The following is a 40,601-nucleotide window of genomic DNA, read 5'->3' as shown; positions in this document are numbered from 1 at the left end:
GGGGCGCTTCGCTTGCCCGGCCTACGATAATACACTCTGTAGGCCGGATAAGGCGGTCACGCCGCCATCCGGCACATATGGCCTGATGTCGACGCTAAAGCGCCTAATCAGGCCTGGGGGATTACTTGATGAAGGTAAACGCCGTGGTGACGCGCTTCACGCCGCTGACCCGGCTGGCGATATCCGCAGCCGCTTTCGCTTCACGGTCGGTCACCAGGCCTAACAGGAACACTTCGCCGTTTTCGGTCGTCACTTTCACGTTGGATGATTTAACCTGATCGCTGGTCAGCAACTGAGAGCGTACTTTGGTGGTGATCCAGGTGTCACTTGACGCGGTGCCCATGCCAATCGGCTGGCCCTGACGGATCTCGTTATAGACCTCGGTGGTGCCGTCGACGCCCATCGCAATCTGTTTAGCCCGTGCGGAGAGTTCACTATTCGGCGACTGACCGACCAGTAACACTTTACCCTGATAAGCCGTCACGTTAATGCGCGTTTCTTTCTTGATCTGTGCATCTTTCGACAGCGCACTGTTGACGCGCACTTCCAGGGTTCCATCGTCCACCTGAGTGCCTACGCTACGTGGATCTGTTGCTGCTTTGGTGCCAACGGCGGCGGTACCGACCACTGCGGCGGCTACACAACCTTGCAATAGCAGAGCAGAAATAAGGACTGCGATTGGCGATAAAGCCTTCATGTGTACTCCTTAATCATCCTGGTGGGGGAAAAGCGTGTTATCGATCAGATCGCACAGGCAGTTTACCGTCAGCATATGCATTTCCTGAATGCGTGCGCTGTGGTGTGAAGGGATGCGGATCTCAACATCCTGTGGCCCTAAGAGTCCAGCCAGTTCACCCCCGTCATACCCGGTCAGTGCCACAATCGTCATGTCTCGCGTGACGGCAGCTTCCACAGCCTTAACGATATCGCGGCTGTTGCCGCGCGTCGAGATGGCCAGTAAGACGTCGCCAGCATGACCCAACGCCCGAACCTGTTTTGCATACACTTCGTCATGCAGACGGTCGTTAGCAATCGCTGTTAAGACCACATTATCCGTATTTAGTGCAATCGCAGGTAAACTGGGGCGTTCTGTCTCAAAGCGGTTGATCATGCTGGCCGCAAAATGCTGTGCGTTGGCAGCGGATGTCCCATTACCACAACAGAGAATTTTGTTGCCATTGAGCAGTGAATGAACCAGCGTCACGGCGGCGCGAGAGATAGCATCCGGGAGGGCTTCTGCCGCTGCAATTTGAGTTTGAATGCTTTCGGTAAAGCAGACTTTAATTCTGTCTAACACGCTAATCCTTAAGAGCTGACCCATTAGGCTATTTTATTTGCCCAATGGGTCTGTTCTGAATCTTCAATTATGAGCAGTCAGTAAAGGCATTCCTGAACCACTCAACATCATTTCCGGTGAAGGCTAACACATCGAACCGGCAATCCACAGTATCAAAACTCCCATTGTGGCGCGCGAGCCACAAGCGGGCAGCCTGTAATAATTTACGTTGCTTGCTGCGCGTCACACTGGCAGCGGCACCACCGAACGTGGTAGAGCGCCGGTAGCGGACCTCAATAAAGACGGTCGTCTTGCCATCACGCATGATCAGATCGATCTCGCCGCCGCGTTCATGCACGTTGGCGGCGATAAAATGCAGTCCCTTGCGCTCCAGCCAGCGACGCGCGGCGGTTTCCCACGCGTCACCGGCCTGTTTGCTCGTTAACTGGCGGGGACAATCTGCCCTTGTTGGTACTGGAGCCATGATAACTTCCTGTTAATCACACAGTCCTGACTGGCGGTCAGCGCGCCGGTATTGCCATTAATTTCGAAGCCCTGCACCTGACGCATCTGGGAGAAATGGTTCGCCAGCGACCAGGCATCCACGCCCATTGCGTACATGCGCGCCAGCGAGTAGTCATTATGCACTGCGCCGAGCGCCTGCTGCATTAGCGACGGGTTCGCGCCCGCCAGCATCGGGATCTCGCTGTACTGCAGGCCATCCATTTCCAGACGGAAGTCAGGACCGGCATTCCCCTGCGCGCTACGCGAACTGGCGTACAGCGTGGCACCACTCTGGCTACCGTTGCGCATGGCGATCATCGGCTTGATGAAGGCTATCTCATTAGGTGTTGCCAGAATATACACGGCGTCCACGCGACCACCGTTACCGCTAATCTGGGCATCCGTTGGCGCAGCCGGAATGGTTAAATTGCCAATAGTGACGCCAGGTTGAGACGGTGCGCTGGCAGCGACCGGGCTACCGGTTAACGCTATCCCTGAACCGCCGTTGACGCCCATACGCAGTTCCGCCGTTGAGCCAAATTTCTGTTGCAGCACCGTAGCGCCACCCAGTTTTTGCCACTCCTGGGCAAAGGCGTTAGCAACACGATCGCCAAGCGCGCTACGCGGGATCAGCAGCAGCGGCGACTGTTTGCCCTGTTCACGGATATGGCGCGCCGCATCACGCGCTTCATCTTCCGGTGAGAGGGCGAAGTAACAGATGTTTGCGCGGCTCTGCACCGATTCCGGCTGGTTAAGTGCCAGCACGTTCAACGGAGTGTTGCTTTTTAGCAGTTCGTCGACGTTGTTTTTCAGCAGCGGGCCGACCACGATACTCGCGCCGTCCTGCTGAACCTGCGTCAGGATCTGATCGAGCGGTTGGGCGCTGGTGTCATAAATTTTCAGTTCTGCGGAAGGATTTGCCGCCGCGCTTGCGGTGGTTGGCTGTGCAGACGTTGTCTGCGGTGCGCTGACCGGCACGGGCTGTTCGGCCTGCTCGTCATGGGTCAAATCGCTCACTGAAGCCTGGGCAGGACTGGCGACGCCATCGGTCGCCTGCGGCTGCGGGTCCGCCGGCGTTGGGGCTGCGACCGGAGCCGGTTGTGCGGCGGGCTGCGCGTCGACAGGCTGCGTACCAAGATTTTTGGCGGCTTCAAAGCCCTGTTGAATGGTGCGACCAAATACGGCTGCCTGACCGTTCAGCGGCAGTAGCAGGGCGATTTTACTGGTCGAGGCGGGTTTAAAGCTCTGCACATTGACCAGTTGGGTTGGCAGCAGTTTTGCTCCCGGATTTTGCGGATAGCGTTTTTGCCAGTCGGCAATGCCCGCTTTCATCATGTCCGGATCGCTGCGGTTATCAAACCAGACACGTTGTAGGTCCAGCCAGCCCTGCAACACGTTTTCATCGGCATTGATAACTAACGCCTGGGCCTGCTCCTGCGTCATTGCAGACAATGCTTGCCAGGTGGCGTCCATATTTTTCTGCTTATCCTTCTCGCCAAGCAGGGGTTCCTGCGCAATCAGGGCGCGCAGCAGCGAGAGTGATGGGCGGCCCTGGCTGGCGTCAATCTGCGCCTGCCAGTAGCGCGCCTGCTGATTTTGCTCAAAATCAGACGGGGTAAGCTTTTCCAGTAGCGCCTGCGCTCCGGCAAAATCTTTCTGCGCCAGTTTGATTTCAACGGCTAACAGCGACTGTTCCCGGCGCTGGGTATCATTCAGATCCTGCGGCAGTTGGTTAAACAGTTCGATAGCCTGCTGGCTTTTGCCTTCTTTCAGCAGTGCACGAATGGCGAGTAATTGCCAGTTGGTCTTGCTATCATTTGCGCTTTGCTGCATCTGTTGCAGATAAAAGCCGGAATCAGCTTGCGCTGTGCCCTGCATATGGGCAGTGCTCTGATCGGGCGCCTGGGTGCCACAGCCGGCGAAAATCAGGGCTGCCAGAACGATGGGCAGACAGCGCGCGGCTTTTAAACGAGAGAATGTTAAGGGTACCATACTGTATCCAGTGATATTTTTTATACGCAATGCTCAATATTAAATCGGCAATACGGACGACACAATGACACAACACGAATCGGCGGATAATTCTCGCGGCCAACTCTTTATTGTACCTACTCCTATCGGGAATTTGTCTGATATTACCCAGCGTGCGCTCGAAGTGTTACAAGCTGTTGATTTAATTGCCGCTGAAGATACTCGCCATACCGGATTATTATTGCAGCATTTCGCGATTAATGCCCGACTGTTCGCCCTGCACGATCATAACGAGCAGCAAAAAGCAGACACGCTGGTGGCGAAGTTGAAAGAAGGGCTGAACATCGCGCTGGTTTCCGATGCCGGGACGCCGCTGATTAACGATCCGGGTTACCACCTGGTACGCAGTTGTCGTGAGCAGGGCATCCGTGTCGTGCCGTTGCCGGGGCCCTGTGCGGCGATTGCCGCATTAAGCGCGGCGGGATTGCCGTCCGACCGCTTCTGCTATGAAGGCTTTTTACCCGCGAAATCAAAAGGACGTCGTGACGCGCTGAAAGCTATCGAAACCGAACCGCGCACGCTGATTTTCTATGAATCCACGCATCGCCTGCTGGACAGCCTGGAAGATATGGTCGCGGTGTGGGGCGAATCCCGTTACGTGGTGCTGGCGCGCGAGCTGACCAAAACCTGGGAGACAATTCACGGCGCACCGGTGGGTGAACTGCTGGCGTGGGTTAAAGAGGACGAGAACCGGCGTAAAGGCGAGATGGTGCTGATTGTGGAAGGACACAAGGCGCAGGAAGACGAACTGCCTGCCGATGCCCTGCGCACCCTCACGTTGTTACAGGCCGAGTTGCCGCTGAAGAAAGCCGCAGCGCTGGCGGCAGAAATCCACGGCGTGAAAAAGAACGCACTGTACAAATATGCGCTGGATCAGCAGGGATAATCCGGGAAACACGCTGCAACAAAAGAAAAACTACAGCGTGTCAGAATGAGAGGGGGGGGTTATCGATCTGAATAATGCGAGCCATCCAGTAAACATGTCGTATTGTCATGCAGCCACAAAAACGAGGCCGGAACTGCAGTCGTCACGGCAGTGGTCAGGTATTTTTCAACAGCGGCCTGTTTTCCTTCTCCGGCAATCAGCAGCAATATTTCCTTTGCATTGAGGATCTCCTTCAGGCCCAGAGTGATACCGTGCGTCACGGGACGACCGGCCGATTTAAGCATGTCGTGGTGACGCGTTTGTTCATCAAGCCTGCTGATATGGCAAAACGGCTCCAGCGCGCTTCCCGGTTCGTTCAGCCCCAGATGACCATTCTTGCCGATGCCCAATACGCATAAATCGAGACCGCCCCGGCTGGCAATCAAATCCGTCACGCGCTCGCACTCCGTCTCGTCGATATTTTCTGACTGAAAACCGATCAGCTGTTCCGGACGCAGGCCAAGCGGTTGCACGATGTGCTGTTGCAGGAAGGATTCACAGGTGCCCGGCGTGTGTAAGGGCATTCCCACCCACTCATCGAGCTTCACAAAGGTCACGTTGCGGATATCAACATGACGCTGCTGTATTTTCTCGACCAGGAAACGATAGGTCAGTTCAGGCGTCGCGCCGGTCGCCAGGCAGATCGTCGCGTCAGGTTTGTTCTGTATTACCTGAATTAACCGTTCGCTGGCGCGATCGCTGAGTGCGTCATAATGGTCGCAGTACTGTATGTATTGCATCTGTCAGTCATCCTTTTGACGAGGGGCGCACGTACCGTCGCGCCCGTGCGGTTTACAAAATGCCAAGTGCGGAAGAGACGATAGAAAGCACAAAGGTGACGCCGATTAACAATACCGGATGCGCTTTTTTCACCCGCAGCAGGTAGTACATCAGCAGCGTGTAGCCCATCGGTAAAATGTTCGGGAAGACCTTATCAAAGAAGTCCTTTTGCAGTGCCACGTTGTGCGTGCTGTCGATGGCAAAAGAGGTTACGACATCGATATGAACGTAGGAGGCGATCAGACCGCCAATCACCGTGATCCCGAGGATCGTCGCCGAACGGGCGATCATCTGCGAGTTTTCCCTCACCTTATCAATGGCTTTTACCCCGACCGAATAGCCGACGTGAGTCCAGCCGACGCGCAGGAAAAAGATCATCAGATAGACGGCGAAGAACAGAATCGGCCCCAGCAAATTGCCCTGACTGGCGAATGAGGAGCAGATCCCCGCCATAATCGGCAGCAAGGTGAACCAGAAAATGGCATCGCCAATCCCGGCGATGGGGCCAAACAGCGCCACTTTCAGACCCTTGATGGTGTCGCGGTTTTCTCCTTTCTCTTCCATTGAGATCAGTAAGCCCATCAGGAAACCGACGAGGTTCGGGTGGGTATTGATAAATTCCAGATGATCTTTCATGGCCGCACTCAGACCCGGCTTATCATCTTTATAGATTTTTTTCAGAATCGGCAGCATCGCCCAGGTAAAGCCGCCCGCTTGCATCCTTTCATAGTTAAAGCTCGCCTGAAGAAGGGAAGAGCGGAAGCCAAGACGGGTAATGTCTTTTTTACTGATTTCAGATCCCATTGCTGTAATCCTCTTCATCATCATTTTTACGGGCGACAGGCTGGGGTTGCGCCTGCTGTTTAGCTTTGGCATTGAAAAATTCGTACACGGCGAAGCCCGCGCCGAGGACGGCGACCGGGAGTAGGTTGTTGACCTGGATGTAGCACACAAAGAGGAAGCCGGCGATCAGGTAAGGAATGTACTGCGCTTTGAACATCACGCGCAGCAGCAGACCAAAACCGACGGCAGGCAGAATCCCCCCCGCGACTTCGAAACCATGAGTCAGCCAGGCTGGCATGGCTTTCACCAGCGCCTGCATGGCACCCTGCGCCAGATAGGTACACAGAAACGCGATAATGGCGTATGAGCAGGCGACAATCAGCGTTGTCAGCCAGTTCAGACGGGCAAATGCGCGGGTATTGGCTTCTTTAGCGCAGTTGTCGGCCCTGGACATGAACAGGGAGAAGGCGGAATAGAAGAACAGAATCACGTATTGCATCAGCAGGCTGAACGGCAAGCCGAGGCCGATGGCGGTTTTGGCATCCACGCCGGTAGACCAGGCGATCACCGTGGTCATCAGCCCCGCCATGATGGGGTTTGGCGGTTGTACGCCGCCGGCGGGCGTCAGACCGGCAAAGGCCAGTTCGGTCAGACCGCCGGTGATCAAACCAATATGAATATCGCCAAGGATGGCGCCAGTGAGCGTACAGACAATTATCGGTCTGAATAAGAACAGGGCTTCCAGCCAAAAATCGATTCCCAGAAAGAAGACTAATGCAGCAAGGGATATCCCTTGTAAAAGTGTTATTTCATGCATTTTGACACCTCATGTAAATAAGTCCCTTTAATATGAAAACATTGGCTTGTTATTTACTCCGGGATCGCTTCTTTTTGATCGCCAGGGACATCCTGAATAAAAATGTTTACGCCGTGTTTCTTAATGAACTGCAGGTCCTGAAGATCCTGCTCATTGACATAAACCTTGCTGCTAATCTGCTTTTTACCTTCCGAGAAGTGCATATTGCCGACGTTCACGTCGTTGAGCGTGATACCGCCCTCGAGCAGTTTTCGGACCGTTTGCGGGGTGCGGCAAATCAGGAATATCTTCTGGTGCGGCGCGGCCTTACCGATGACATTGATGGTTTTTTCTATAGAAAAGAAACGGATGCCGAAACCGTAGGTTTCTGCGGTGATGCCCATTAATTTCTGCTGAATCTCATCCTGAGCGACATCATCATCCACGACAACCAGCAGATTGGCACCGATTGTCGATGTCCAGGTGACGCCCACCTGACCATGCACCAGTCGGTTATCAATACGCGTTAACAGGATATTTGGACTACCCATTCTTAAATCCTCACCATAAAATAATAGAATGACAGAACTTGTTGAAATATATTATTGTTACCGTAACGCATTCATGAATTTATTCAGCGTGATGTAATCTCTTTATTCTCCCCCGCTATCTGGTCAGAAAGCGCTACCTGATATTAATCAGATAACGCTTCTGTATATGATGTTGAAACAGTATTTTTTAAGTTAAATCGGAATCAGCCACTAATTTGTTAGCCGAACCGCAAACCGTGATTTTACTTCTCACGACCTCTTTCATCGCATCCATACCGACACGCATGTAATAGCGCGGATCGTTGCCCTGTGGGTTGTCAGCAAACCACGCTTTCACGGCATCGGCGAAGGCAATTTTCAGTTCGGTAGCGACGTTAACCTTACAGACGCCCAGCTCTATCGTGCGGCGTACATACTCGTCAGGCACATCGCTCGCACCGTGCAGCACCAGCGGAATATCCACCACTTCACGGATTTCAGCCAGGCGCTGGAAATCGATTTTCGGTTTTTTGGTGTAGAGGCCGTGTGCGGTGCCGATGGCGACAGCAAGGCTGTCGACGCCGGTCAGCTCAACAAAGCGTTTGGCCTCTTGTGGATCGGTCAGAAAGGCGCTTTCTGCATCAACGCTCATGTCGTCTTCGACGCCACCCAGGCGTCCCAGTTCCGCTTCTACGCTGCAATCGCGGGCGTGGCAGAAATCGACAACCGATTTCACCAGCTTTACGTTTTCCTCAAACGGGAAATGGCTACCGTCGATCATGGCGCTGCGTACTCCGGCGTTCACCTTATGGCGAATGTCGTCCAGTGATTCATGATGATCGAGATGCAGCGCCAGCGGCATACCGTAGGTGGTGGAGTAGGCGGTGCACAGCGCGTAAAGCTCTTCCAGCGCGATATGTTTAAAGGTGCCTGGCGTACCGGCGAGGATCACCGGTGATTGCATTTCGCTACACACTTCGAGGATCGCCTGGATAGTCTCGGCGTTATGAATGTTGAAGGCCGGTACGGCGTAGCCTTTTGCCTGAGCATCCTGCAGGAGATACTTCGTAGAAATGATACTCATGATCGGATCCTCTTAAGCCTGCCACGGGTGAATAACGACGCCCTGCACGACGCGGTTGACCGTACCGCTGCGGGAAGGGTTATCCGGCGTATTACCGACATTAATGGACTGGGTGAGCGCAAAGACCTGGGCATACATCAGGTAGCAGAAAGCCAGCTCGCTATCGATAAAATGACGCGCGGAGGGTAACAGAATGTGCGGGCCAGATTCGATGATGGAATCGCTTTCGGCCGCGATAGCGACAACGCGCATTGCCTGACCATCGCGACGCAGCTCCGCCAGCAGATCGAGATCGTACTGCCGTGTGTAAGGGTGGCTGGAGATGTACACCACGATCAGCGTTTCGTTATCCACCAGTGATTTCGGACCGTGACGGAAGCCGGTTGGCGAGTCGTAAAACGCGGCCAGCTTACCGGCGGTCAGCTCAAGTACTTTCAGGGCTGACTCACGCGCAGCACCCTGTAATCCACCGCTACCGAGATAGACGATCCGTTTCCAGGCGCCATTGCCAAACACGCCGTGGCTGAAATCACCCAGTGACGACAGGATAGTCTGACAGCGATCCGCAACATCGCGGAAGGTCCGGCTGTTGATGAGTTTCGGTGCGAACACCGCCAGGCAACTGGCCATCATAGTAGTAATACTGCTGGTCATCGCAAACCCGCGATCGTGAGTTTCTGTCGGCATCAGCAGGGCAAAGGCGTTATCGCTTGCAACGGCGTTCTGGTACAGGCTGCCTGCTTCATTGCAGGTGATCGAAAGGTGGTAGCACTCAGGGACGAACTGGTTTGCCAGTTCCACTGCCGCAACGCTTTCCGGGCTGTTGCCGGAACGGGCAAACGAGACCAGCAGCAGCGGATGCGCCGGGTTCAGATAATCCATCGGATTGGTGACCAGATCGGTGGTCGGTACTGCGCTGATGTTTTGCCCGGTGTGGCTGGCAAGCCAGGGGGCGATTATCTCGCCAATGAATGCCGAGGTGCCAGCCCCGGTGAGGACGATCCGCAGATCGTCTTTACGCAGCAGTGGCGCGAGAAAATTGTCGATCGCGGTACGAATCGCGTCAATGTTCGTCAGCGAGCGGATCCAACTGGCAGGCTGCTGGCGGATCTCTTCTTCAGTCCAGGTTCCGGTTGTTGCAGCAGCAGGGGTATAGGTTTCTGGCATAACGTAAGTCCTTAGTCTTGTGAATTCCACATCAGACGCTGGCAAAATGTCGCTATCTTTCGTTTCGTTTCACTTGTTCACATGATCGATTGATTAAAATTTATAGGAAAGAAATCGAAAGTTCAATAATGCAAAATGAAATAAAACGAAAAGTGTGATCGATTGTACGGAGAGGTTTTTTATCTTATTGATCTGTAATGATTCTCTGCCACCATCCAGGAATGGGGGTTTTCTTAATCGAAAGGAAAAGAAAGGCCTTACGATTCATGATCGAAGGCCAGGGAGGAAAAAAGGGTCAAAGGGGGAGGAGCTGACCCTGAATCCAAATCTGTTGTAAATGCAGTCCGCTATCGAGGGCGATCGTGCTGGCGCGTTTGCCTGGGGCTAACGATCCTGAGTGGCTGTCGATCCCCAACAGACGCGCTGGATGGAGAGAGGCCATATGGATAGCATCCTCAGGGGCGATACCTGTCAGTTCGACCATATTGCGCACTGCCGCATCAACCGACAACGTACTGCCCGCCAGGCCACCGGATGCGGTTCGCACGATACCTCCGTGCATTTCGACTTTTTCACCGCACAGCGTGTAGTTTCCGTCGGGCATACCGGCGGCCTGCATCGCATCGGTTATCAGCACCAGCCTCTCTTTTGCACAGCAGCAACAGAGCGTCATAGCCGCCGGATGGACGTGGTGCCCATCGGCGATAAGTTCCAGCCACGCGCGCGGGTCAGTGAGTCCTGCGCCGACCATCCCGGGCTCCCGGTGATGAAGCCCGGTCATGCCGTTGTAGCAGTGCACGAGTCCGTCCGCGCCCGCGTCAAAGGCGGCACGGGTTTGCGCCCAGCTTGCCGCGCTATGCCCCAACATCACCCGCACACCCTGCTGCCTGAGATGGCGAATCGCCTGCAATGCCCCCGGTTTTTCCGGTGCCAGCGCCACCACGCGCAGGGTCTGTCGCGAAATGGCGATCAGCTCATCCAGCTCCGCAAGGTCCAGCTCCCGAAACAGCTCCGGCGGATGGGCACCCTTATTCTGCGGCGTGAAGTACGGCCCTTCCAGGTAACTTCCCAGCACCTGTGCGCCAGGCCCGCCGCAATGATAGCGCTGGGCAATACGCTCCAGCGCGCGATGAATCGTCTTTAGCGGCGCGGTAACGGTGGTGGGGAGCCAACTGGCAACCCCTTCACGCGCTTTGTGCATCGCCAGCTTATCGAGCGCATCCGGTTCGTCGTCCATCACATCGATTCCCGCGCCACCGTGGACGTGGATGTCGATATAGGCGGGACAGAGTAGCTCGGCATCGCGCACGGTGATGCCCGCCGGAATCGGCTCGATTGCCGTGATGACGCCTTCTTCAACGCGCAACTGGTGATCGTCCAGCCACCCGTGTTCGGTGAGCAGGCGTCTGGCACGCAAAACCTGCGTCATATTCCTTCCTCGATGGGGTGCTCCTCGCGACAGCGGCCCAGCTCATCTACCAGGCTTGTCAGACCGCGATGCCCACATTCCAGCGCCTGCACACGAAATGCCTCGCTGCTGAGCCCTTCACGATCCAGTACCATTTCCAGCAGCAGTTGCAGGTTAGTACCAGTAATCACTTCCCGGCCGGGTTTCAACATCGCAAGCGTTGAGGCGACGCGAAACGGTGTGCCGCCGAGCAGGTCGGTCAGGAAAACGATATCTTCCTCACCGTCCAGTTGCTCAATCGCCTGCTCAAGCTGCGAGGTGAGCAGCGCGGTGGTGGAGGTTTCCGGAAAGTCGATAGCGATGAACTGCGACTGCTCGCCAAGGATCTGTTTCATCGCTTTTTCCATACCGCTGGCAAACCCACCGTGCCCCGTCAAAATAATACCTAACATCGAAGACCTCTTTGCTTTACAGGAAGTGACAGAACTTGCCGACAACACCCAGCACCACGGTGATACCGATAAGGCGCAGCGGACTCCAGCCGCGACGGACCAACCAGAACATCGTCAGGGTATAGACCAGCGGTAAAAAGGCAGGCATCAGCTTGTCGATAACGTCAGCCTGGAGCTTGACGACGGCATCACCCGCCTTGATTTCGAGCGTGGTGTTCAGGCGCACATAGGTCGCGACGAGCGCGCCGATCACCGTCATCCCGACGATAGACGCCGCGTGGCCCACTTTCTTCGTATTGGCCTTGATGAGTGGAATGGCGGCGACCCCCATACGGTAAGCATAGTGCGCCAGGCCAAAACGCAGAGCCAGATGGACCACGTTAAACAGCACAATGAAGACCACCGCGCCGAGGATGGAGCCCTGCAAGGCCAGACTGGCCCCGATGCCGCCGCAAATAGGCAGTAGCGTCAGCCAGAACATCGCGTCGCCAATCCCGCCGAGCGGTGCGCCAACGGCAATTTTGGTGCTCTGAATACTGTTAACGTCCTGCTTTGAGCGTTCCATCGCCAGGATGATGCCAATCACAAACGTCACCAGGAAGGGATGGGTATTGAAGAAACCCATGTGACCTTTCATGGCGCGCGCCAGGTCGCGTTTATTGGTGTGGATCTTTTTCAGTGCAGGCAGCAGACCATACAGCCAACCGGAAGCCTGCATACGTTCGTAGTTAAACGACGCCTGCAACAGCATGGAACGCCAGGCGACCCGGTTGATATCTTTTTTGGTCAGCTCTGCGCCAATGCTCTGATCTTCATAGATGTTTTCGTTTACGCCGGAAAGCAGCGTTTCTTCGCTGTCGGAAACAGTCGGAAGAGTTTGTTGATTAGATGCCATCTTCGAATTCCTCTTTCTGGGCCGCAGGTTGGGTCGGTTCAGGTGATTTACGCAGCAGGTCGATCAGCGCCATGGCCAGCGCCGCGGCGGCGATAGCCAGTACCGGCAGCTTGAGCCAGGCGGCCCCCACGAAACCGATGATAAAGTAAGGGATATAGACATTTTTCATCATGATTTTCAGCAGCACGGCAAAGCCGATGGCTGGCATGATGCCGCCCGCGACGCCGAGGCCGTCAATCAGACGTTCCGGAAGGACATCAATGGCTGTTTTCGCGTGCTCTGCACCGAAGTAAATCGGCAGGAACGCGCAGAGAAAATAGAAAATCCCCAGCGCCAGTAACGCCAGATAGTTCACCCGTTCAATGCCGGCAGTATCGGCATTCGCCGCCATGCGATCGCAGCGGGACATCACCCCAGACATCACGGAGAACAGGAACGTAATCCCCATCTGTACTGCCACAGCAAACGGCACGGCAACGCCCACGGCGACATCCGGTTTCACCCCTGTCGTAATGGCGAACGTCGTACCCACGATGGTGCCGATAATGACGTTTGGCGGTTGTGCGCCCGCCAGCGGGGCGAGCCCCATCCACACCAGCTCCAGCGTACCGCCGGTTAAAATACCGGTATGCAGATCGCCCAGAATCAGGCCGACCAGCGGCCCGAGCACCACCGGGCGGTGCATGTGTGTTAATCCGTTGAACATATCCAGGCCCGCAATAAAGGCGAGGATACCTAATGCAAAAGCCTGTAACAGACTAATTTCCATGGTGAAGGCCTCAGATGAGTTTAAAGAGATCCTGCGCGGGTTCTGTCGGAACGCCCTGAACGAAGCATTCCACCCCGGCGGCTTTCAGGCCGTTAAACGCCGTAATATCGGTCGTGTCGACAGAGACCGTTTTGGCAATCTGCTGTTTGCCATTGGCGTAGTGCATATTTCCTACGTTGACTCGTGTAACAGGAACCCCACCTTCGACCAGCCTGAGGAAGTCGGTGGGTGATTTGCAGACCAGCAAAATCTTCTGTCGGTCAGCGGCGCGGTGAATGTTGTCGATCACTTTTTGCAGTGACCAGAAACGCACGGCGATCCCTTCCGCCAGTACCATCTCCATCAGGTTTTGCTGCACGGTGTCTTCCGCCACCTCATCGTTGGCAACCAGCACCAGATTTGCCCCCGCAAATCCGACCCATTGCACCCCGACCTGGCCATGAATGAGCCTTTCGTCGATACGGCTGAGTACAATATTTGGCATAGCGTATTCCTCTTTTTGTTATTTGTTCTGGGACGTTACGCCCTGGCAGGCGGCATGGTACTGCTGCAGTATGTCCTGAATGTGGTTGATGATGAGTTCTCGCGGTGTGGCATTGAGATCTCCCTCGCGCACTTTTACGTACTGTAACGGCATATACTGGCTAATGAGCGGCAGTGGAATCGGCTCATCCGCCAGATTGCGCACCAGTCGTTCAAACGCGTCATCAATCTGGCTGTCTGGCCAGTAGTAACGAACACGATCGGAATAGCTGTAGCCGCGCGCCAGACGACGGGTGTTGCCATCGCCGTGGTAGTGACTCTGCCAGTATTCCGGACGATCGAGCATGACGCTCTCAAGGACATGACGCAGGTCGGAACAGGCTTTTGCCGGGAGCAACTCTTCTTCAATGGCGGCCAGCGAGAACAGCGCTTCGCGCAGGGCGAAGGTCAGGGCCGGGCCGACTTTCAGGATGGCAAAGTGATCTTTCACTAACTGGCGCAGTGACTGCGGCGTTTGATAGTCCGTGGAGTGCGCTTCAAAGACCAGCGTGTCATACGCCTCTACCATCTTGCTTAACGCGACGGCTTTCTGCGGTTGATAATCAATGATGTGGGTATGGTCGAACTCAACGCCGGGTTGCACCACCAGCGCGATGATGCGCGGCCAGACATCGTCGAGTCCCTGTTTTTCAAAGGCGTGACGATGGGCTTCCAGCGTTGCGCGCGCGGCCTCGGGCGTGGTTACCGCCAGTTCGGTTAACGTCTCATGGGCACCGCCCGGTACCGGCACTTCAGTGCCAATCACATAGACGAGATCCGACTCACCAAAGTGGGCGATGCAGGTCTCTTCGGCTATTTTCGCCAGGCGCGCGGCGCGTTCCGCGACGATGGCATCGGTCAATGGTACGGGATCGCCCTGGCAGGACATGCTGCAGTCGAGGTGGATTTTTTTGAATCCAGCGGCGACATAGCTTCTGATCAGTTCATCGGCATGGGCCATTGCCGGTTCTGCGGCCAGATTTTGCCAACGGTTGGGACCGAGGTGATCCCCCCCCAGAATTAACTGTTCCTGAGGGAAGCCAAGCGAGTCAGCCAGTTGGCAGACAAAATGGCGAAAATCGGTTGGGGTCATGCCTGTATAACCGCCAAACTGGTCAACCTGATTCGAGGTTGCTTCAATCAGCAGCGGCGAGTGGTTTGCCTGCGCGTAACGTATTGCGGATTCCAGTACCAGCGGATGCGCGGAACAAACGGCGTAAATTCCGATTGCCTTACCTCGTTTATGCTGCTCCACCATATCAGTCAGATGTTTCACTTTCCTCTCCAGATCGGGTAACTGCGACTTGCAATCTTTCGTTTTGTTTCAATTGATACTGCATCATGGTCTTATAAAAATAAAACGAAAGATAATAGTTTTCCGATCTGTTTCACAAAAGAAACATAATGAAAGCATTCAGCCGACGTTTTCGCCCTTCCGGGCGGCTTTTTTCGGCTTGCATTCCGACAAAAGAAAGGCGTTAATAGGCAAAACGAAATGAAACGAAAGAATTAGCCAAAGGATTTCTTATGAGCAATACCGATGCTTCTGGAGAAAAGCGGGTGTCAGGCACCAGCGAAAGACGTGAGCAGATTATCCAGCGGTTGCGGCAGCAAGGAAGCGTACAGGTGAACGATCTTTCGGGATTGTTCGGCGTTTCCACGGTGACGATCCGCAACGATCTGGCGTTCCTGGAAAAGCAGGGGATCGCCGTTCGCGCCTATGGCGGCGCGTTGATTTGCGACAGTAATACGCCGGGCGCGGAGCCTTCCGTCGAAGATAAAAGTTCATTGAACACGGCGGTGAAACGCAGTATCGCCAAAGCGGCCGTGGGGCTTATCAAACCGGGTCACCGCGTGATCCTGGACTCCGGCACAACGACGTATGAGATTGCGCGCCTGATGCGTCAGCATACCGATGTGATAGCGATGACCAACGGGATGAACGTCGCTAATGCTTTACTGGACGCGGATGGGGTGGAGCTGCTGATGACCGGTGGTCATCTGCGTCGGCAGTCGCAGTCGTTTTACGGCGACCAGGCCGAACAATCGTTGCAGAATTATCACTTCGATATGCTGTTTCTGGGCGTCGACGCCATTGATTTAGAGCGGGGCGTCAGTACCCACAACGAAGACGAAGCCCGACTGAATCGCCGGATGTGTGAAGTGGCGGAACGGATTATCGTGGTCACCGATTCCAGCAAATTTAACCGCTCGAGCCTGCATAAAATTATTGATACTCAACGTATTCATACCATCATCGTCGATGAAGGCATCCCGGAAGAGAGCCTGAAGGAGTTTCATCGCAGCGGCGTTGAGGTCATTATCGTTTAGGTGGCGTCGTTAAAATTCAAAATTGTGATGTCCTTCAATTAAACAAAAAGAAAAATGTCAGCGGGTTTTTTACGAACCCGCTTTCGTTTTTTCACTGATTTTTCGTCCCAGTCTCCCGCTCACCTGTCCTGCACGCTTTTCGATCTTTCGCCTTTCCCATTTTCGGTTTAGATAAAACGAAAGAAAAAGCGGTGTTTTTGCCAAAATCCGCGCTGTAGACGTGTTCACAAATTCGCCTTAAGTCTTCTGATTTAATATATTTAAAAGAAAACGAAAGCGATAAATCGCTAAAACATAACAACATGCAATGGAGCAAAAGCAATGCTGGATAACTTAAGACGTCGCGAGCAAATAATTGACCTGTTATGCGATCAAGGCAGCGTTCGTGTCGAACCCCTCAGTGTGCATTTCGGTGTCTCAAGCGTCACGATCCGCAATGACTTACGTTATCTCGAGCAGAAAGGCTGCGTCATGCGCTCCTATGGCGGAGCCGTGTTAAATCAACATTTTGCCCTCGATCGTCCCTTACAGGATAAAGATCGACTGAACCGCGATGTGAAATCGCGCATTGCGGAAAAGGCGGCCAGCTTTGTGAAAGATGGTGACACGTTGATTCTTGATTCCGGTTCGACCACCACGCTTATTCCTCCGCTGCTGAAAAGTCGCCGCGATCTGGTGGTGATGACCAACGCGCTGAACATTGCCTGGGAACTGGCCAATTTTGAACGTGTGGATGTCATGATCCTGGGGGGAAATGTCAGGCAAAGCGTTTACTCGCTGTATGGCCCTTCGGCGGAACATCAGCTCAGACAGTATCGGTTTGATAAGCTTTTTTTGGGCGTCGATGGATTTTGTCTGGAAGCCGGGATCACCACGCCGCATCCGGGAGAAGCGCACCTTAACCAGGTGATGTGTCAGGTGGCGCAGGAGGTCACGGTGGTGGCGGATTCCAGTAAGTTCGGCCGCAAGAGTTTTTGCATGATCAGTGAAATTAACGGTATTGATCGGGTGATTACCGACAGCGGTATCCCGGCGCATTACCATCAGGCGCTCAGCCAGATGGGGGTGGATGTCGTTATCGTGGATGAATAAGGGACGTCGCCGGCAAAACGCGTTTTTGCCGGCGACGTCTTAGTGCATCAGCGCATCCTGTTCGACCAGCAACAGGGCAGCACCGCGTACGCCGCTGGACGCGCCGTGCACGGCCGGGAAGACGTTAGCGGGAGCCAGACCGGGGAAGAGGTAGCGCGACATGGCACCCGGCAGTAGGGTGTAAATTTCCTCAATGTTGGAGACGCCTCCCCCCAGAACAAAGGCGTCGACGTCCAGAATGAGCTGCAGTTGCGCCAGCGTACAGCCCAGCATATCAATCCACGCCTCGACGGTGGCGACGGCGCTGGCGTTGCCATGACGGTAGTTTTCCAGCAGCGTCTCCATTTTGAGCGGCTCACCGCTTAAGTGCTTATGCAGCCAGAGTAAACCAGGCCCGGACTGGTAGCGCTCCAGACAGCCCTGTAGGCCGCAGCCGCACTTGATTTCCGGCAGGTTATAGCGACGCATAAAGGTGGCGGGTAGCGGTAGATGGCCAAACTCGCTGGCCATCCGGTTACGCCCACGATATAACTGCCCGTCGATCACCAGTCCTCCCCCCATGCCGGTACCGATAATCGCACCAAAAATTCGTGAGAACTGACGAGCCTGATGAGTATGCGCTTCCGACAGCGCGAAGCAGCAACAGTCATTATCCAGCGCCACCGAGCGGTTGAGTCGATGCGCCAGATCGTTCATTACCTGACGCCCGGTCAGGCAGGGGACATTCGACGACAGCAGCTTTCCGGTATGCCTGTCCATCAATCCGGGCATGCCAATGCCGATTTTGCCCTGCATGCCTGTTGCCCAGTCGGCTGTATCGATAAGCGAGGTAAAGGTCGAGAGAAAAAGTTCGTAATCCTGAACCGGCGTGGCCACGCGCTTGCGCCAGCGAACCTGCATTTCCTTATCAAAGGCGACAATTTCAGTTTTTGTGCCACCAATATCAACACCGTAAAACATGCCACATCTCCTCGAACTTCACAGTGTAACCAGACAGTTTTCCTTGCGAGCGCGCTCTGCGGCAAAGACCATTAAGTGACTTTCCAGTGCTTCATCGGGGCCGGAGAGAATCATACTTTGATCGCCCGCCATCACGGCGTGAATAAAGCGATCCATCAGATAGTAGTCACCGCCGCCGTGGCCTCCCATCTGGGTTTGTGTGCCTGCGGCGATCTCTTCGATCGCGTAGACCGTCTCGCGGTCCGTCAGAAAATCAAACACCCGGATCTGCTCGCCATTGCCCTCGAGATAGCCTTTCGTACCGAAAAGCCGCGTCTTTCGATCTTCCATGCGGGTAAAGGCGGTCATGGTGAACGTGACGGTTTGTTGATGGGCAAAGCGTAAGTTGACCACCTGATGATCCACCACGTCGTTATCACAGCGATAAACACAGCGGCCATACGGCCCCTCGCGCAGCGCCTGGCGGACATTTTCCTCTGTGGGATCCGCCGTCAGCACGCGACGGAAATGCGGCGTGCATTTGTGATCCTCGCCAAGATAAATTTTGCAGGCTGACCAGGGGCAGGTCGCTTCAACCTGGCAATCCAGGCAGCGATCGGCGGCACCCTCCGGCTGGTTCTCCTTCACGAAATGGCTCAGGTTGCCAAATGAGGTCACATCCTGACAGTGGTCGCCCATGATGTAGCGGATCCAGTCCATATCGTGGCAGGATTTTTGTAGCAGCATAAACGACGATTCCGCTTCATTACGCCAGTTACCGCGCACGAAAGAGTGCGCCTGGTGCCAGTAACCCACCGGCTCGAGATGCTGCATGCTGACAATCTCGCCAATCACCCCGCTGTCGAGCAGGGACTTGAGTTTCTGCGTGTAGCGGGTGTAGCGCAGAACGTGGGCGACACCCAATAAAACGTTGTTGCGCTTCACCGCCGCAATGATGGTGCGGCAATCTTCCGGCGTGGGGGCGAGAGGCTTTTCCAGCAAAATATGATAGCCGAGGTCGGCAAACGCGATGGCAGGCTCTTTGTGCATTGTATCCTGAGTGCAGATCAGCACGACGTCTGCCATTCGCGGACGAGCCGCCGCCGCTTTCCAGTCGTTAAAGATATTTTCCTGCTCAATATTATGCTGAGCGACAAATTGTTGGCGATACGCCTCTCTGGGCTCTGCCACGCCGACAACCTGCATACGGTCCGGATGTTCAAGCGCGTAACGAGAATATATTTCGCCGCGCGCGCCTGCGCCAACCACTAATACGGTCACTTTCTTTGCACACATATAAACCTCTCATTTTGCCCTCGCCTGAATTCGCGTTGTTCTGCGTCGTGGGGCATGAAAAAACAAACGGATATTTTTTGCGCCAGCCAATGACGTACGCGACATCAGGACCTGGCTAAATTTTCTTCATCCTGCTTGTCGAATAAAAAAGCGGCGTCAAGATTGAATTTCACTTTGATCGATTCGCCGGGGAGAGGGTTCCAGTCCGGTGACGAATTGACTCGCAAGATCATTAGCTGTGCGCCGATATTGAAATGCAGGAGATCTTCATTGCCCATTCTTTCCACGTTGGTTACCCGGGCGTCGAACGCCGCAGGATCGTTGTGCTGCGCCAACTGAATCGCCTCTGGCCGGATGCCAAACCAGACGCTGTCGTGCGGATAATCCGCCAGTTGGGAGGCGAGTCGTGCGGTTAAGGGCAGGATCAGCGCGTCATCCAGACGGAGTCCGCGCGTATCGGGATCGAGTGCCAGAAGATGAATATTCATTGCCGGGTTACCGATGAAACCCGCCACGAATTTATTTTTTGGCTGATGGTAGATATTGCCCGGGGTGTCGACCTGCATAATCCGTCCGCCGTTGAGTACACAAATGCGGTCTCCCATGGTCATTGCTTCAATCTGATCGTGGGTGACATACACCATCGTCGCGTTCACGCCTTCGTGACGCAGCTGGCGATGAAGTTCCGTCAGGCGCACGCGCATCGACACGCGCAGTTTGGCGTCGAGATTGGACAGCGGCTCATCAAACAAAAACACTTCAGGCTTACGAACAATGGCCCTGCCAACGGCCACGCGCTGGCATTGTCCCCCTGAAAGCTGACCGGGCTTTTTGTCGAGTAGCGTTTCGATTTCCAGTTTGCGCGCGGCATCCCGTACGCGAACATCAATCTCCTGCTTGTTCATTTTGCCCTGCAGGCTGAACGCCATATTTTTGTAGATAGTCATGTGGGGATAGAGGGCGTAATTTTGAAAGACCATCGCCACGCCGCGCTCTTTTGGCAGCAGATCGTTGACGCACCGTTCGCCAATTGAAATATGACCCTGAGTAATATCTTCCAGTCCGGCGATCATGCGCAGCAACGTTGATTTTGCGCAGCCGGATGGCCCGACAAAAACCATAAATTCGCCATCATGAATTTCAAGATCAACGCCATGAATCGCCTGGAAGCCATTCGGATAGATTTTGCCTACTGACTGTAATTGAATGCCTGACATAACAATGCCCCTTATCCTTTAATTCCGGCACCGGCGATGCCACGAATGAAATAGCGCTGGAAGAAAATATAAAGTAACAACATGGGGATAATCGCGAGTAACGCCCCGGCCATGAGCATGGGGTACTCCACCCCTGAACGGCCGGAAAGCGAGGCCAGTCCCACTGGCAGCGTCATTTTGTCCATCGACGTATTGACGATGAGCGGCCACATTAAGTTATTCCAGCTCCACAACCCGTTAATAATGACGCAGGCGATAAGCCCGGGTTTAATCAGCGGCAGCATGATTTTGAAAAAGATCGTTAAATGGTTATATCCATCCATAATTGCCGCTTCTTCCAGTTCTTTCGGTACGGACAGAAAAAACTGACGCAATAAAAAAGCGCTATAAATACTGAATAACCCCGGCAGCACCAGACCGGGAATCGAGTTCAGCAGGCCTATTTTTTCGATCGTTAAAAACTGCGGGATCAAAAAGATCTGTCCGGGGACCATCAGAATCGAAATGCAGAGCATAAAGAGGATATCGCGCCCTTTAAAACGCAGGCGGGAGAAGCCATACGCCGCCATCGCGGCAATCAGCGTCTGTAAGATGACGATGACCAGCGTGGAAACGATCGAGTTAAAATAAAAGCTGTCAAACGGCATCTCATGCAAGATTTTATCGTACGCCTGAAACCCCGGATTGGCGGGCAGCAGGATTGGCGGGAAGGCAATACTTTCCGCCTGGGTTTTAAACGAGGTGATCACCATCCAGAGAAAGGGAACCACCGTGACCAGCGTTGCCAGGATCATCAGGCCATAAATCAGCCATTTATCACGTTTTGTCATGAACATAGTGGTTGCCTTACTGTGCCTTAAGCCGTTTGCCTATCCATACTTGCAGCAGGGTCAGTACCATCGTGATAACGAAAATCACCACGGCAATCGCTGAGGCGTACCCTTTTTCATGGTAGATAAAGGCATATTTATAAAAGAGATAAGCGATGGTCATGGTCTGATCGTCCACCATGGAAGAACTGCCAAACAGCAGATACACCACATCGAATATTTGCAGCGTTTCGATAAATGAGATCACCAGAACAAAGAACAGCGTCGGGATCATCAACGGCAGGGTAATTGACCAGAAGCCGCGCAGTTTACTGATGCCATCCAGAGACATAGCTTCATAGATTTGCCTGGGGATCCCCTGCAGTCCGGCGAGCAGAATGATCATCTTCAGAGCAATAGCCGACCAGATAATGACCAGTGACGCGCTCAGACGGACAATATCCGGATCGGACAGCCAACCGATGGCAGGGATATCGAAATAGGCCAGGATCTGATTGAGCAAACCGAAATTACGGTTCATCAACCACTGCCAGACCATCGCAATGGCGGCTGGCATTGTGACGGCCGGAAGAAATAACAGCGTGCGGAACAACCATTGACCGCGAATCGCCTGGTTTAAACCAATGGCCAGCAGTAAAGACAGTACCGTGATCGCCGGTACACAAATAAAGACGTAGGCCAGCGTGTTAAATATGGCTGAGCGGAATTCATCATCGCTGAATAAATTAATGTAATTATCCAGACTGATTGTCGTCCAGATCTGAAATTCGCCCAGATCGGTAAAACTGTAAAATACGTTCTGGAAGAACGGCGTAAAGTAAAAAATAACTAATCCCGCCAGTAGCGGCAGAATCATTATCCACCCCCAGAAACGTTCTTCTTTTTCCAGTCGGGTCAGGGATTTCTTATTGGGTTCCCTGGCCGATAACGGCGGAGATGTCGCTTCATCTGAATAGCTCATACAGACTCCGGGATGCTCACTTTACAAACAATAAATGGGTTTACGCAGGAGAGGTGAGAGGGAGCCGGGCTCCCTCAATATTATTTCTGCATTTCACGCTCAACGCGTTTTGCAACACCGGGCATCACTTGTTGCGGATCATTCCCCATCCAGACTTTCTTCAGCCCATCGTTAAGAATGCTATTCCATTTTGCGGTATTGGAACCGGCAGTGGGATATTTATGGGAAAACGCCAGTGAATCGATATAGGCGGAGACATCGATATCCTTAAAGCCTTCAGCCCACGCTTTGGCGACTTTCTGATTGGCCGGAATCACCACTTTACCCGCGGCCAGCGTTTGCTGGGCATGTTCAGAACTCATAAATTCAATGAACTTCCAGGCCGCTTCTTTATGTTGGCTTTTGGCCGACATGGCGAATGCCAGGCTATGCGAGACGCCAGCCTGTTCTGCCATTTTGGGCATTGGGACTACGCCAATATGATCTTTGATCAGTTCGTTTTGTGAGAAGGGTAGCGCCCACCATGAGCCCGCGTAGACCATTGCGACTCTGCTGGACTGGAAGACATCGGATGCTTCCATTTCACCTGGGGGCTGGATCAGTCCCGCTTTCAGCATACCCTGAACGTCGCGATATACCGCGATCGCGTTGTCATTGGCAACATCCGTTTTACCCTCAGGCAGGACAATCTTATCGCCGGCCTGTAACAGCAGGTTAAAATAGCTGTCCTGACCGCTGCTGAATTCCATTGCCAGTGGATAAGATTGTTGATCCAGTTTTTTACGTAGCTGTTCTGATTTCTGTTTTAAATCGTCCCACGTCCAGTTTTTATCGGGATAAGCCACGCCCGCCTGATCAAACATTTTTTTGTTATACCAGACGGCAATGGCGTCGATATCACGAGGTATAGCGTATTGTTTTGACTGGAACTGATAAGCATCGACGGAACTTTTCACAAAGTCATCAAGGTTGGGCGATGATTTATCTTTTAAATAAGGGGTCAGTGGTTCCAGCATACCGTTTTTAACGTACTGCTGAAAATTCGGCATATTCATCCAGAATACATCCGGCGCAACATTTCCCCCGACCGCTGAACTGAGTTTTATGAAATATTGATCATAAGGCGTTAACTCGATTTCAACTTTCACACCGGGGTTATTTTTTTCAAACTCATTAACCAGTTGCTGTTCGCCGGGAAGTTGATTTCGATCCCACAGCGTGTAGCGTAATTTAACGGGTTTATCTGTCGTCTGGCCTTCAGCACTGGCGATAGCCGGTGCCGTCAGTAAACATGTAAAAAGGCATGCCAGGGCGACATTATTCTTATTTAAGGTATACATAACTTCCCTCTTTATTCGGGTCAGAATGTCGGTGAGGTAAATTACAGAAGCCATTGAATATTCTGTTTAACAAAGGGGAAAGTCAAAGGGGGAAAAATGAGGGGATTATCGCATTAAAACCGGTGGCGCTTTCGGTAGGTTTCTCTTTTATCAAAACGAAAAGAGGGCAGAAAGGGAGACTTCAGGTGTTGCGCTTTCTTTCAACAGCTTAGGATTTTTCTACCGGTGAAAATCGAAAAATGTCGGGTGAAAAATTAACCTTCAAAACTGCGAGCACTATCACTTTATCTTTCGGGGACGGGAAGAAAAACGGGGAGCACTCCCCGTTTTCCCGGTTGCTTTCGTTTCGAAAATATCAGGTCACTGGCGCCGGGTTAAACACCGCCAGCTGGTTGTGTAGTCCCCATTGGTCGGAGAAGGTTTTTTTACGGCCGCTGGCGACATCAAGAATAAACTCGAACAGCTTCTGGCCGACGTCCTCAATGGTCTCTTCGCCTGTGGCGATGGTGCCCGCATTGATATCCATTAAGTCGTACCAGCGGTTTGCCAGTTCAGTACGGGTCGCCATCTTAATGACCGGCACGGCCATCAGGCCATATGGGGTGCCCCGACCGGTGGTGAACACTTGCACGGTGATCCCGGAAGCCACCTGTTGTGTGCCGCAGACAAAATCGCTGGCTGGTGTCGCAGCATAAATCAGACCGCGTTTGGTCGGACGCTGGCCCGGAGAGAGCACCTCGACAATCGCGCTTTTGCCGGACTTCGCAATTGAGCCCAGCGCTTTTTCCACTACATTCGCCAGACCGCCCTTTTTGTTACCCGGAGAGGGGTTAGCGCTGCGGTCAGTTTTTCCCATATCGAGATAGTTATCGTACCAGGCCATCTCTTCCAGCAGACGTTTACCGACCTCTTCGTTGATGGTGCGAGGCGTCAGCAGATGAATCGCATCACGGACTTCGGTGACTTCAGAGAACATCACCGTGGCCCCGCAGCGTACCAGCAGGTCAGAGGCATAGCCCACCGCCGGGTTTGCCGTCACGCCGGAAAACGCATCGCTGCCGCCGCACTGCATCCCGACGACCAGTTCAGAGGCCGGGCAGGTTTCGCGCTGGCGCAGGTTCAGCTTGGCCAGATGGCGCTCAGCAACCTGCAGGATATCATCGACCATGGAGCGAAAGCCCACGTGCTTCTCGTCCTGCAGGCTGACGATGCTGGCGCTATCTACCGGAATACTTTGCACATCGTCCGTGCCTTCCAGCAAACGTTCCGGCTGTAGTTTTTCACAGCCCAGGCCAATGACCATCACTTCACCGCCAAAGTTTGGGTTCAGTGAGATGTTATGGATGGTGCGGATAGGTACCACCGCAGCAGGGGCGTTAATTGCCACGCCGCAGCCGTACAGGTGGTTAAGTCCCACCACGCCATCGACGTTCGGGTATTTAGGCAACAGATCGCGCTCGATGATTTTGACGACGTGATCCACCACGCCCGCCACGCAGTGCACGCTGGTGGTGATGCCGAGCAGATTCTTGGTGCCCACGCTGCCATCGGCGTTGCGGTACCCTTCAAAGGTATAGCCTTCCAGCGGCGGCAGTGGTTCCGGTACTTTGGTCGCCAGCGGCAGGGTATTCAACGGCGGGGCTTTCGGCAGCTCAACCATGGATTCATCAATCCAGCTTCCACGCGGAATGTCGCGCACGGCGTAGCCGATCACTTCACCATAACGTACGATTTCGCCATGAACCGGAATATCCACCAGCGCGACTTTATGTCCCTGTGGAATATGCTCAATAAGCTCCAGTCCATCCGGGAAACGCGTCCCGGCTTTCAAACCATTGTCATTAACAATGATCGCCACATTATCTGTCTCGTGGACCTTTATATAAAATGCGCTCGGCGATTCTTGTCTGATTTCGATGTTGGCCATTGTCCAGTATTCTCCAGCCGGGGGTGATATTAATATAGAGGGTTCTACGAATCTGATTATTAAAATAAGGATGTCCTGTCGTGAAATAAGGATGTCAGGAGTTCAAAATTAAGAATGTGATCCAGATCACTCGTTATGGTGAAAGCCCTGCTATCAGGGGGAGTAAAGCGTAAATATGTGCATCAGCGCCCAGCGTTATGTGCATGTGCTCAAGATATTATTTGTAATAAGCATTGTTAATGAGCATCTGCACAATGCTTAATGCTTCCCGCCTGATTATACTGAATCACGAAATGAGTATCTGCATTAATTAATAAGCGATAGCGTCTGTCATCAATAAATAATAATAAATACGTCTGCTTAAGTTCCTGAGGTAAATAAAATGATCCTGGATACAGTTGAAGAAAAAAAGAAAGGTACGCATACCCGCTATTTAATTCTGTTGATAATTTTTATTGTCACTGCGGTTAACTATGCGGACCGGGCGACGCTATCCATTGCCGGTACCGAAGTCGCCAAAGAGTTGCAGTTGAGCGCCGTGTCGATGGGCTACATCTTCTCTGCATTTGGCTGGGCCTACCTGCTGATGCAAATCCCCGGCGGCTGGCTGCTCGATAAGTTTGGTTCGAAAAAAGTTTACACCTACAGCCTGTTCTTCTGGTCGCTGTTCACCTTCCTGCAAGGCTTCGTGGACATGTTCCCGCTGGCCTGGGCAGGGGTCTCCATGTTCTTTATGCGATTTATGTTGGGTTTCTCGGAAGCGCCTTCATTCCCGGCAAACGCCCGTATCGTGGCGGCCTGGTTCCCGACCAAAGAGCGTGGAACCGCGTCGGCCATCTTTAACTCTGCCCAGTATTTTTCACTGGCACTGTTCTCGCCGCTGCTGGGCTGGTTGACCTTTGCCTGGGGCTGGGAGCACGTCTTTACCGTGATGGGCGTCATCGGGTTTGTCCTGACGGCGCTGTGGGTCAAACTGATTCATAACCCCACTGACCACCCGCGGATGTCCGCAGAAGAGTTGAAGTTCATCTCTGAAAACGGTGCGGTCGTGGATATGGACCACAAAAAGCCTGGCAACGCAGTGGCCAGTGGTCCGAAACTGCATTACATCAAGCAGTTATTGACCAACCGCATGATGCTCGGCGTGTTCTTCGGACAGTATTTCATCAACACCATCACCTGGTTCTTCCTGACCTGGTTCCCGATTTACCTGGTGCAGGAAAAAGGGATGTCGATCCTGAAAGTGGGTCTGGTGGCTTCGATTCCGGCACTGTGTGGTTTCGCCGGCGGCGTGCTGGGCGGTGTGTTCTCGGACTATCTGATTAAGCGCGGTTTTTCTATCACCGTTGCACGTAAGCTGCCAATTGTGCTGGGAATGCTGCTGGCCTCCACCATCATTCTGTGCAACTACACCGACAACACCGCGCTGGTGGTGACGCTGATGGCGCTGGCCTTCTTTGGTAAAGGATTTGGCGCTCTGGGCTGGCCGGTTATCTCGGATACCGCACCGAAAGAGATTGTTGGCCTGTGCGGCGGAGTATTTAACGTCTTTGGCAATGTGGCATCCATCGTAACGCCACTGGTTATCGGTTACCTGGTAAGTGAACTGCACTCCTTCAACGCTGCGCTGGTATTCGTTGGTTGTTCCGCGCTAATGGCAATGGTGTGCTACCTGTTTATTGTCGGTGACATTAAACGTATGGAACTGCAGAAATAATTAACGGTTAAGTGACAAGGTAAAAGTGATGAATAACGACATTTTCCCGAACAAGTTCAAAGCAGCGCTGGCTGCGCATCAGATTCAGATCGGCTGCTGGTCAGCGCTGGCAAGCCCAATCAGTACCGAAGTTTTAGGACTGGCGGGCTTCGACTGGCTGGTGCTGGATGGCGAACATGCGCCAAACGATGTCTCCACCTTTATTCCGCAGTTGATGGCGCTGAAAGGCAGTGCCAGCGCGCCGGTTGTGCGTGTACCAACCAATGAGCCGGTCATTATCAAGCGTCTGCTGGATATCGGTTTTTACAACTTCCTGATCCCGTTTGTTGAAACGGAAGAAGAGGCGGTGAATGCCGTCGCATCAACGCGCTATCCGCCAGAAGGGATCCGCGGGGTGTCTGTATCGCATCGCGCCAACATGTTTGGCACCGTCCCGGATTACTTCGCGCAGTCCAACAAGAACATCACCATCATTGTGCAGATTGAGAGCCAGCAGGGCGTGGATAACGTCGATGCTATCGCTGCCACCGAAGGCGTCGACGGCATTTTCGTTGGCCCAAGCGATCTGGCGGCGGCGTTAGGCCACCTCGGCAATGCGTCTCATCCTGAGGTGCAAAAAGCCATTCAGCACATCTTTGCCCGCGCGAAAGCGCACGGCAAGCCGAGCGGCATTCTGGCACCGGTTGATGCCGACGCACGTCGCTATCTGGAATGGGGCGCTACGTTTGTTGCCGTCGGTAGCGACCTGGGCGTGTTCCGTTCCGCCACGCAGAAGCTGGCTGACTCCTTTAAGAAATAACCACCACCGAAACAAGAGAGATTATTGATATGACTATGAAAGTTGGTTTTATTGGCCTGGGTATCATGGGTAAACCAATGAGTAAAAACCTCCTGAAAGCAGGTTACTCGCTGGTGGTTTCTGACCGTAATCCTGAAGCGATCGCTGACGTTATCGCGGCAGGCGCAGAAACCGCTCCTCACGCTAAAGCGATTGCTGAGCAGTGTGATGTCATCATCACCATGCTGCCGAACTCTCCGCATGTGAAAGAGGTAGCGCTGGGCGAAGGCGGCATTATCGAAGGGGCGAAACCGGGCACAGTGCTGATCGATATGAGTTCTATCGCGCCGCTGGCGAGCCGTGAAATCAGCGACGCGCTGAAAGCCAAAGGCATCGATATGCTGGACGCGCCGGTGAGTGGCGGTGAACCAAAGGCCATCGACGGCACGCTGTCGGTGATGGTTGGCGGCGACAAGGCGATTTTCGATAAGTACTATCCCCTGCTGAAAGCCATGGCGGGTTCCGTTGTTCATACCGGTGACATCGGTGCGGGTAACGTCACCAAGCTGGCAAACCAGGTGATTGTGGCGCTGAACATTGCGGCGATGTCCGAAGCGCTGACGCTGGCAACCAAAGCCGGTGTGAATCCGGATCTGGTCTATCAGGCGATCCGTGGCGGCCTGGCGGGTAGTACCGTACTGGATGCGAAAGCGCCGATGGTGATGGACCGTAACTTCAAGCCAGGTTTCCGTATCGACTTGCACATTAAAGATCTGGCTAACGCGCTGGATACGTCTCACGGTGTTGGTGCTCAGCTTCCGCTGACTGCGGCAGTTATGGAGATGATGCAGGCGCTGCGTGCTGACGGCCTGGGAACCGCCGACCACAGTGCGCTGGCGTGCTATTACGAAAAACTGGCGAAAGTGGAAGTCACTCGCTAATGACCTTGTGCCCGGATGGCGCGTCGCGATCCGGGCCTGGATTGTAGGCCGGATAAGTAAAACGCCATCCGGCGTTGTGCAGTAACAGGCGATCATCATGAAAATCGTAATTGCCCCAGACTCTTATAAAGAAAGCCTTTCAGCTACTGAGGTAGCGCAGGCGATAGAAAAAGGATTTCGGGAAATTTTCCCCGATGCGCAGTATGTTTCCGTTCCGGTCGCCGATGGTGGTGAGGGGACGGTTGAAGCCATGATTGCCGCCACGCACGGTTCTGCACATTCCGCTTTGGTGACCGGACCGCTGGGTGAAAAAGTGAATGCCAGCTGGGGCATGTCAGGCGATGGAAAGACCGCGTTTATTGAAATGGCGGCAGCCAGCGGACTGGCGCTGGTTCCCCCCGATAAACGTAACCCACTGATTACCACTTCGCGCGGCACCGGGGAGCTTATTTTGCAGGCGCTGGACAGTGGGGCGAGCAATATTATTATCGGCATTGGCGGGAGCGCGACCAATGATGGTGGCGCCGGGATGGTTCAGGCGCTGGGGGCGAAGTTGTGTGATGCCAACGGAACTGAAATGGGCTACGGCGGCGGCAGCCTGAATAGTCTCAACACCATTGATGTGTCTGGTCTGGATCCGCGTATAAAAAACTGTGCTATCCGCGTCGCTTGTGACGTGACTAATCCGCTGGTGGGCGAGCTGGGCGCCTCGCGGATCTTTGGTCCGCAAAAAGGGGCGACGGAGGCGTTGATCCTCGAACTGGACCGCAATCTGGCTCACTACGCAGACATCATTAAAAAATCGCTGGGTGTGGATGTGAAAAACGTGCCTGGCGCAGGCGCGGCAGGTGGCATGGGGGCGGCGCTGATGGCATTCCTCGGCGCGGAGCTGAAAAGCGGGATTGAGATAGTCACTCAGGCGCTCAATCTGGAAGAACATATTCACGACTGTACGCTGGTTGTTACTGGTGAAGGGCGCATCGACAGCCAGAGTATTCACGGCAAAGTGCCGGTTGGCGTGGCGAACGTAGCGAAAAAATACCACAAGCCGGTGATTGGTATTGCGGGCAGTCTGACGCGGGATGTCGGCGTGGTGCATCAATATGGGATCGATGCCGTGTTCAGCGTATTAACCAGTATTGGTACTCTGGAAGAGGCTTTTCGCGGCGCATTTGACAACATTTACCGGGCATCGCGAAACATTGCGGCGACGCTGGCGGTGGGAATGCGCAGTGCGGGGTGACAAGGGCGTGCAAACCCTCTATACTGCGCGCCGAAGCTGACCAGACAGTCGCCGCTTCGTCGTCGTCCCTTTCGAGGGAGACAGGCGGAGGGGAGGAAAGTCCGGGCTCCATAGGGCAGGGTGCCAGGTAACGCCTGGGGGGGAAACCCACGACCAGTGCAACAGAGAGCAAACCGCCGATGGCCCACGCAAGTGGGATCAGGTAAGGGTGAAAGGGTGCGGTAAGAGCGCACCGCGCGGCTGGTAACAGTCCGTGGCACGGTAAACTCCACCCGGAGCAAGGCCAAATAGGGGTTCATAAGGTACGGCCCGTACTGAACCCGGGTAGGCTGCTTGAGCCAGTGAGCGATTGCTGGCCTAGATGAATGACTGTCCACGACAGAACCCGGCTTATCGGTCAGCTTCACCTCATAATGTATAAACCCGCTTCGGCGGGTTTTGCTTTTACAGGCTGCAACAACGCTGTTGCCTGATGGCGCTTCGCTTATCAGGCCTGCGAACGTCGACCCCGCTTCTGTAGCTCCTGTAGGCCGGATAAGATGCGATAGCATCGCCATCCGGCATGGTTTTGAGCTGCTCGCAGAATGACTGTCCACGACGCTATACCCGAAAGAAAGCGCCTTATCGGTCAGCTTCACCTCATAATGTATAAACCCGCTTCGGCGGGTTTTTGCTTTTACAGGCTGCAACAACGCTGTTGCCTGATGGCGCTTCGCTTATCAGGCCTACGAACGTCGACCCCGCTCCTGTAGCTCCTGTAGGCCGGATAAGATGCGATAGCATCGCCATCCGGCATGGTTTTGAGCTGCTCACAAATAAGAGATTTCTGGTTCTGTGAGCGGCAACACAAAACGCTGCCAGTGGTTAGTTTGTCGGGAGAAATGAAAAGCAAACGTTCTCTTAGATAAAATTACACTCTGTAAAAGTGAAAAATGTCAGTGTTAATGCATTGTTGTAAATGATAATTATTTGTATGCTTATATTTAATTAATGATAAATTCAATGTTTGTTTATAAACAAATAAGGCAAAAAAACGTGATGTATAACGTTATTTATCTCAACTTATGTCCTGAGTATAATTATATTTGATAAATTACTTATTAAATTTAATGAACAATTTGGCCATTAACTGCTCGATAATTGCTTGAAATATCGTCATTCCTCATTTTTAAACCTGAGGTGAAAATAACGTGTGTTATCGCCATAAAATATTGTTATCCCCCCCTATTTTTTTGACAAAAATCAGACTAAAGTGACATGGTATTTGTGTAATCAATTGAATTCAAACAAGTTATTTATTTTATAATAACCCCTTTAAATATAGGTGAAGGCAATTTGTGAGTAGTCGCACATATCCTGCTTCACGTAATTTGTTACACTTCACGCCGTCAACAAAGTTATTAACGCAGGTCGATATGAATACGTTTGCTCTCCCAAAAACACAGCAGTTGGTGGTCTTTCAGGAAGTAATCAGAAGCGGTTCTATCGGTTCTGCGGCAAAAGAATTAGGGTTAACTCAGCCGGCTGTCAGTAAAATCATTAACGATATTGAAGCTTATTTCGGCGTTGAGTTGGTGGTCCGCAAAAATACCGGTGTCACCTTAACCCATGCCGGGCAGGTTTTACTTTCCTGGTCCGAATCCATCACCCGTGAGATGAAAAACATGGTGAATGAGATGAACAGCATGACCGACAACACGGTGGTTGATATCTCATTCGGGTTTCCTTCGCTGATTGGTTTTACCTTTATGTCCGATATGATCCAGAAGTTTAAAGAGGTCTACCCAAAATCGCAGGTCTCCATGTATGAGGCGCAACTCTCCTCATTCCTGCCAGCGATCCGCGACGGGAGACTGGACTTCGCGATTGGTACGCTCAGCGACGAAATGAAATTGCAGGATCTGCACGTCGAGCCGCTCTTTGAGTCGGAGTTCGTGCTGGTGGCGAATAAGTCCCGAACATGCACCGGCACCACCACACTGGAATCGTTGCAGAACGAACAGTGGGTGTTGCCACAAACGAATATGGGCTACTACAGCGAACTCCTCACCACCCTGCAAAGAAATGGCATCAGCATTGAAAACATCGTTAAAACTGACTCTGTTGTGACCATTTATAATCTTGTTCTCAATGCTGATTTTCTGACAGTGATTCCGTGCGACATGGCCGCACCTTTTGGTTCAAACCAGTTTATTACTCTCCCTGTAGAAGAATCGTTACCCATTGCGCGCTATGCCGCAATATGGTCAAAAAACTATCGCATTAAAAAAGCTGCTTCTGTTTTGGTTGAATTAGCCAAAGAATATTCATCTTATAAAGGTTGCAGGCGAAAGCAATTAATTGAAATCAACTAACCGATTAAATTTAATTTAATCCTTTATTCATACCATCGATCTTAATATCAGACGTTGGTTACGGCTATCTATTACTTTACTATCAGGTAAGAGGTTACAATGCACATTACTTACGATCTCCCGGTTGCCATTGAAGATATCCTCGAAGCAAAAAAAAGACTGGCGGGGAAAATATATAAAACAGGCATGCCTCGCTCAAACTATTTTAGTGAGCGGTGCAAAGGGGAAATATTCCTTAAATTTGAAAACATGCAGCGTACCGGTTCATTTAAAATTCGTGGCGCATTTAACAAACTCAGCTCATTGACGGATGCAGAAAAACGCAAAGGCGTTGTCGCCTGTTCAGCGGGTAACCACGCACAAGGGGTTTCCCTCTCCTGCGCAATGCTGGGTATTGATGGCAAAGTGGTGATGCCAAAAGGCGCGCCGAAGTCGAAAGTGGCCGCCACCTGCGACTACTCTGCGGAAGTGGTGCTGCACGGCGACAACTTCAACGACACCATCGCCAAGGTCAGTGAGATTGTCGAAATGGAAGGGCGTATTTTTATTCCGCCGTATGACGATCCGAAAGTCATTGCCGGCCAGGGCACTATCGGTCTGGAAATTATGGAAGACCTGTATGACGTCGATAACGTGATTGTTCCTATCGGCGGCGGCGGTTTAATTGCAGGTATTGCTATCGCCATTAAATCAATTAACCCGACCATTAAAGTGATTGGCGTGCAGTCCGAAAACGTGCACGGCATGGCGGCGTCTTATCAGGCTGGAGAAATAACCACGCACCGAACGACCGGCACCCTGGCGGATGGTTGTGATGTTTCCCGCCCGGGTAATTTAACCTACGAAATTGTGCGTGAATTAGTGGATGACATTGTCCTGGTCAGCGAAGACGAAATTCGCAACAGCATGATTGCTTTAATTCAACGTAATAAAGTGGTGACCGAAGGTGCAGGTGCACTGGCATGTGCTGCTTTATTAAGTGGGAAATTAGATGGTTATATCCAGAACAGAAAAACGGTCAGCATCATTTCTGGCGGAAATATCGATCTTTCTCGTGTATCGCAAATTACGGGTTTAGCTGACGCGTAAATCCGGCTATTAATCTCTTCGTTGAGGATAGGATATGAGTACTACTGACAGCATTGTATCCAGCCAGACAAAACAGTCGTCCTGGCGTAAATCGGACACCACCTGGACACTGGGTTTATTTGGTACTGCCATCGGCGCCGGGGTGTTGTTCTTCCCCATCCGCGCAGGATTTGGCGGCTTAATCCCCATTCTTTTGATGTTGGTACTGGCGTACCCCATCGCCTTTTATTGCCACCGCGCGCTGGCGCGTCTGTGTCTGTCCGGGTCAAACCCGTCTGGCAACATCACGGAAACGGTAGAAGAGCACTTTGGTAAGACGGGCGGCGTGGTTATCACGTTCCTCTATTTCTTCGCGATTTGTCCGCTGCTGTGGATTTATGGCGTCACCATTACCAACACGTTTATGACGTTCTGGGAAAACCAGTTGCAGATGCCAGCGCTGAACCGCGGCTTTGTGGCCCTGTTCCTGCTGCTGCTGATGGCGTTCGTTATCTGGTTTGGTAAGGATCTGATGGTTAAAGTGATGAGCTACCTGGTATGGCCGTTCATTGCCAGCCTGGTGCTGATCTCGCTGTCGCTGATCCCTTACTGGAACTCTGCGGTGATCGATCAGGTCGATATCAGCAATATCGCGTTAACCGGTCACGATGGCATTCTGGTCACCGTGTGGCTGGGGATCTCCATCATGGTGTTCTCATTCAACTTCTCGCCGATCGTCTCGTCTTTCGTGGTCTCTAAACGTGAAGAGTACGAGAAAGATTTTGGTCGTGAATACACCGAGCAGAAATGTTCTCAGATCATCTCTCGCGCCAGCATGCTGATGGTGGCCGTGGTCATGTTCTTCGCCTTTAGCTGCCTGTTCACGCTCTCTCCGGCAAATATGGCGGATGCGAAAGCGCAAAACATTCCGGTACTGTCTTATCTGGCAAACCATTTCGCGTCCCTGTCCGGTACGAAATCGACTTTTGCCACTGTGCTGGAATATGGCGCGTCCATTATTGCGCTGGTTGCCATCTTTAAATCCTTCTTCGGTCACTATCTGGGAACGCTGGAAGGGCTGAACGGTCTGGTGCTGAAGTTCGGTTATAAAGGCGATAAAACGAAGGTGTCCTCTGGCAAGCTCAACACCATCAGCATGATCTTCATCATGGGTTCCACCTGGGTTGTTGCCTACGCCAACCCGAACATTCTGGACCTGATTGAAGCGATGGGTGCACCGATTATTGCTTCACTGCTGTGCCTGCTGCCGATGTATGCCATTCGTAAGGCACCGTCGCTGGCGAAATACCGTGGTCGTCTGGATAACGTGTTTGTCACCATCATTGGTCTGCTGACCATTCTGAATATCGTGTACAAACTGTTTTAATCCTTAAGCTCAGGATGAGCGGAGTAGTGAAATGAATGAGTTTCCGATAGTTCTGGTCATTAATTGTGGATCGTCTTCAATTAAGTTTTCAGTACTGGATGCAAATAACTGCGATGTATTAATGGCAGGCATTGCGGATGGTATTAATTCGGAAAATGCGTTCTTATCTGTAAATGGAGGTGAGCCAGTCACACTGGCTCACCACAGCTACGAAGGCGCATTAAAGGCGATTGCTTTTGAACTGGAAAAACGTAATTTAAATGACAGCGTGGCCTTAATTGGCCACCGCATTGCTCACGGTGGAAATATCTTTACCGAGTCAGCCATTATTACCGATGAGGTGATTGACAATATTCGCCGTGTTTCACCATTGGCACCGTTACATAATTACGCGAACCTGAGCGGGATTGAATCCGCACAGCATCTGTTCCCCGGCGTCACACAGGTGGCGGTATTTGATACCAGCTTCCACCAGACCATGCCGCCAGAGGCTTATCTGTATGGTCTGCCGTGGAAGTATTTCGAAGAACTGGGCGTGCGGCGCTATGGTTTTCACGGAACGTCGCACCGCTATGTTTCTCAACGTGCCCATGAACTGCTAACGCTGCCCGAACAGGACTCTGGTCTGGTGATTGCCCACCTCGGCAACGGTGCGTCAATTTGCGCCGTCCGTAATGGACACAGCGTCGACACCTCTATGGGGATGACGCCACTGGAAGGGCTGATGATGGGCACACGCAGCGGCGACGTGGACTTCGGCGCGATGGCGTGGGTAGCCAGTGAAACCCATCAGACTCTGAGCGATCTGGAGCGGGTAGTGAATAAAGAGTCCGGTTTGCTTGGGATTTCTGGCCTGTCGTCTGACCTGCGGGTGTTGGAAAAAGCCTGGCATGAAGGGCATGAGCGCGCACAACTGGCGATTAAAACCTTTGTTCACCGAATTGCCCGTCATATTGCCGGTCATGCTGCCTCGTTACATCGTCTGGATGGCATTATTTTTACCGGCGGTATTGGTGAGAACTCGGTATTAATTCGTCGCCTGGTGGTTGAACATCTGGCGGTACTGGGGGTGAATATCGACAGCGACCGAAATAACCTGTCGAATTCTCATGGCGAACGCATTATTTCCACCCGTGATGCCCGGGTTAATTGCGCCGTGATCCCGACGAACGAAGAAAAAATGATTGCGCTCGATGCGATTCAATTAGGCCGCATTAATGCAGCCATGGAATACGCCTAATTTATTTGTAGTTCTGTAGAGAGATTATTTTTCATGAAGGTAGATATCGATACCAGCGATATGCTGTATGCCGAAGCATGGCTTGGCTTTAAAGGTACGGACTGGAAAGAAGAAATTAATGTCCGTGATTTTATTCAGCACAACTATACGCCTTATGAAGGGGATGAATCCTTCCTCGCTGACGCAACGCCTGCAACCACCGCATTGTGGGAAAAGGTGATGGCGGGCATTCGTATCGAAAACGCGACGCATGCGCCAGTCGATTTCGATACCAATATTGCGACCACCATTACCGCACACGATGCGGGTTACATCGAGCAAGAACTGGAGAAGATAGTCGGTCTGCAAACGGATAAACCGCTGAAGCGCGCGCTGCATCCGTTTGGCGGCGTCAACATGATCAAAAGCTCGTTCGATGCTTATGGTCGTGAAATGGATCCGAACTTCGAATACCTGTTCACTGAGCTGCGTAAAACGCACAACCAGGGCGTTTTTGACGCCTATTCTCCGGACATGCTGCGCTGCCGTAAATCCGGTGTGTTGACCGGTTTGCCGGACGGCTACGGTCGTGGGCGTATTATCGGTGATTACCGTCGCGTAGCGCTGTACGGCATCCGCTATCTGGTTCGTGAGCGTGAACTGCAGTTTGCCGATCTCCAGTCGAATCTGGAGTGGGGACAGAGTCTGGAAGCCACGATTCGTCTGCGTGAAGAACTGGCGGAGCACCGTCGCGCGCTGCTGCAAATGCAGGAGATGGCGGCGAAATATGGCTGCGATATCTCTCGTCCGGCGCGTAACGCGCAAGAGGCGGTACAGTGGGTCTACTTCGCCTATCTGGCGGCGGTGAAATCACAAAACGGCGGCGCGATGTCGCTGGGCCGCACCGCATCGTTCCTCGATATTTATATCGAGCGCGACTTTAACGCCGGGATCCTCACAGAGCAACAGGCGCAGGAGTTGATCGACCACTTCATTATGAAGATCCGCATGGTGCGCTTCCTGCGTACGCCGGAGTTTGACACGCTGTTCTCCGGCGACCCGATCTGGGCGACGGAAGTGATCGGCGGGATGGGGCTGGATGGTCGCACACTGGTGACCAAAAACGCCTTCCGTTACCTGCATACGCTGCACACGATGGGACCGGCACCGGAACCCAACCTCACCGTGCTGTGGTCAGAAGCGCTGCCGATTGCGTTTAAAAAGTATGCCGCGCAGGTCTCTATCGTCACTTCGTCGCTGCAATATGAAAACGACGATCTGATGCGTACCGACTTTAACAGCGATGACTACGCGATTGCCTGCTGCGTGAGTCCGATGGTGATCGGTAAACAGATGCAGTTCTTCGGTGCGCGCGCCAACCTCGCCAAAACGCTGCTGTATGCGATCAACGGCGGTGTGGATGAGAAGCTGAAAATCCAGGTGGGGCCGAAAACCGCGCCGCTGCTGGACGACGTGCTGGATTACGACACCGTGATGGACAGTCTGGATCACTTTATGGACTGGCTGGCGGTGCAGTACATCAGCGCGCTGAACATCATCCACTACATGCACGACAAGTACAGTTACGAAGCGTCGCTGATGGCGCTTCACGATCGCGACGTTTATCGCACGATGGCATGCGGTATTGCCGGACTGTCGGTGGCGGCGGATTCGCTCTCTGCCATCAAGTATGCAACGGTGAAACCGGTTCGTGACCATAACGGGCTGGCGGTCGATTTCGTGATTGAAGGGGAATATCCGCAATACGGAAATAACGACGAGCGCGTGGACAGCATCGCCTGCGATCTGGTTGAACGCTTTATGAAGAAAATTAAAGTGTTGCCAACCTACCGGAACGCGGTACCGACGCAGTCGATTCTGACCATTACCTCCAACGTGGTGTACGGGCAGAAAACCGGGAATACCCCGGACGGACGTCGCGCCGGGACGCCATTCGCGCCGGGCGCTAACCCGATGCACGGACGCGATCGCAAAGGCGCGGTTGCCTCGCTGACTTCGGTCGCGAAACTGCCGTTTACCTACGCGAAGGACGGGATTTCGTACACCTTCTCGATTGTGCCTGCGGCACTTGGGAAAGAGGATCCGGTGCGCAAGACCAACCTGGTCGGGCTGCTGGATGGTTACTTCCACCATGAAGCACACGTGGAAGGTGGGCAGCACCTGAACGTTAACGTAATGAACAAGGAGATGTTACTGGATGCCATTGAACATCCGGAAAACTATCCGAACCTGACGATCCGCGTCTCCGGCTACGCTGTGCGCTTCAACGCACTCACCCGTGAGCAGCAGCAGGACGTCATTTCGCGTACTTTCACCCAGGCGATGTAACGTTATCGGGGCGGTCTGCGGATCGCCCCGATTCACTATGCGTATGAAAACCTGGTCTCCACTGAACGAGTCCGAGGGTGTAGAAATGATTAGCGCATTCGATATTTTCAAACCTGGCATTGGTCCTTCCAGCTCCCATACCGTAGGCCCGATGAATGCAGGAAAACGTTTTATCGATCAACTGGTCAGCAGTGGACGCTTATCGCGCACGACGCGCATGTCGGTTGATTTGTATGGTTCGCTGTCGCTGACCGGAAAAGGCCATGCGACTGATACCGCCATTATGATGGGGTTGGCCGGGAACAGTCCGCAAAGCGTCAACATTGACGCCATCCCCGCGTTTATTGGCGAGGTGACCCGTACCGGTCGATTGCCGGTTGCTGAGGGGACGCATGTCGTTGATTTCCCGGTTGCCGAGAGCATTATTTTTCATGAAGAAACGCTACCACGGCACGAGAACGGAATGCGGATCACCGCCTGGGAAAACCAGGACACGCTGTTGAGTAAAACCTACTACTCCATTGGCGGCGGGTTTATCGTGGAGGAAGAGCGCTTTGGTCAGGCGCACGACGTAGAAACGCCGGTCCCTTATGATTTCCATTCCGCCAGAGAATTGCTGAAACTGTGTGAGCACAACGGCCTTTCGGTCTCCGGACTGATGATGCAAAACGAACTGGCGCTGCGCAGTAAGGCGGAGATTGATGCCGGGTTCGCCCAGATCTGGGATGTGATGCAGGGTGGCATTGAACGCGGGATGAATACCGAAGGGGTTTTACCCGGTCCACTGAATGTGCCGCGTCGCGCGGTGGCGCTACGCCGTTTGCTGGTCTCCAATGACAGTCTCTCCAGCGATCCGATGAACGTCATCGACTGGATCAACATGTTTGCGCTCGCGGTCAGTGAGGAGAATGCGGCAGGCGGGCGCGTGGTGACTGCGCCAACCAATGGCGCATGCGGTATTATTCCTGCGGTATTGGCTTATTACGATAAATTCCGTCGCCCGCTGAATGCCAACTCCATTGCTCGCTACCTGCTGGCGGCCGGGGCCATCGGGGCGCTGTACAAAATGAATGCGTCCATTTCCGGGGCGGAAGTCGGCTGTCAGGGGGAAATCGGCGTGGCCAGTTCAATGGCCGCGGCGGGGTTGACTGAACTGCTGGGCGGCAGTCCGGCGCAGGTTTGCATCGCGGCGGAAATCGCGATGGAGCACAACCTTGGCTTAACCTGTGATCCGGTGGCCGGACAGGTACAGATTCCGTGTATTGAACGCAATGCGATCAACGCGGTTAAAGCCGTTAACGCCGCACGTATGGCACTGCGCCGCACCTCTGAGCCGCGCGTCTCGCTGGATAAAGTCATCGAGACCATGTACGAGACGGGTAAGGACATGAACGATAAGTACCGCGAAACATCGCGCGGCGGCCTGGCTATCAAAGTGGTGTGCAGTTAGCTAACGCCAGAAAGCTTGCCGGATGGCGGCTGTCGCCTTATCCGGCCTACAGGTTCATCGTTCGTAGGCCCGATAAGCTTGCGCCATCGGGCGTTTAGTTGTTTTTGCCGGATGACGGCTGTCGCCTTATCCGGCCTACACGTTCACCGTTTGTAGGCCGGATAAGCCTGCGCCATCGGGCATTTAGTTGTTTTTGCCGGATGACGGCTGTCGCCTTATCGGGCCTACACGTTCATCGTT

Annotated in this window: 36 protein-coding genes and 1 other RNA gene; 14 read left to right on the top strand and 23 right to left on the bottom strand. The window is 53.2% G+C overall.

The window, feature by feature from the left end; translation table 11 throughout:
* Nucleotides 1-121: 121 nt before the first annotated feature.
* The 4 genes from dolP to ACERJC_RS24830 all read right to left on the bottom strand — a co-directional run bounded on the left by dolP (nt 122) and on the right by ACERJC_RS24830 (nt 3,772).
* A complete protein-coding gene (gene dolP / locus ACERJC_RS24845) occupies nt 122-697 on the bottom strand; it encodes a division/outer membrane stress-associated lipid-binding lipoprotein (protein ID WP_152406126.1) in 576 nt (191 codons plus the stop codon).
* Between the two features lie 9 nt (nt 698-706).
* Complete coding sequence (gene diaA, locus ACERJC_RS24840; RefSeq protein ID WP_042325150.1) at nt 707-1,297, bottom strand: DnaA initiator-associating protein DiaA; 591 nt, start codon at nt 1,295-1,297, stop codon at nt 707-709.
* A gap of 67 nt (nt 1,298-1,364) precedes the next feature.
* The gene (locus ACERJC_RS24835) at nt 1,365-1,760 is read right to left on the bottom strand and encodes a YraN family protein (protein WP_178823272.1); all 396 of its coding nucleotides are present in this window, start codon (nt 1,758-1,760) and stop codon (nt 1,365-1,367) included.
* Nucleotides 1,718-3,772, bottom strand: coding sequence for a penicillin-binding protein activator (locus ACERJC_RS24830; RefSeq protein WP_373672711.1), 2,055 nt, complete (start codon nt 3,770-3,772; stop codon nt 1,718-1,720). The genes ACERJC_RS24835 and ACERJC_RS24830 overlap by 43 nt, the downstream gene beginning before the upstream one ends.
* A gap of 64 nt (nt 3,773-3,836) precedes the next feature.
* On the opposite strand from ACERJC_RS24830, the gene rsmI reads away from it, so the two are divergent.
* Nucleotides 3,837-4,697, top strand: coding sequence for a 16S rRNA (cytidine(1402)-2'-O)-methyltransferase (gene rsmI, locus ACERJC_RS24825; protein ID WP_373672710.1), 861 nt, complete (start codon nt 3,837-3,839; stop codon nt 4,695-4,697).
* Between the two features lie 59 nt (nt 4,698-4,756).
* Here the strand turns inward: rsmI and ACERJC_RS24820 are convergent, their stop codons facing one another.
* From ACERJC_RS24820 to kbaZ, 12 genes are all read right to left on the bottom strand, one after another.
* Nucleotides 4,757-5,476, bottom strand: a complete 720-nt coding sequence (locus tag ACERJC_RS24820) for a galactosamine-6-phosphate isomerase (RefSeq protein WP_373672709.1) — start codon at nt 5,474-5,476, stop codon at nt 4,757-4,759.
* Between the two features lie 52 nt (nt 5,477-5,528).
* Nucleotides 5,529-6,320 (bottom strand): PTS galactosamine transporter subunit IID, encoded by a 792-nt coding sequence (gene agaD, locus ACERJC_RS24815; RefSeq protein ID WP_042325161.1) that lies wholly within the window; start codon nt 6,318-6,320, stop codon nt 5,529-5,531.
* The gene (gene agaC, locus ACERJC_RS24810) at nt 6,310-7,116 is read right to left on the bottom strand and encodes a PTS galactosamine transporter subunit IIC (protein WP_046487635.1); all 807 of its coding nucleotides are present in this window, start codon (nt 7,114-7,116) and stop codon (nt 6,310-6,312) included. Before agaC ends, agaD begins: the two co-directional genes overlap by 11 nt.
* A 53-nt stretch (nt 7,117-7,169) precedes the next feature.
* Nucleotides 7,170-7,646 carry a PTS galactosamine transporter subunit IIB gene (gene agaB, locus ACERJC_RS24805; protein WP_046487632.1) on the bottom strand — a complete coding sequence of 159 codons (477 nt, stop codon included), beginning with the start codon at nt 7,644-7,646 and terminating at the stop codon, nt 7,170-7,172.
* A 187-nt stretch (nt 7,647-7,833) separates the two neighbouring features.
* Nucleotides 7,834-8,709, bottom strand: a complete 876-nt coding sequence (kbaY, locus tag ACERJC_RS24800) for a tagatose-bisphosphate aldolase subunit KbaY (RefSeq protein ID WP_286631664.1) — start codon at nt 8,707-8,709, stop codon at nt 7,834-7,836.
* Between the two features lie 12 nt (nt 8,710-8,721).
* On the bottom strand, nt 8,722-9,876 hold the full coding sequence (locus tag ACERJC_RS24795) for an AgaS family sugar isomerase (RefSeq protein WP_373672708.1): 1,155 nt from the start codon (nt 9,874-9,876) through the stop codon (nt 8,722-8,724).
* A gap of 295 nt (nt 9,877-10,171) precedes the next feature.
* The gene (gene nagA / locus ACERJC_RS24790) at nt 10,172-11,305 is read right to left on the bottom strand and encodes an N-acetylglucosamine-6-phosphate deacetylase (protein WP_373672707.1); all 1,134 of its coding nucleotides are present in this window, start codon (nt 11,303-11,305) and stop codon (nt 10,172-10,174) included.
* On the bottom strand, nt 11,302-11,736 hold the full coding sequence (gene agaF, locus ACERJC_RS24785; protein ID WP_042325173.1) for a PTS galactosamine/N-acetylgalactosamine transporter subunit IIA: 435 nt from the start codon (nt 11,734-11,736) through the stop codon (nt 11,302-11,304). Before agaF ends, nagA begins: the two co-directional genes overlap by 4 nt.
* Before the next feature lie 16 nt (nt 11,737-11,752).
* On the bottom strand, nt 11,753-12,631 hold the full coding sequence (gene agaE, locus ACERJC_RS24780; RefSeq protein ID WP_046487621.1) for a PTS N-acetylgalactosamine transporter subunit IID: 879 nt from the start codon (nt 12,629-12,631) through the stop codon (nt 11,753-11,755).
* Nucleotides 12,621-13,400: a PTS N-acetylgalactosamine transporter subunit IIC gene (gene agaW, locus ACERJC_RS24775; protein ID WP_061076209.1), complete on the bottom strand. Its 780-nt coding sequence runs from the start codon at nt 13,398-13,400 to the stop codon at nt 12,621-12,623. Before agaW ends, agaE begins: the two co-directional genes overlap by 11 nt.
* Nucleotides 13,401-13,410: 10 nt before the next feature.
* A complete protein-coding gene (gene agaV / locus ACERJC_RS24770; protein WP_152406119.1) occupies nt 13,411-13,884 on the bottom strand; it encodes a PTS N-acetylgalactosamine transporter subunit IIB in 474 nt (157 codons plus the stop codon).
* An 18-nt stretch (nt 13,885-13,902) separates the two neighbouring features.
* Nucleotides 13,903-15,198, bottom strand: a complete 1,296-nt coding sequence (gene kbaZ / locus ACERJC_RS24765) for a tagatose-bisphosphate aldolase subunit KbaZ (protein WP_152406118.1) — start codon at nt 15,196-15,198, stop codon at nt 13,903-13,905.
* Nucleotides 15,199-15,449: 251 nt separating this feature from the next.
* Here kbaZ and ACERJC_RS24760 point away from each other — a divergent pair, with 251 nt between their 5' ends.
* Both ACERJC_RS24760 and agaR read left to right on the top strand, forming a co-directional pair.
* Nucleotides 15,450-16,253 (top strand): DeoR family transcriptional regulator, encoded by an 804-nt coding sequence (locus ACERJC_RS24760; protein WP_178826149.1) that lies wholly within the window; start codon nt 15,450-15,452, stop codon nt 16,251-16,253.
* Between the two features lie 321 nt (nt 16,254-16,574).
* Nucleotides 16,575-17,345 (top strand): transcriptional repressor AgaR, encoded by a 771-nt coding sequence (agaR, locus tag ACERJC_RS24755; protein WP_046487608.1) that lies wholly within the window; start codon nt 16,575-16,577, stop codon nt 17,343-17,345.
* Nucleotides 17,346-17,384: 39 nt separating this feature from the next.
* Here agaR and ACERJC_RS24750 read toward each other — a convergent pair whose 3' ends face one another.
* From ACERJC_RS24750 to garD, 7 genes are all read right to left on the bottom strand, one after another.
* Nucleotides 17,385-18,305 carry an ROK family protein gene (locus ACERJC_RS24750; protein WP_178826151.1) on the bottom strand — a complete coding sequence of 307 codons (921 nt, stop codon included), beginning with the start codon at nt 18,303-18,305 and terminating at the stop codon, nt 17,385-17,387.
* Between the two features lie 18 nt (nt 18,306-18,323).
* Nucleotides 18,324-19,580 carry a Gfo/Idh/MocA family protein gene (locus ACERJC_RS24745; protein WP_373672706.1) on the bottom strand — a complete coding sequence of 419 codons (1,257 nt, stop codon included), beginning with the start codon at nt 19,578-19,580 and terminating at the stop codon, nt 18,324-18,326.
* A gap of 104 nt (nt 19,581-19,684) precedes the next feature.
* Complete coding sequence (locus ACERJC_RS24740; protein WP_373672705.1) at nt 19,685-20,797, bottom strand: ABC transporter ATP-binding protein; 1,113 nt, start codon at nt 20,795-20,797, stop codon at nt 19,685-19,687.
* Between the two features lie 11 nt (nt 20,798-20,808).
* Complete coding sequence (locus tag ACERJC_RS24735; RefSeq protein WP_373672704.1) at nt 20,809-21,633, bottom strand: carbohydrate ABC transporter permease; 825 nt, start codon at nt 21,631-21,633, stop codon at nt 20,809-20,811.
* 10 nt (nt 21,634-21,643) lie between these two features.
* Complete coding sequence (locus ACERJC_RS24730) at nt 21,644-22,588, bottom strand: carbohydrate ABC transporter permease (RefSeq protein WP_152406112.1); 945 nt, start codon at nt 22,586-22,588, stop codon at nt 21,644-21,646.
* 80 nt (nt 22,589-22,668) lie between these two features.
* Nucleotides 22,669-23,928: an ABC transporter substrate-binding protein gene (locus tag ACERJC_RS24725; RefSeq protein WP_373672703.1), complete on the bottom strand. Its 1,260-nt coding sequence runs from the start codon at nt 23,926-23,928 to the stop codon at nt 22,669-22,671.
* A gap of 355 nt (nt 23,929-24,283) precedes the next feature.
* Nucleotides 24,284-25,855, bottom strand: a complete 1,572-nt coding sequence (gene garD / locus ACERJC_RS24720) for a galactarate dehydratase (RefSeq protein WP_373672702.1) — start codon at nt 25,853-25,855, stop codon at nt 24,284-24,286.
* 382 nt (nt 25,856-26,237) lie between these two features.
* On the opposite strand from garD, the gene garP reads away from it, so the two are divergent.
* The 11 genes from garP (at nt 26,238) to tdcG (ending at nt 40,361) form a co-directional block, all read left to right on the top strand.
* A complete protein-coding gene (garP, locus tag ACERJC_RS24715) occupies nt 26,238-27,572 on the top strand; it encodes a galactarate/glucarate/glycerate transporter GarP (protein ID WP_178823119.1) in 1,335 nt (444 codons plus the stop codon).
* Between the two features lie 28 nt (nt 27,573-27,600).
* Nucleotides 27,601-28,371 carry a 2-dehydro-3-deoxyglucarate aldolase gene (gene garL / locus ACERJC_RS24710; protein ID WP_046487582.1) on the top strand — a complete coding sequence of 257 codons (771 nt, stop codon included), beginning with the start codon at nt 27,601-27,603 and terminating at the stop codon, nt 28,369-28,371.
* Nucleotides 28,372-28,400: 29 nt separating this feature from the next.
* Nucleotides 28,401-29,291, top strand: a complete 891-nt coding sequence (gene garR / locus ACERJC_RS24705; RefSeq protein WP_286631649.1) for a 2-hydroxy-3-oxopropionate reductase — start codon at nt 28,401-28,403, stop codon at nt 29,289-29,291.
* Nucleotides 29,292-29,388: 97 nt separating this feature from the next.
* Nucleotides 29,389-30,534 (top strand): glycerate 2-kinase, encoded by a 1,146-nt coding sequence (gene garK, locus ACERJC_RS24700; protein ID WP_178823121.1) that lies wholly within the window; start codon nt 29,389-29,391, stop codon nt 30,532-30,534.
* Nucleotides 30,535-30,566: 32 nt separating this feature from the next.
* An RNA gene (gene rnpB / locus ACERJC_RS24695) (RNase P RNA component class A) lies at nt 30,567-30,943 on the top strand.
* A gap of 1,006 nt (nt 30,944-31,949) precedes the next feature.
* Nucleotides 31,950-32,888 carry a transcriptional regulator TdcA gene (tdcA, locus tag ACERJC_RS24690; protein ID WP_042325209.1) on the top strand — a complete coding sequence of 313 codons (939 nt, stop codon included), beginning with the start codon at nt 31,950-31,952 and terminating at the stop codon, nt 32,886-32,888.
* Nucleotides 32,889-32,987: 99 nt separating this feature from the next.
* The gene (gene tdcB, locus ACERJC_RS24685) at nt 32,988-33,977 is read left to right on the top strand and encodes a bifunctional threonine ammonia-lyase/L-serine ammonia-lyase TdcB (protein ID WP_152406101.1); all 990 of its coding nucleotides are present in this window, start codon (nt 32,988-32,990) and stop codon (nt 33,975-33,977) included.
* A gap of 34 nt (nt 33,978-34,011) precedes the next feature.
* On the top strand, nt 34,012-35,343 hold the full coding sequence (gene tdcC / locus ACERJC_RS24680; protein WP_152406100.1) for a threonine/serine transporter TdcC: 1,332 nt from the start codon (nt 34,012-34,014) through the stop codon (nt 35,341-35,343).
* 31 nt (nt 35,344-35,374) lie between these two features.
* Entirely contained in the window at nt 35,375-36,583 is a 1,209-nt protein-coding gene (gene tdcD, locus ACERJC_RS24675; RefSeq protein WP_178824150.1) for a propionate kinase, read from the top strand.
* 33 nt (nt 36,584-36,616) lie between these two features.
* Nucleotides 36,617-38,911: a 2-ketobutyrate formate-lyase/pyruvate formate-lyase gene (gene tdcE / locus ACERJC_RS24670; RefSeq protein WP_102602845.1), complete on the top strand. Its 2,295-nt coding sequence runs from the start codon at nt 36,617-36,619 to the stop codon at nt 38,909-38,911.
* A gap of 85 nt (nt 38,912-38,996) precedes the next feature.
* Nucleotides 38,997-40,361, top strand: a complete 1,365-nt coding sequence (tdcG, locus tag ACERJC_RS24665; RefSeq protein WP_152406098.1) for an L-serine ammonia-lyase — start codon at nt 38,997-38,999, stop codon at nt 40,359-40,361.
* Nucleotides 40,362-40,601 lie beyond the last annotated feature (240 nt).

The sequence above is a fragment of the Citrobacter telavivensis genome (assembly GCF_041807075.1).
Classification (GTDB): domain Bacteria; phylum Pseudomonadota; class Gammaproteobacteria; order Enterobacterales; family Enterobacteriaceae; genus Citrobacter_A; species Citrobacter_A telavivensis.
Note: the sequence above shows the minus strand (reverse complement) of the source record. Positions and strands in the feature narration are given on the sequence as shown.

Bases quoted from the DNA above. Each gene is read 5' to 3' on its own strand.
- kbaY (WP_286631664.1), bottom strand. From the start codon at position 8,709: ATGAGTATCATTTCTACGAAGTATCTCCTGCAGGATGCTCAGGCAAAA.
- ACERJC_RS24820 (WP_373672709.1), bottom strand. From the start codon at position 5,476: ATGCAATACATACAGTACTGCGACCATTATGACGCACTCAGCGATCGC.
- ACERJC_RS24735 (WP_373672704.1), bottom strand. From the start codon at position 21,633: ATGTTCATGACAAAACGTGATAAATGGCTGATTTATGGCCTGATGATC.
- agaC (WP_046487635.1), bottom strand. From the start codon at position 7,116: ATGCATGAAATAACACTTTTACAAGGGATATCCCTTGCTGCATTAGTC.
- tdcC (WP_152406100.1), top strand. From the start codon at position 34,012: ATGAGTACTACTGACAGCATTGTATCCAGCCAGACAAAACAGTCGTCC.
- garK (WP_178823121.1), top strand. From the start codon at position 29,389: ATGAAAATCGTAATTGCCCCAGACTCTTATAAAGAAAGCCTTTCAGCT.
- tdcG (WP_152406098.1), top strand. From the start codon at position 38,997: ATGATTAGCGCATTCGATATTTTCAAACCTGGCATTGGTCCTTCCAGC.
- ACERJC_RS24730 (WP_152406112.1), bottom strand. From the start codon at position 22,588: ATGAGCTATTCAGATGAAGCGACATCTCCGCCGTTATCGGCCAGGGAA.
- dolP (WP_152406126.1), bottom strand. From the start codon at position 697: ATGAAGGCTTTATCGCCAATCGCAGTCCTTATTTCTGCTCTGCTATTG.
- ACERJC_RS24795 (WP_373672708.1), bottom strand. From the start codon at position 9,876: ATGCCAGAAACCTATACCCCTGCTGCTGCAACAACCGGAACCTGGACT.
- ACERJC_RS24725 (WP_373672703.1), bottom strand. From the start codon at position 23,928: ATGTATACCTTAAATAAGAATAATGTCGCCCTGGCATGCCTTTTTACA.
- agaE (WP_046487621.1), bottom strand. From the start codon at position 12,631: ATGGCATCTAATCAACAAACTCTTCCGACTGTTTCCGACAGCGAAGAA.
- tdcE (WP_102602845.1), top strand. From the start codon at position 36,617: ATGAAGGTAGATATCGATACCAGCGATATGCTGTATGCCGAAGCATGG.
- garL (WP_046487582.1), top strand. From the start codon at position 27,601: ATGAATAACGACATTTTCCCGAACAAGTTCAAAGCAGCGCTGGCTGCG.
- tdcD (WP_178824150.1), top strand. From the start codon at position 35,375: ATGAATGAGTTTCCGATAGTTCTGGTCATTAATTGTGGATCGTCTTCA.
- agaV (WP_152406119.1), bottom strand. From the start codon at position 13,884: ATGCCAAATATTGTACTCAGCCGTATCGACGAAAGGCTCATTCATGGC.
- tdcB (WP_152406101.1), top strand. From the start codon at position 32,988: ATGCACATTACTTACGATCTCCCGGTTGCCATTGAAGATATCCTCGAA.
- tdcA (WP_042325209.1), top strand. From the start codon at position 31,950: ATGAATACGTTTGCTCTCCCAAAAACACAGCAGTTGGTGGTCTTTCAG.
- ACERJC_RS24830 (WP_373672711.1), bottom strand. From the start codon at position 3,772: ATGGTACCCTTAACATTCTCTCGTTTAAAAGCCGCGCGCTGTCTGCCC.
- ACERJC_RS24745 (WP_373672706.1), bottom strand. From the start codon at position 19,580: ATGTGTGCAAAGAAAGTGACCGTATTAGTGGTTGGCGCAGGCGCGCGC.
- ACERJC_RS24760 (WP_178826149.1), top strand. From the start codon at position 15,450: ATGAGCAATACCGATGCTTCTGGAGAAAAGCGGGTGTCAGGCACCAGC.
- garD (WP_373672702.1), bottom strand. From the start codon at position 25,855: ATGGCCAACATCGAAATCAGACAAGAATCGCCGAGCGCATTTTATATA.
- agaW (WP_061076209.1), bottom strand. From the start codon at position 13,400: ATGGAAATTAGTCTGTTACAGGCTTTTGCATTAGGTATCCTCGCCTTT.
- agaB (WP_046487632.1), bottom strand. From the start codon at position 7,646: ATGGGTAGTCCAAATATCCTGTTAACGCGTATTGATAACCGACTGGTG.
- ACERJC_RS24750 (WP_178826151.1), bottom strand. From the start codon at position 18,305: ATGTTTTACGGTGTTGATATTGGTGGCACAAAAACTGAAATTGTCGCC.
- garR (WP_286631649.1), top strand. From the start codon at position 28,401: ATGACTATGAAAGTTGGTTTTATTGGCCTGGGTATCATGGGTAAACCA.
- ACERJC_RS24740 (WP_373672705.1), bottom strand. From the start codon at position 20,797: ATGTCAGGCATTCAATTACAGTCAGTAGGCAAAATCTATCCGAATGGC.
- ACERJC_RS24835 (WP_178823272.1), bottom strand. From the start codon at position 1,760: ATGGCTCCAGTACCAACAAGGGCAGATTGTCCCCGCCAGTTAACGAGC.
- nagA (WP_373672707.1), bottom strand. From the start codon at position 11,305: ATGACGCAGGTTTTGCGTGCCAGACGCCTGCTCACCGAACACGGGTGG.
- agaR (WP_046487608.1), top strand. From the start codon at position 16,575: ATGCTGGATAACTTAAGACGTCGCGAGCAAATAATTGACCTGTTATGC.
- garP (WP_178823119.1), top strand. From the start codon at position 26,238: ATGATCCTGGATACAGTTGAAGAAAAAAAGAAAGGTACGCATACCCGC.
- agaD (WP_042325161.1), bottom strand. From the start codon at position 6,320: ATGGGATCTGAAATCAGTAAAAAAGACATTACCCGTCTTGGCTTCCGC.
- rsmI (WP_373672710.1), top strand. From the start codon at position 3,837: ATGACACAACACGAATCGGCGGATAATTCTCGCGGCCAACTCTTTATT.
- agaF (WP_042325173.1), bottom strand. From the start codon at position 11,736: ATGTTAGGTATTATTTTGACGGGGCACGGTGGGTTTGCCAGCGGTATG.